This is a genomic window from Aporhodopirellula aestuarii, from assembly GCF_023701485.1.
Classification (GTDB): domain Bacteria; phylum Planctomycetota; class Planctomycetia; order Pirellulales; family Pirellulaceae; genus Rhodopirellula; species Rhodopirellula aestuarii.
The window spans coordinates 1-53,150 of sequence record NZ_JAMQBK010000018.1 but is presented as its reverse complement, the minus strand read 5'-3'; the positions used below and the strand labels follow the sequence as shown (position 1 = coordinate 53,150).

The following is a 53,150-nucleotide window of genomic DNA, read 5'->3' as shown; positions in this document are numbered from 1 at the left end:
CCGTGGCGTTTGGATGTCGTCACGATCGTGACGAAACAGGTCTGCAGGAATCATCTGGCGAAACTGCCGCGAACTGCAGGCCGGACCGAGGCTTTGCGAGTTCCGTCATTCACTTGCTCAGTCGTGTCGGAACTGCGTCGCTTAGGCTCTTTGGTCCGGCCTACGCCGGACCGATCACGATCAGCGGAATTGTCGTTATACCGAATCACTTCTATGGACCTGCTTAGCAAGTGGCGCCGTCGAGCCAATCCCTTACGTTGCTGCAAAAAATCGCCGCGTGTTTCCTTCCAAACAAGTTGCAGGCACCGGTGTCGATAAAGCATTTTCAAGCGGCGATCAATTTTGGATTCGCTAGCGCTGAACGCTTGCTTGCAGATCATCTGCAGAAAGCTGCACCTCAGTAGAGGCGGTGCGGTTGCGGTCGATTGCGGTCAGGCAATGATCAACTGGTAGAACAGCAGTGATCCCATGGACGAGGTTAGCGCGACCAATAGGAGATACGCGATGGTGCGTTTGGGGCCCAGGCAGATCACCCACATTCCCATTGCGAGTTCCATGGCCACGAGTAAAAAGACAATCCACTGAGAATCTTGAATGTGGACTCCCAAGAAGTTGCTAACCAGCATTGCCGGTAAGAAAACTGGCATCATTGCAAGCATCCCAAAGATCACCAGTAGGATGCGATCAGGTTCGTCGTAGGAAATGAGCCACATGGAAGGCAGGATCATGCAGCTGAGCAAACTGCTCGCCGCCCAACGATCAGCGGGCCGTCGTATCCAGAACCCGATGAAGTACGCGTACATCGCTGCACAAACGATCCCACCCATGACGACCGGGAATTTGGCGAACAGCGTCAAGCCAATGGCCACGGCCGTGGTGATCAATAGCAACGTGCGGATTCCGAATCGCAGGGGCGGTCGCGTTTCTTTGCCACGTGCGTCGCTCGTGATGGGAAGCCACGGCAGTGCGACGCAGATCGCCGCCGCGAGTAGGAAAGCCCCCAGTGGAACCTGCCACAGCAGCGGTGACGGGCGACTCTGGTCAGAGTCAGTCCACTCGTAGAAATCCGGAATCAACCACCCGACGAGTGAACTTACCGCGAGAAAGCTGATGGAAATCAGGCGCAGTCGATGATGTGGCGAAACGCACATCATCTGGGAGAGCCCGTTTCATTTGGGGTACGGCGCGCGGCGCGAAATATTTCGACGATTTTGAGGGATGGCTTACCAAACAAGCTGTTTACGCACGAGCGAGCAGGACCAACACGCAGGCCCCATCATCAATCACGGTCAGCCCGGCGTTGCGGGCCGATTCGCTGGCCTCGTCGTCTTCCGCTCCCGGCTGCATCCAGAGGTGTTTGACCCCTGCTTCGATAGCCTCGGCGACAACGCGTCGGGTGACTTCCGGTGGTGTGATGATCGACAGTGATTCGGGAACGACCGGTAGGTCGGCGATTCGTGGATACGCGCGGTGTCCTTCGATCTCTTCGGTGACCGGATTGAGCGGATACGTTTCACGACCGGAGGCGAGCAGTGCCCGGAAAACTTTATTCCCGTATTTATGTTGACGTGCCGATGCTCCAGCGACGGCGAAAGTTTTAGCGGAAAGGAAAGTCTCGATGGCGTTCATTGGGGTGGATCGCGTGATGATTCTCGGTTTGGGCAATGTGAATTCGGTTTCACTGTCCATTCTATCGGAGTGGACAAGGTACTGTACGCGATGCTGTACAGTCGACGCGGCACCTTAACGCCCCTGGTGACATCATTTGAACCTGCGATAATCCCAGCGAAAACGATCCCGATGGCCTCCAACCGAGAGACTGATGAGCGAACTTCCCAACTGCCCTGAATGCGATTCTGAATTCACATACGAAGACGGCATTCTCTTCATTTGCCCGAGTTGTGGTCACGAGTGGTCGCGGGCAGACATGGAAGCGGCTGCCGAGGAAGGCATGACACGCGATTCCAATGGTAATGTTTTGGAAAACGGCGACACGGTCGTGGTGATCAAAGATTTAAAAGTGAAAGGATCGACAACGGTCGTCAAGGTAGGCACCAAGGTCAAGAACATCCGCATCGTTGACGGCGACCACGACATCGATTGCAAAATTGACGGCATTGGAGCCATGTCACTCAAATCGGAGTTCGTCCGAAAGAGCTAGAGCGTTTCTAGAAATGACGTAGGATTTCAAAGGTAGCTACGTTCGCCAGAACGTGGTCCACCGTCGGGCGACGGTGGCTACAACAATAATGGAAATGCTCTAAACGCATCGACATGGCGGATTGACTGAGACGCAAGGGATTGGCGGGGACGGAAATTCCGTTACTCCAAACGCGTTGACGAGCAGACGTCGGTACCTTTCCGATCTTGTTCATGGACGCTTATTTGTTAAGCGGTTCGGTGAACTCGAATCGCCGCAGGTGATGCCAGTCTGTTCCCGTGACGACGTGCGAGATTCCCCAATCGAGGTCAGACGAATCGTCCGTGTCTGAGAAATCGGCGCGAAAGAGTCCCGCGGCAATCGGGGCTTCCTTGACGGTGCCGATCGGGGCGAAGTTGATTCCGTCGGCGGCGTACTGGATCGTGTTCTTCTCCGGTCCTTGAGTAACCAGCGCGCAGACGCCGGTTTTATGGGGCCACACGATACACTCGTGCCCACCGATGATGACCGGGTTCAATTCCGATTTCACATATGGTCCTTTGGGATTGTCCGCGATGGCGACGCCCCATCCGATCGGAATGCCGCCGTTGGCGACCCAGTCTTTAAGATCGCCCTCGGCAAAACGTTCGTCGGGACCTCGGTGGTATCGACTTTTGTAGTACAGGAAATAGCGTCCATCGCGTTCGATCACGCTTGGGTCATGAGCGACCAAGGCGTCCCACTCACCTTTCTCATAATCACCGTGTGAGAGAACGGGGGCGGGAGCCCGGTGCCATGGTCCGTAAGGCGAGTCTGCCCACGACATTCCGATCTTGGTCCACTTGAAATCGCCCGGGTCAGGATCGTCGAGGTTTGGTGCCGTTTGGTAGAACAGGTAGTACTTGCCTTTGGAAACGAGAATGTTGGGGGTGAAAACGCTGCGTGCGTCGTACGTTCCCGGTTCACCGCGTACGACCGCGGGCCCTTGTTCTTGCCACTGGATTCCATCCTTCGACGTCGCCAGCCAGATATCACCGAGGTCCCACGGATAGGCGCGAAGGGTATCGGTGGCGTTAGGGACGCCCACTCGCAAAGGGCCGCCAGCGCTACGGGTGTACCATAGGAAATAGGTGTCACCCATCTTGATAATGTCGGTGGGGTCGCGACGGATGATGCCGACCTCTCGGCCGAGGCCCTCTGCGGCGGAGTATTCGATCGCGATCGTTGCATTCTCCGGAGGCGTGTCGCTCCACTGTGAGTGATGCTGCACGCGGAAACGCTCCTGTGCGGCACTCTTGGCGGCGCGGTCTTCTGCGGACGCATCAGGCAATGCAACGTCTGACAGGTGGCCCAATATCGTGATCGACGCTAGTAAAATGAATGGGTACTTGGTTCTCATTGAGATCGATTCGTGTCGTGGGGAGATGTTGCCATGGCGATGGGACGTTTGGTCAAAAAGAAATGATATTCGAACTGAATTTCCCGTCGCGTTTTAAAAGAGTTGAGAACGCATCAGATCGAGTTGCTTCGCTTCGGATACGTGCGTGCAACGAACTGATGCAAAAACGATACAATCTGTGTTGACGTTTCCCAGTATAAGGGGATTGGCGTTTCAAATCACCGTAACATTGGGATGTTCGTTTGTAGCGAAAGGTCTATAGCCTTGCTGTCGACGACAATCCTTTCACTGCCAATTGAAACGTGATCTAGTGAGAGTGACACCAGAGGATCGACGCGGCCATCATGCGACCTAACCTAACGACCAGCCTCATCGGTGTCTGTCTCGCCGTTTTGTCGTGTGCGTCGGTTGACGCCGGTGAGGGGCTCAAACGCGAGCAGCCGAATGTTCTCTTTATCGCGGTTGATGATCTGGCCAGCACGTTGGGTTGCTATGGTGATCCCACGGCGAGAACCCCGAATATTGATCGGTTGGCATCAATGGGAACTTGTTTCCAACGTGCCTACAACCAATTGCCGCTTTGCAATCCGACCCGCGCGTCGGTGATGACCGGACTGCGTCCCGACACGATCAAGGTTTATGATCTCGATCGGCATTTTCGTGACGAGTTGCCCGATGTCGTGACGCTACCGCAAGCGTTCCAGCAAGCCGGCTATTTTACCGCTCGCGTTGGCAAAATCTATCACTACAACGTGCCAGCATCGATCGGTACGGATGGATTCGACGATCCGGCGTCATGGAATCGCACGGTCAATCCAAAGGGCCGTGATAAGGCGGAGGAGGCACTCGTCTTCAACGCCGAACCGCATCGCCAAATTAGCGGTGCGTTGAGTTGGTTGGCGGCAGAGGGGACCGATGTCGAGCAAACCGATGGCATGATCGCGACCGAGGCGATCGAGATCATGCGAGAGAAAGCGGACGAACCGTTTTTTCTCGGTGTGGGTTTCTTCCGACCGCACACACCTTATGTGGCACCGAAGAAATATTTTGACATGTACCCGCTCGATTCGTTGCGACTGCCGTCTGCTCCCGAAAACGACCGAGATGACATTCCGACTGCCGCATTCGCACATAATTGCCCGGTCCCCAATTATGGGCTTGATGAAGCCACGCTGCTCAAGGCGACTCAGGCGTATTATGCGTGCGTGTCGTTTGTCGATGCTCAAGTCGGCCGACTGCTCGATGGGTTAGAGGATTTGGGTTTGGCTAATGAAACGATCGTCGTTTTTTGGAGCGACCACGGTTATCACTTGGGCGAACACAATGGGATCTGGCAGAAACGAACCTTGTTCGAAGAAGCCGCCCGCGCACCGTTGATCATTCGCGTTCCCGGCCAAGCGAATTCCGGTGTTTGCGACCGGATTGTCGAATTCGTCGATATCTATCCGACGTTGACCGAGTTGGCGGCGGCTGATGCGCCGTCGGGGCTCGCCGGTCGCAGTTTGAGTAAGCTGATCGCCGACCCACGCTCTCAATGGGACGGTGAGGCTGTCACGCAGGTCCTGCGACCGGCTGATAATCGTTTACCCGAGCCTGTGATGGGTTGCAGCATCCGGACGCGGCGATATCGATTCACCGAGTGGGGCAACGGGAAACATGGCGTCGAGCTGTACGATCACGAAAATGATCCGAAAGAATTTTATAATCTGGCGATTGATCCTGGTTCACACGCCACTGCCGTGATGCAAAAACTGCGGTCGCGGTTGCGTGCCAAGGCATCCGGTGAAACACCCACTGTCCCGTTCAACCCCGCACGTCTTTGATCGCCATAAACAAGGAAGACAACATGATTAGCCGTATTGTCCATGCCGTTTTTTTTCTCGTCCTGTGCCCCGCGTTAGTCTGTGCCGGAGATCGCCCCAACGTATTGCTGATTGTCGCTGATGATCTCGGGTTCAGTGACGTCGGATTCAACGGGTGCAAAGAAATCCCGACACCGCATCTCGATGCCTTGGCGGCGGACGGAGTTGTGTTTGAAGCCGGGTACGCGTCGCATAGCTACTGTAGTCCGAGTCGTGCGGGACTTTTGACGGGACGATACCAACAGCGTTTCGGTCACGAATGTAATCCCGGTGCCTATGGTGAAGACGCCGTCGCGGGATTGCCGCTCAGCGAAACATTGATTTCCAACGTGCTCGTTGAGAACGGTTACCACACCGGAGCGGTTGGTAAGTGGCATCTTGGTGACGCACCCAAGTTCTGGCCGACCGAACGCGGATTTCAGGATTGGTTTGGATTCAGTGGCGGGGGAATGAGTTATTGGGGTGATTCCAAGAAAACCGGCAGCCACACCGGTGTGCTACGCAACGGCATTGATGTTGCCGAATCTGAGCTGAGTTATTTGACTGATGACTTTTCAGCCGAGTCGGTTCGCTTTATTCAACGCAACCAATCGGATCCGTTCTTCTTGTACCTCGCCTACAACGCGCCGCATGGCCCTGATCAAGTCACACGCGAGCATCTGAAGAAGACGGAGCACATCGAGTATGGTGGCCGTGCTGTTTACGGTGCGATGGTCGCCGCGATGGATGAAGGGATCGGCCGGGTCGTTTCGGAACTCAAGAAGCAGGGCCTCTACGACAATACGCTGATCATCTTCTTTAGCGATAACGGCGGTCGCGCCGAACATGCGACCAACTATCCGTTTCGTGGTCACAAGGGCATGCTGTTTGAAGGAGGAATTCGTGTTCCGTTCACGCTCACGTGGCCCGCGAAGATCGTAGGCGGACGCAAATACGCCAGGCCGGTCAGTGCCCTCGATCTTTTCCCCACGATTCTCGACGCGGCTGATATCGAAGTTCCCGAGAATGTTCAGCTAGACGGCGTCAGCTTGGTTCCTTTCTTGCAAAATGATTACGACGTGTCGCCACACGAAACGTTGTATTGGCGTTATGCAGCGGGCGACGATCACTATGGTTACGCTGTTCGGCACGGTGACGACAAATTGGTTTACAGCGTTTACAAAGGCAAACATCTGCTGTTCAACTTGGCGAACGACCCGTGGGAGCGAAACGATCTCGCCGAACAGAACCCTGAAATGGTTGAGCATCTGATAACGCTCTATCAAGCGTGGGACGAAGGCCTCGCGGAACCGTTGTGGTTGGACCCTCACGGGCCGAACATTAAAAAAGAGGAAGGGAAGCGACAGGCGGCGGTGGACGCGGCCGCGCGTGGTGAAAAGTAACACGCGGTTGTCACTTCAAACACGACCGCTCCGAATGCAACGTCTCGGCAGGGCTTGTCGGTGCGATTGGATTGGGGAGTTCCGGCGATAGCGATGGCGTTTCGCCGGATGCTTTCATCAGTGACATTTTTACCTGTTCCAATTCGACAAGTCGGCGTTGAAGTCTGGCGATTTCTCCGTTGATCGACGCGAGACTGCGTCGTTCGGTTGGCGACATTAAGTCATCACGCTGAACATCCATCTTGCTGATCCGGTGCAAGATCGGAATGAGCAAACTCAGTGCCGCGACGACAATTGAAATCGCCGCGATCAATCTCCATACGGCGGCGGAATCAATGTTGCCAAGTATTACTGAGCACAGCAGCAACGCGAATCCGAAGATGACCTGGGTGCTGACAAAATAAACCCAGCGAAAGCGTTTCGCGAGTTTCGCGATCGCGAGCAGGCAAACATGAACCGTCGCGACCGCGATGATCGATTCACACAAGGTGAACCGCCAGAACTCGTCGGAACCGATGTCTCCCCAGATGCCGATCAATAGAAGTGCAGCCGAAATCGCGGTGAGGGCCAGGCCGGCTTTGGGAAGTAAGTTTCGGCCCAACGGTTGCCGCGACAAATCGCAAGCGAGTCCGCAGAGGCTGGCTCCCGCGATCACAATCGTCGAGAGCATGACACGGACTTCGAGCCAACCCCAAGTATCTCGCATGACGAAAATAATGCCGAGCGTGGCACCAAAGAGCACCGAACCGACGAGCCCGTAGAGTAGCGGTTTTTTTACTTGGCTGGGATTGCTCATCCTGGGCACTCTCGTTTGGGGAAAGGTTTCGTTGATGGATGCGTGTGTTGACGGCATCTGGTATTGGTGCCCATCGGCGTATACGTGATGCGCGAATTTTTGGGAAAATGTTTGCCGCTGTGATTGATTGACGATTGTCCGTGATTGATTCACAATCCGCCGCATTCGCAATCTGATTGGAAAACTGCCTTTTGCCTGAGCCGATGAAATGGATGTGTTGTTGAAAGAAAGTCTCGTCGCCCGCACCGAAGCGATCGTGCGAGAGCGAATGGATGGACAGGCGGCAGGGCATGGGATGGACCATGTCGTGCGTGTGCTGAAGTCAGCGCGGGCGATTCAATCGGAAACGGGCGGCGATCGGGTGACCGTGGAGTTGGCGGCATTGCTGCATGATGTCGGTGACGCCAAATTCCATGACGGAGTTGAACGCAGCGCGGAATTCGCCCGCGAGATCTTAGGTGAACTCGATGCCGACGACGAATTGGTCGATCATGTGGCGCACATCGTCGATAATATCTCATTCCGCAAGGGCGTCGACGCGAGCGAATTGTCGCTTGAAGGAAAGATCGTTCAGGACGCGGATCGTCTCGATGCATTGGGCGCAATCGGAATCGTTCGAACGATCGAGTATGGTGCCGCGTTTGGACAGCCGTTTTATCTACCGGGGTCGGACGAAGCAAAAACCGGAGTTGGGCATTTCCACGAGAAACTGTTCAAACTCAAGGGGCTGATGAACACGGACGCGGCACGTCGCATGGCTGTCGATCGCGAACAGTTCATGCGACAATTCCTCGATCAGTTCCTCAGTGAGTGCGACGGAAGTTATTGACGCGTGGCTGGAATCGTTGTCCGAGCGGTCGGTCGAGTATTCCGCGGCTGAGCTTTATTCAGGCTGGTAATCCTGCCACATCCAAACCAGCGTATCTGCTAGCGTGGCTTCGAACACTTTGCGTTCGCAGTGTTTGCTCGCTCGACTGAAGATGAATCGGTAGTCATAGCCTTTGGCTTTGAGCGCCGCTGCGGTTCGACGGTTGGCCATGACCCAGTTGTGGTGGGTCTCGGCGCGGTCTTGGTTTCGCAGATCGTTTTCAGCCACGTGTGTGAAGATCCGCAGCGGTTTCTTTTCACTGTTTTCAATCAGCTTCATGCCGGAATGGTACTCCCACGCACCGAGTGGATAGTCGGCTTCTTCCGGTGCATCACTGTCCTGCTGGTCGACGAACGTTCCTGAGTAAGTGATCAGTCGGCGAAAGAGGTCGGGGCGAAACCAACCCATCGTCAGTGCCGCGGCGCCTCCGCTGCTGCAGCCCATCACGCCGCGCCCCCATGGATCGTCGGTCAGTGCGATGTGGGGGAAGGCTTTTTTGATTTCCATGTTGTTGACGACGGCTGGCAGGACTTCTTGATCGATAAACCGAGCCAAGCGGTCGGACATTGTGTCGTATTCTAATCCACGTTGGCTGCCATAGCTGTCGTCGCCACCGTTCTCGACGGCGATCACGATGAACGGGGGCAGCTGGCGATCGGGGTTCTTCGAGATCGTCAGGTTGTCGAGGGCGTGGCGGACGAGGTCCATGCGGTTGGGGCCGTCGTGGATGACCAAAAACGGCGCTGGGGTGCCGTCGCGATACGCGGCGGGGACGTATACAAAAATCCTCCGATACGTGCGGACTTTCTTGCGGGGATCGAGCGTCACGTCGTCGCCACGAAATATCTTGCTGTCGGCCAATCGTATCTTGAATTCAAACGACTTGCCTTTTGGATTCCCGCGGTCGGTCAAGTCCGGATCGATCTCGTATTCCGGCCCGACAACAAAATCCCCGTTTTGCAAATCTTGGCCGGTCAACGACGTTAGATTGCCGCCGAGAAGAATGGTTGCAACGGCAGCACACGTCAGTGAGATGAGTCGCGAGTTGGAGCGGGTGTGTGGGGGCATGGTGGGGGTGGGCATTTAGGTGGGGATGTTTTGAATGGGAAACGAGGAGGGGCGTGAGGGAAACGAAGATGCAATAAAGTCTAATCGCCCGTTTGTCGCAAATTCGTCAGTGCATCGCGGAAAAGCAACCAACCCCAACCGGAAGGGCTGCTATGGCTTAAGCGAAACGTTTTCGACGGGGGCGGCAATGGGCGTGAAGTCGCCGGAATCTCCCGTCGCTGACACGATTGTTGTTGGAAGACGCGGACGTTGTCGCAGGAGCAAAACCGTCGTGGCCTGAACCAGGAAACATTTCACTCGATCAAAATTGATCGCATGTAGTTATAATCCATTTTTGACCTCCCAATGGGGGCAAGCGTCTTTCATCCGGTTCAATTTCCGGATGCGCTTGTCCAATCCATCGGTGTCTTTCGACGGCGAACATGCGATGCGAACCTGTTGTCCGCCAACTTACTTCCTTACCTTGCTTGATTCGTCCGCCTAGCCGTGTCAGCATGGTGTGGCGTTCAGAACGTCTTCGTTGCCGTGTACGGCAACTCCCTCCGCTACCTCCCCCCCCTTGAGTCCTGTTTATGTTGACACGACATTCCCCAATTCTGCACTTGATTTGCATTTGTTGGCTGACCACGTGCGTCGCCGCTGACGACGCGGCGCAGTCACCGGACGACACGTTGGCAAAGTTGAATGGCACGACCAGCAGGTCAGGTTTCTCGGTCACCGAAGACGATCACGGTGTGACTGTATTGGTCGATGGGAAACTGTTTGCCAAATACGTGGTCGATGATATCAACAAACCGTATCTTTGGCCGGTAATCGGGCCGACAGGTAAAGCGATGACACGTGCCTACCCAATGGTTGAGGTGGAAAGCGAAGGGAAATCACAACGTGATCATCCGCACCATCGAGGGATCACGTTTGGTCACGAAAGTGTTGAAGGCGAAGATGGCAGCGACGGGGATACCTGGCACGAATGGATCACGTTTGGTGGTCTCCGTCAGGGGCCCGGCGACAACCCCAAGAACAATAAGCGGCTCGCGATTGTGGGCCGCATCGTGCATCAGGATTTTACTGAGATCGGGGCGAATGCCGACCACGCGGTGGTCGCGGAGGTTTGCGATCACGTTGACCCGACCGGGAAGCGACTCCTGACCGAGGAGCGACGCATGACGTTCCGGACCCAACCGGGATCTCGCTTAATTGACTTTGACCAAGTCTTCATCGCGAGTGAAGGTGAAGTGCGTTTTAACGATCGCAAAGATGCGGGCTTAAGCATTCGGGTGCCAAGCAGCATGGCGCTTGTTAGCGACCAGGGCGGAAAAATAATCAACAGTGAAGGCGATGTTGATGACGACACCTGGAGCCGCGCGGCGAAATGGTGTGACTATCACGGACCCGTCGAAGGTGAGCATCTCGGGATTGCGTTTTTTAATCATCCATCGAGCTATCGTTTCCCTACACGTTGGCACGTCCGTGGATACGGCTTGTTTACGGCAAATCCGTTTGCGTCGAAGTCCTACGACAAATCGCTTCCTGACGGAACCACGGTTCTCAAACCCGGCGAGAAATTAAAATTGAGTCACCGCATCCTTTTTCACTCCGGCGACCCGGTGGCGGCGGGGATCGAAGACGCTTGGACAGAGTACGCACAAACGACCAGACCTTAGGCGGTCAGGTGAAGCGATGCATCAATTCGGCGCGTATGCGGTTCGGCACGTGGTAGAAGAAGTGAACATGGCCGTTTTCGATCAGCACGAAATGAGTCCTCCCTTTGATACCGCTTGGGGTGAATCAGGGTTGGAAGAAAGCCTTCGTTCGCTATTCGCGAGTTGCGTCCCGGAGAAACCGACGGCGTGAGAGGTGCCACGCAACACAACTTCTATGCGAGTGATGAATTGGCGAGGCGAAAAGTCACTTGAGAGGCGGAGACCCGTTAACGTTTTACCGTACCTGTGCCCGCAGTTTTTTGCTCATGAAATTTTCAATGATTGGTTGGCATCGCATGGTCCATTCGCTCTTGGTTTTTGCGATTTTTTCGATCGCGATACTGACTGCGGGTAGGACTGTTGCTGCGCAAGAAGGGTTAGACCTGAAAGACGCTTCTGCTGCGGAGACGCCGACATTGTGTCAAGGTCATTGGCAAAGTGAAGCGGCTGCTCGCGATCAGCTCGCACGTTTGGCTCGTACGTACTCGACCGTTGAAGAGTGGCAGCACCGAGCCGAACGGATTCGCACGCAGATCTTGCGAGGCATCGGATTGGATCCGCTTCCGCCACGCACGCCGCTCCAGGCGATCGTGAAGAACCAGCGAACGTATGATGGTTACACGGTCGAGTCGGTGGCATTCGAATCGACACCGGGCTTCTTCGTTTATGGCAATCTGTATCGGCCGATCGATGGGCCACAGCGTCAGGCAGGTGTGTTGTGTCCGCATGGTCATTGGAGAGGTACTGAGGGCGGTCGGTTTCGCCCGGATCATCAGCAACGCTGTGCCACGCTCGCCCGCATGGGAGCGACGGTGTTTTCGTATGACATGGTCGGGTTTGGCGATTCGGAACATCTCGGGTGGCGGCACGAACATCCGCAAGTCTTCGCGTTGCAGACATGGAGCAGTCTTCGCGCAGTGGATTTTCTTGAGTCGTTGGCCAACATCGACCCCGGACGGATCGCGATCACGGGTGCGTCGGGCGGTGGTACGCAAGTGTTCGTGCTGACGGCAGTGGATCAACGAATCCGCGTTGCCGCGCCGGTGACGATGGTGTCGGCGCACTTTTTTGGAGGCTGCGACTGTGAGAGTGGTCGTCCGATTCACATGACCGCGGAACTAGAAACCAACAACGTTGAAATCGCCGCCGTGTGTGCGCCCCGTCCCATGCTGGTGGTTTCGGTCGGTGGTGATTGGACCAAGAACACTCCCGAGGTTGAGTTTCCTTACATCAAAAATGTTTACGAGCTGTTTGGAAAAGCATCCTTGGTCGAAAACGTTCATCTGGCTGACGAAGCTCACGACTATGGGGAGAGCAAGCGGCAAGCCGTCTATGCATTCTTTGCCAAACACTTGGGCCTCGATGCTTCCGGCGTGCTCGATACGCGGACGGGCCGGTATGACGAAACCGCCAACACGATCGAGTCGGTCGAAACGATGCGGGTCTTCCGCGACGCTAGCGAGTTGCCCGCACACGCTGTGCCGCCTGGAACAATCCTGCATCTGGGCCAGCACCACCCCGCGGCCACCGAGGCGTCTCACTAGGATTGCATGGTGAGGGGCTCACGCTTTGTAAGCTTTTCACTTGTGGTGTGACCGGACGGCTCGCGCCTGCTAAGTCTTTTAGCGGAAGGGCGCGAGCCCTCCGGTTCAAGCAACACTCAGGTTTAGGTGCGGCAACGACCTGTTCGATTACCGAGAAACCGGGTAAGCATAGGGACGTTGCCACATCACACGTCCTTACTGGTTTTACAAAATTTCCCATGAGCATTCGAACACTGGTTGCCGACTATCGCTTAAAAACGCATCGCGTCGCGATTCTTCGTTTGCTATCGGAATACTCTGCTGATCCGGCGATTGGTGGCAGCGGTTTACCCTTTGCCGTCAGGCAGCGTGTCGTTGATGAACTCGCCCGGCGTGACAATGCGGTTTCATTGCTGGCCGTGGATGACGGGAACGATAACGGGGACGATGACGGCTTCCGCCCTGTGGGTCTGATCAACGCATTCGAAACGTTCTCAACATTTACCGCGATGCCGGTATTGAATATTCACGATGTGATGGTCACCCGCAGTCACCGAGGACGGGGGATCGGTCGGCAACTGATCGAAGCGGCAACTGATGTGGCGAAACAGCGTGGTTGTTGCAAGGTCACATTGGAGGTGTATCGGGGGAACCAAGCGGCCGCAAAGCTCTATCGCAGTTGTGATTTCCGCGACCCACCGGGTAACCGCGACCTCGGCGAAACGCTCTTCTTGACCAGGAAGCTGAAGTAGCCGCTGACTTGCTGAGTGCTGCGGATTAACCCGTCACGGCTGCCTGGATTTGCCCAACGGCGCGTCGCATTACCTTCGCGACGGTGGCAGAGTCTTGCGAGCTGTCGATCAACACCGTTGCGATCGGGTGTCCTTTTTTTACTGGCGCGTTGTCGGTGGGATAGTCGGCGAGTTGTTTATGTGTCGTGCGCTTTGTCGCGATGGATCCCACGCGTTTTGTATCCCAAGCACGCTTCAAATCGGTGAGATGGACATGGCCATTGCGTCGGCTGTAGACGATGCGTTTGAGATGGATGCGATCGCTGCTTGCCGACTGGATGTCCCAAGATGCAATCGCCGATTCGATTGCGTGCACGGAGTTGGTGTTGAGCACACTGTCGATGTGCATCGTTATCAGAGATGGAGAATCGATCGATCGAACATCGGATCGGGCGGCCCGTTCGATGATTTCACACGAGGCGCTCGGTCGCTCGTTGACTTCGAGAAGCCACCATCGATTTTGTCGGTCACGGATGAAGTCGATATTGAATAGGCCGGAAAGGTCTCGTTGCTCGGCGATCGTCTCGGCCAAAACTTGCAGTCGAGTGATCTCGCCGATGGCATGATGCATGGTCGTCCGTGAACCGGCGTAAACGAAAGGCAGGCCGCCGCAGCGAACTGGGATGGAACGCGTGATGCCGAGAATCTTGACGCGTCCCCGATTCGCCATTGCCACGACTCCATAGGGTTGGCCTGGAATCCAACGTTGGATGTGGGCGGTTGGTGATATGGCTGCGAGCGACGTCGCTGGATAAAAGGAGACGCCGAGCCCGCCAGTCGAACCGGATTGTTTGACCAGCCATCGGCAGCCTTGCTGGCGACTTGCAAGTCCCGACCGTTTGAATTCGCAGCGGGAATAGGTCTCCGGGAAGAGGAAGCCGGCTGCGCGGGCGATCGACGCGAGATCGTCAGGAGCGAACACGGATTGGCAGCCGAGGCCGCCGACTCGAAAAATGGTCGCCTGTTCATCCCGGGCAAGCTTTGAGATGGCGGATTCGAGTTTTGCCGGGTCGGCTTGTTCGTCGAGGGTGATTTTTTGGAAGCGATCGCAGGCGGCGATGGTGTCTTGGTCACCGAAGAGGTCCATGCCGATCACACGGTGCCTGCCGGCGGCGGACTGGGCGGCCCAGCGGACGGACGCTCCGACCAACAATACGCTGGGAAAACGAGGCACTTTTGGGGCGATTTCCGCGACCTGGTTGGCGAGGTTCTGTGGGTTTGTTACCGTTTCGCTCTGCAAGACCCACCCATCACTCTTGGATAATTGTCGACCCGTGGCGTTTCTTTGACGTTCACAATCGAAACATCTCCACGTGTGGGGTAAGGACCTCGGGTTCCCCACCGGTCGTTTCCCAAAACTCTTTTACTTAGAGGCATCCTGTCATGCATTTTCACATCGGAGAAGCCCTGGTCGGTGACGGTAACGAAGTCGCTCACATCGACCTGATGATCGGTAGCAAGAACGGTCCTGTTGGAACCGCTTTTGCAAACGCTCTGGCTAACCAAAGCGAAGGGCACACGAACCTGTTGGCCGTTCTCGAGCCGAACGTTGCCGTCAAACCTTCGACCGTCATGATCACGAAGGTGACGATCAAAGGAATGAAGCAAGCCGTTCAAATGTTCGGCCCCGCTCAAGCCGCGGTCGCCCAAGCGGTTGCTGACGCGGTTAGCCAAGGGATCATTCCACGTGACGCCGCGGAAGAGCTCGTTTGTGTTTGTGGTGTGTTCATTCACCCCGCCGCCGAAGACGACGAGAAGATCTACAAATACAACTACGAAGCCACTTTGGAATCGCTCAAGTCGGCACTGTCGAACAAGCCGAGCGTGGACGACATGTTGGCCAAGAAAGACTCGGCTGCTCACCCGTTTAAGGGATTCTAAAACGTCGCCGCGTCGTAGGACGCGGAAGTGCACGCGGCGTCATTGAGTCGATGCCCTATAGACCATGGCCGTTGGCCTGACCAATACAACAGCTTCGAGGGGAGTCGACCTCGGAGCTGTTTTCGTAGAGTGACCATTCTTTTGCCAATCACAGGTGAGCGATGAGCCAGAAAATCCTCTTTCAGTTTGACGTTGATCCCCAACCGAGTTCGTTTGACTCTGTTGTCGCGGTGGATGCCGGTGTGGATCGTTTGTTCCGTTATAATTCCGTCGAAGCGTCAGGGGTGGAGTCGTTGGTTCACGGGGCGATGTTCACCCGCGGCGGTGATGATCTGAAGAACACGGCAATCTTCGTTGGTGGCAGCGAAGTCCGTCAGGCGGAAGATTTATTTGAAGCGGTTCAAAATGCGTTCTTTGGCCCTGTGCGAGTGTCGGTGATGCTCGACGCATCGGGGTGCAATACCACCGCCGCGGCGGCGGTTGCTTCGGTGACCAAACACATGACATTGGAAGGAGCCATGGGCGTGGTGCTCGGCGGGACCGGCCCGGTCGGACGCCGCGTCGCCCACATGCTTGCTCGCCAAGGTGTCCGCGTGGTCCTCACCAGCCGTTCGATGGACCGTGCCGAATCCGCTTGCCAAGAAATCGTGACCGGAATTGGGGGCAAGGCTTCTCACGAGCACGCCCTCGAACCTGCTGCCCCGGAAACCGATGCCGCGAAGATGGAGCTGCTCGGTCGGGCCGACGTGATCATCGCCTGCGGTGCGGCGGGAGTTGAAATGTTAGCCGCCGACGAGCTCGGTTCGCTGAAGAATCTTCGCGTCGCGATCGATCTCAACGCCGTGCCGCCTGCGGGGATCGGCGGCGTCGACGCGTTCGATAAAGCGAAACCGCTGCGCGAGGGTGATGGAAGTTCGCCGGTGGTTTATGGCCCGATCGGCGTCGGCGGATTGAAGATGCGGACGCACAAGGCGGCGATCGCGAAACTGTTCGAGCGAAACGACTTGGTGCTCGACGCCGATGAAATCTACGACATCACAATCGAGCAAATGAAGTAGTTCATTTTGGTCGATTAGACGTACCGGGATGCAGCGTTTCCGCGATCACTCTGGTTGCTGTTGGGACCATGCCAGGACGGCTTCACGCTGCATTTCGGCGGTTGATTTGCCGCTGGAACGGGAGAGCCGTTTGGCTTCATCGTCTTCGAGCGAAAAACGCTTCTCGCCGTCGGGTAGCGTCACGACTTTGCCCTGGGCGGGGCCGTACGCGGTTTCGATTTCGACGGCTTGGCGGGCCAGTTTCGCACGCTCGAGGATTTGGCGACGGATCCCAATCGTGGACGTGTGCTGAAACAGAATGCTTTGCATCGTCGCTGCTTTCGACCCGCCACAAAGGACCGAGACGACGCTCGCCAAACGTCCTTTTTTCATCACGCATGGAGTTTGCCAGACATCGAGCGCGCCAGCCCGCATGAGACGTTCGGTAACGTCGGCGAGTTGTTCGGCGGTGGCATCGTCGATGTTGGTTTCGAGTAGCGTCACGCGATCGGTTTCGATTTGACCGGGATCGGAGGCCGCCTCGGGCAGTTGTCCCATCGTCACCCGCAACACATTGGCTTGGCCGGGGAGGTCACGGGTTCCCGCGCCGTATCCGACGCGGTGCGGTGTCATGGCGGGGGCCGGGCCGAAAGAAGATGCCAGTGTTTTGATGATCGCGGCGCCGGTCGGGGTGGTGAGTTCTGATTCGATTTCGCAGTAAGCGAGCGGTACGCCGGTCAGAATCTCGACCGTCGCGGGGGCGGGGACGGCCACGCGGCCATGGTCGATCGTGATCGATCCGGTGCCGGTGGGGATCGCCGACGAAGTCACACTGTCGATGCCCAACGCATCGATCGCGATGGCGACTCCAACGATATCCGCGATCGAGTCGACCGCACCGACTTCGTGAAAATGCACTTTTCGCAAATCGCACCCGTGCACCTTGGCTTCGGCCTCGCCGATGCACTGAAAAATCCGCCGGGCCAATGTTTTGGCTCCGTCGGAGATCGCATCGGCCGCGTCAATCATCGCTTCGATATGATGGAGGTGGCGGTGAGCCTTTTGTTCGGGGTGTTCGACGCGGATGTGCGTCGCCCGGAATCCACATTTCTTCACATCATCGACGTGCAGTTTCAAATCCGCCACATTGAGTGAAGCGAGACCGGTTCGGATGAGATCCGGGTCGACGCCGAGGTCGATGAGGGCGCCGAGCGTCATGTCGCCGCTGATGCCGCTGAGGCAGTCGAAATGCAGGTTGATATTCATGAGCGATAGTACAACAAAGCGGCGTGGTTTTACCAAGCACCCCATCGGAATCGCAACGCAAACCGAGCCCGACCGATTGACTCCGCACACCACCGCGGGTCCCATTTTGTCATGTTGATCCACACCCGAATTGCCGTTCTCACGGCGCCGCTGATGTTTTCATTGGCGGTGGTTTTTCTGATCTGCCAAGCGGTGTTGATCGTGATTTGGGTCGACGTGCCATCGATCCGAGAAAAAACAGTCGCAACCGGCGTGGCGATGACTGAGAAACTCGACCGGGGTGATGCCGAAACGGCGTTGGTGGCGGACGACAATGCGGCAGCCTTTTCTCTCGGGCCGGCTTCGCCCACGCAGGTTTGGCTGGAGAGTCTCGCGATAGGCGCGATGGGATTGATTTGGCCAATCGTGGTCTTGGAATCGATTTACCACTGGATCATCCGCCCAAAAACGTGGGCGACGCGGTGGTTCCATCTCCATTCGCTGGTGTTTTGCATCTGTCCGTCGCTCCGCATGTGTGCCAAAAGTGCCGAAATGCATGGATACTTGTGGCTACCGGGGCTCGGATGGCAGCGACCCAATCGGCGACTGAGGCGGCGGCTCGAGCAGCACTTTAGCGTGCCGATGATCGGCATCGCGATGCTGATTCTGCCCGTTTTGATTGTCGAATTCATGCTCAAAGACCAGGTCGCTCGCTACCAGTGGCTGCGGGTTTCGTTGCATGTGGGGACGGGGGTGATTTGGTTCGCGTTCGCTGCGGAATTCATTTTGATGGTTTCGATCGCCGAGAAAAAGATCGACTACATCCGCCGTCACTGGGTCGACATCGCGATTATCGCATTGCCGTTTTTCTCGTTTTTGCGGTCGATGCAGGCGATGCGCGGGACGCGACTGGCGAAGCTCGCCAAACTGCCGCAGCTGACGAAGCTCGCGAGGGCCTATCGGTTGCGAGGGATGGTGCTCAAAGCGTTTCGGGCATTGGTTTTGCTGGACGTATCGACGCGGTTGTTCCGCAAAACGCCTGAAAAACAACTCAAGCGACTGCGGGAAGAGTTGGTCGTCACGCAGCGCGAGGCGCGTTTGATCCGGTTGCTGATCGCCCGATTGGAACGGGAAATTGCGACGCGGGATACCGACTCGGACCCTGAGGATTCGAGAGATGAGGAGAACTCACCGGACCCATCTGGAGTCTCGGACGGGGAAGTGTCAGGTTTCGACGAAAAACTTGAGTTGCCCGATCGGCTCGACAAGCGAATGCTAGACGCGTGATTGCGTTCCAGCGGGTGTGCTGTGATTTGCCGCTGGGGCGGGTGGTGTGATTGCGTTCAAGCTGGCTGCAAAACGCATGGGCGGAGGAGGGACAGACAAATATTTCGATTTTTCTGAAACCATGCGTATGGCGGCCGGGTACTGATGGGCGAGCGGCTTCCCGTGTTCTGGATTCTGTTGAATTCGGGACTGCCCAGCTTGTTTCGATCTATCTCGACCGTAACCTTACCGGCGGCGCTACAATTGCACCGCGATTGATTCTGCCGTCGCTTTCGATCTGTAAAAAACTCAAAGGATGTTTTCGTGAGACGTTTGTTTGCCCCTTGCCGTTTCTCTCGTTCGGTCGCTCTCGCGACCGCTCTGTTGGCCACTTCCGCGGCAACGTTGCTGCCCGTGAACAGCCTTTCAGCACAAGAAGCTCTGACGCCCGGCGCACCGAGCGATTCGCCAAACGCCGTCGCCACCACGACCGAGCCCGTTGTGGTTGTGACCATTGGCAGCGTTAACCAATTGACGCAGGATTTGAATTACCTCAGCGGCGCGCTCGGCCAGCCTCAGTTTGGCGGCATGTTCGCGATGATGGCGGGTACGTTCACCCAAGGTGTCGACACCAGCCAACCGGTTGGCATTTTGGTGCCGCTCGTTGACGGAACACCTGAACCGATCGCACTCGTTCCCACTTCGGACGTCAAAACCGTTCTCAAACGGCTTGAAGCCCAAACCGGCCCCGCCGATGAACTCGACGACGGGACACTCGTCGTCGCAATCGGGGCGAACACCGTTTTCATTCGCCAGATGGGCAATTGGGCGGTGCTCGCACGCAACCGCAGCGTGCTCGACCGGGTTCCCGCGGATCCTTCGTCGGTGATCTCTCAAATGGGATCGGACTACGACATCGCGATCCGATTGGACATGCAACAAATCCCAGCCGCGGTTCGCGACGCGTTGATCGGGCAATTGCGTCAAGGTTTCGATCAAGCTATGTCGCGTCAGGGTGATGAAGCCGCATCGGCTCGCGAATACGCGGAGCAGTCGATGGAGCAGCTCGAGCAGGTTATTAGCCAAACTGATGATCTGATGGTGGGTGTGGATATCGACGCGACGGGACGCCGTATCGTCGTCGATGCATCGTTCACCGCGATTCCAGGAACCAAGCTCGCGCGAGTTTATTCCGAGCAAAAGCCGGTTCCGTCGGCTTACTCGATGGTGGTGCGTGATGACGCGGCAGGTTATTTCCACGCCGCCGCTTCGATCAGTCCAGAAACCATTGAAACTGCCCGCGGCAGCATCGAAAACGCAATGAAGATGGTCGGCACCATGCTCGGCCAATCGAACCGACTCAGCGAATCGGAAATCAATGAGGCCACCGACGTTGTCAAACGACTCGCCGACTTGGCACTTTCGTCCTACGAAGAAGGTAAAGTCGATGCGGGGGCGTTGTTGCTCACCGACGCCGGTTCGATGAAGTTCGTCATGGGCTGCTTTGTTGCTGACGGTGGCGAAGCCGCTTCGATCGTCAAAGATATCGCGAACAAACTGCAAGGTCGTGGTGACGCACCCCGTTTCGAATTTGATCGGGACACCTACAAGGGTGTGACCATGCACTTGGTCGAAGCGGAAGTGCCGGCCAAGGAAGACGAAGTCCGCAAGATTTTTGGCGACACCGTTCGGGTACACATCGGTACCGGCGAGAAAGCCGTCTATGTCGCGTTGGGTGACCAAAGCATCGATCTGATGAAAGAGATGATTGATGGTGCGGGTAGCCCGGTTGCCCCGAGCGACGATTTGGCCCGTTTCGAGCTGAACCTGATGCCGATTTTGCAATTCGCTCAATCCGTTGAACCGAATGATGCGATCGCTTCGATGATCGACGCACTTTCGCGGGCAGACGATGCCGGAACGCTTCGCGTGGTCAGCAAAGCGATTGACAACGGACAGCGCAGCAGCATTGTGCTCGGCGATGGCCTGTTGCGTGCGATCGGGGGAGCCATCCGTGAAGCTCAAATGAAGAAGATGCAGCAGAATAACGGCCAATTCTAAGGCCGCTGGAAATTGCGAATATGATTTTGCGACCACCGGGCTTCGGCTCGGTGGTTTTTTTATGTGGCGACACCGGTTGAGGCAATTCGGTGGCGTTTCCGGGTTTGAGACGCCTCGTTGCCATGTCGTAATCGGCTATTCTTGATGATTCTTTATAAGCCCGATTGATCCGAGTATCGCCATCAAAGGGCCTCTTTGGTTGCCCGGCAGGGCCTCGGTCGATCGAATTCTCTCGATATTGCGTAAAAACGCTCATCTTTGATCTCAGGGCGGCAGCGCGTAGAATTCGCCGCCCTATCCAAGACCACCAGAAAGATTCCGAATGAAGTTTCGTTTCCCCATTCTCATTATCGATGAAGATTTCCGCTCCGAGAACGCATCGGGCCTAGGTATTCGTGCCCTTGCCGAAGCGATCGAAGAGGAGGGGACGGAAGTCATCGGTGCGACCAGTTACGGCGACCTCTCCCAGTTCGCGCAGCAACAGTCGCGCGCGTCGGCATTCATCCTCTCAATCGACGACGAGGAAGTCCTCTCGGACGATGAGGACGAGGGCCCCGCGATAACGATGCTCCGCGAGTTCATTCAAGAGATTCGGTTTAAAAACAACGACATTCCGATCTTTCTGTACGGCGAAACGCGGACGTCGGCGCATATTCCCAACGACATTTTGCGTGAACTGCATGGGTTCATTCACATGTTTGAGGACACGCCGAAATTTGTTGCCCGGCATATCTTGCATGAGGCCCGTGCCTATACCGACAGTCTCGCACCGCCGTTCTTTCGCGCGTTAATGGACTACGCGCGTGACGGATCCTATTCCTGGCACTGCCCCGGTCACTCCGGCGGCGTCGCATTTTTGAAGAGCCCCGTGGGCAGAATGTTCCACCAATTTTTTGGTGAGAACATGTTACGTGCCGACGTCTGCAATGCGGTTGAAGAACTCGGGCAATTGCTCGACCACACCGGACCGGTTGCCGCGTCGGAACGAAACGCCGCCAGGATTTTTGACGCTGACCACTGCTTTTTTGTCACTAACGGCACGTCGACGTCCAACAAGATGGTGTGGCACTCGACGGTTGCCTCTGGCGACATCGTCGTCGTCGATCGAAATTGTCATAAATCGATCTTGCACTCGATCATCATGACCGGTGCGGTACCGGTGTTCCTAACTCCGAAACGCAATCACCTCGGATTGATCGGACCGATTCCTCTCGAGGAATTCCATCCCGAGAACATCCAAAAGAAGATCGAAGCCAACCCGTTTGCCCGCGCCGCTCAGGCCGCCAACCCGGATCGCAAGCCGCGAATTCTGACCATCACGCAGTCGACCTACGATGGCATCGTTTACAACGTCGAAATGCTCAAGGAGCTTCTCGACGGGCAGATCGGCACATTGCACTTTGACGAAGCCTGGTTGCCCCACGCGACCTTCCATGACTTCTATCAAAACATGCACGCGATCGGACGCGACCGCGACACATGTGAAGAATCGATGGTTTTTGCCACACACTCGACCCACAAACTGTTGGCCGGGATTTCTCAGGCGTCGCAGATTCTCGTCAAAGAGCCGAAGAACCATAAACTCGATCGGCACGTTTTCAACGAAGCCTATTTGATGCATTCGTCGACGTCACCGCAGTACGCCATCATCGCGTCGTGTGATGTTGCCGCGGCGATGATGGAACCACCGGGCGGCACAGCCCTCGTCGAAGAATCGATCCTCGAGGCGATGAATTTTCGCCGTGCGATGCGCAAGGTCGACGCCGAATGGGGTGATGATTGGTGGTTCCAAGTTTGGGGGCCGGATGAAATTCCTGAACATGGCATCGGTACTCAAGCCGATTGGATGTTGGAAGCGGATGACGAATGGCACGGCTTCGGCAACATCGCGCCCGGTTTCAACATGCTCGACCCGATCAAGGGTACCGTCGTCACGCCGGGGCTGAACCTAAACGGCCAGTTTGCCGAAACCGGTATCCCCGCATCGATCGTGACCCGCTATCTCGCGGAACATGGCGTGATCGTGGAGAAGGCAGGGCTCTATTCGTTCTTCATCATGTTCACGATTGGTATCACCAAAGGTCGTTGGAATACGTTGGTGAGCGCCCTGCAGCAGTTCAAAGATGACTACGACAAAAACCTGCCGATGTGGAAGATCCTTCCCGAGTTCGTCGCGCAGTTCCCGCAATATGAACGAATCGGTCTGAAGGACCTCAGTCAATCGATTCACGAAACCTACAAAGAAAACGACATCGCACGGGTCACCACCGAGATGTATCTTTCGGACATGGATCCGGCGATGAAGCCGTCAGATGCCTATGCGATGATGACGCATCGTGAAATCGATCGCGTCGAAATCGATAATCTGCTTGGCCGCGTGACGGCGGTGCTGTTGACGCCCTATCCACCCGGCATTCCGCTGCTCATCCCTGGCGAGTGTTTCAATCGAACGATCGTCGAATACCTGCAGTTTGCTCGTAAGTTCAACGAGAAATTCCCCGGTTTCTACACCGACATCCACGGGCTTGTCGAAGAGAACGTCAACGGCGTGAAGAGCTATTACGTCGATTGTATCCGGATGAAAGCGACCGCCGATTGAACCTGCTGGTTTCGCATTCCCGTCGACGGGTTAGACCTCCAGTGAGGCTGACTTCTCGCGGTGGGCGTCTATTGTGAGCATGAAAGACTGGCTGTCTTTGGCACTAGGCATCTCACGCGGTGCCTAACAGTCGCCGCGTTGCCTCGGTGATGTTGGGTTGCCTCATCAACGACTCACCCACCAAGATGCCTTTGACGCCGCCCGCTTTGAGATGCAAGACGTCGTCGTGGGTGCGGATGCCGCTCTCACCCACGATCAGGCGGTCCGACGGGATGTCCTTCGCCAAACGGATGGTGTGTTCCAGGTCGGTGTGGAATGTTCTCAAATCACGGTTATTGATCCCGACGAGACGGGTGTTTGTGGCCAGGACCGCGGCGAGGTTTTGGGGTTCATACAGCTCGATCAGCGTTTGTAGTCCGAGCCGTGATGCTTGTTCGTCGAGCGTGATTAATTCGGATGGCGTGAGACATTCCGCGATTAACAAGACCGCGTCGGCACCGGCGACGCGTGCCTGCAGCAATTGGTATTCGTCGACGATAAAATCCTTACGCAAGATCGGTAGATCGACGCTTTTGCGGACGGCCCGCAAGTAGTCCAGCGAACCTTGGAAAAACGGTTCGTCCGTCAGCACGCTGATGCACGCGGCTCCGCCCGCTTCGTACGCCCGGGCGATGGTAGGCGGATCGAAGTCTTCGCGAATCAGTCCTGCCGAGGGGCTCGCCCGTTTCACTTCGGCGATCAGACGTACCTCATGGCCTGCCGCCAATGCGGCGTGGAAATCGCGACACGGAGGGAGTGACGCGACCGCATCCGCGAGTTGCTGTTGGGGGACGAGTTGTCGATCTCGTTCGATCGTGGCCCGCGTTTTGACAAGAATATCGTCGAGAATCGTCACCGCGAAAAAACCTGATAGCTGATGTCTGGAGGCCGGTGTCTGGAATCCGGGAAAACGAGGATGGTACCAAGCCGAGGAGCCTCCTCAAAGCCGCTCACAACCGGACCGCGGCGCTGATCGATTGCGTCGTGGATTGACGCGATGGAGGCCGACTCAAATTCGACGGATACACGCTCAAAACCACCTTCGCCGCCTCGTCTGGCAGAGAGGGGGCGAGCGGGCGGAGCGGGATGAGCGGGATGAGCGTGTTGCTGGGCAACGCGGGGCCGATTGGATCTGGATCACCGCCGACCAGCGGACGATTGCTGCATCTGTGTCTGAAAAATTGAAAAAAAGCCTGTAATATGTCCGGAAGCGTGTCAGGAATCCTATGTTAAAGGTATCCGCTCAGATGCGATGCGACGGCGCAGCTGCCTTGGCAGTACAGGTGGAACTCCATTTCATTGGCTTTCGAAATGCAAAATCAACCATCAAATCATCACCGTTCTGATCACCGCAACTCGGCGTGGCGTCTGGGATTGCTGTTGCCGTTATTACTCGGGTTGGCGTTTTCCGACCACGTCCGAGCTGAGTCCATGCATGCGTTGGTGATCGGCAACGGCGCCTATCACAACGGAGCGTTGTCGAACCCAGCCAATGATGCGAGGTTGATGGACAAAACGCTTCGGGACCTAGGGTTTGCGGTGACGACCCGAATCGACCAAACCCAGCAGCAAATGGACCAGGAAATCGCGGAGTTCTGTCGACGGGTTCCCAAGAATGGGCTCGCCCTATTCTTCTTCGCCGGTCACGGTTTACAGATCAACGGTGAAAACTACTTGGTTCCCATCGATGCGAACATTCATGACGCCGCGGCGGTGAAATACAAAACCGTTTCTCAAAACTTTGTCATCGATTCGCTCGATGCGTCGGCGAGCAATATGAACGTGATCGTACTGGATTGTTGTCGTGACAATCCGTTTGAGCGAGCTTGGAAACGAAGTATCAAGGGCCGTGGTCTGGCTCCTATAAGCGTCATTCCCGAAGGAACGTTGATCGCATACGCCACCGCACCAGGACAAACCGCGTTGGATGGCGCGGGGACCAATTCGCCTTACACCGCGGAATTAGCGAAAGCGTTTTCGGAACGTCCTGCCTCGGGGCTGTTGTTGCGAGATGTCTTTTTCACCGCCAGTGCGGCAGTCAAGAAAGCAACCGGACAACGTCCGTGGCTGAATCTCGATGCTTCGTTGGATGCCTTTTATCTGCGTCAGCCCAATAACCTCGCTTCACGAGAAGAGATGGAGCAGGCGGCGATTCGGTTAGAATCAATGGGGACAAGCAGCAATTTCGAGTCATCGGGCGTCCCATCGCCGGTTGTTAGCGCGAATGCGACGTCCAATCCGATCGGGGCTTCGTCGCCCGGCGCGATGGGCAGAGATGCCACCAACGACAACGCGATTGAGTCGACCAGCCATGCCCCGCAGAGTCAGTCGTTGATGCGTCAAGCCAATACATGGCTTTACGAAGGCGATTATGAATTAGCAATTGATGCGTTCTCCGCGTTGATAAGTGATTCGAGTCTCTCCGAAGACCAACGGCGACAAGTTCGCAGGAGTCGTGGGGTCGCCTATCTGGGAAGACGCTCCGATCGAGACATCGAACGTGCCATCGTGGATTACAAAGCAGCGGGATCCAAAGGGATTCACATGTCGGTCATCGCAGACGAGGCGGCGTTGAAGGTTGGGACGGAAGTCAAGGCGACCGTTCGAAAAAATCAGATCGCTTTGGTGACTTTGTCCAAGGGGGATTGGTTGTGGGTGGAAGCCGTCCAAGACAACAGCCAGATTCAAGGGTGGGTACAAAAATCGGTGTTTACAAAATCGACAGCGCCGTCAACGCCCGTCGTGTCCTCGACTCAAGCGGTGGCGGCTGACGGGACCAAACCTGCCACCTCCACCGGCACGTCCTCGGTGGTTTCGAACACGTCGTCGCCGGTTCAGAGTTTCTCGACTCAGAGTTTCCCAGTTCAGTCCGGTACCTCAGGCATGCCGGTGACCAGTAGCCACGGTGTGGTGCAGTCGGTTCCGATCAATGGAACGAGCCAATTTTCATCCTCGTCGCAGTTCCACCAACCGCAGCAATTCCAATCGACGCAGCGGGTTCAGTCGAGTCAGTTCCGACAACCGCAGACGCAGTCGTCATCACGCGGTTTCCAGAGCAATCTGTTCTCAAATTCGAACCAAGGAAACTCTTCGCGGTCGTCATCAGTGCCGAGTGGCGGTGATAGCTTCACCAAGAGATATTTTCAGAAGAACGGTCGGGCGCCGAGCATTTGGGAAACACCGAGATGGGAATCTCCTAGCGAGATTCGTCGACTCCGGGCTCAAGGATTGGTTCGGTAATAGCTCACGCTTTGCCTCCGCCAGCGTCTGACTCCCACCGGTGTGTCTCTTACTCGACCGGTGTCTCACGCGAGCGGTATCTACGCGACTGGTATCTACGCGACTGGGCGGGCCGGTCCTCATGTGGTGAAATTCCGAGCGGAGTGTGACCCGATCGGACGTGGGTCGCCTTCCGAGCCGGGCAAAAGGAATCGTCGTGGATCGGCACGATGACGGGCCGAGACGTTCTTTGGACATCTGTATCTCATGACGTGATGCGGCGCGCGGACGCAAAAACACTGCGTGTCGTGTTGCCGACGATCCACTCAGGAGTCTCGAGTTACAAGAAAGAGATCGCTGTGAGCCAAACACTCAACTCGACCGCCACGATTGAACCGCAGGATTGGGTTGAACACTACGGCGATGGACTGTATCGATATGCCATGTCACGGTTACGCGACGTCGATGCCGCTGAAGAAGTGGTCCAGCAGACTTTTGTGGCCGGGTTGGAACACATCGATCAATTTGCCGGATCAGGGTCTCAGCAGGGTTGGTTGATGGGAATTTTGAAACGGAAAATCATCGATTTTGTCCGTTCCCGCAATCGGGCATCGCAGCCGGAAGATTTGGATGCGGCAGCCACGCTGACAGAGTTCTTTGATCGCAAAGGCAACTGGACCCGAAACGCTCGCGAAATCTTGTTGCAACCACTCGACGCCGTCGAGACGGCTGAGTTCTGGCCGATTTTCGAGAAATGCCTCAGCACACTTCCCAACCGACAATCAGGGGCGTTTGTGATGCGAGAGATCGACAGTTTGGAATCCGTCCAAATCTGTAAGGAACTCGAGATCAGCCCGTCTAACTTGTGGGTGTTGCTGCACCGCGCTCGGCTGCGGCTGGCCACCTGTATCAAAATGCGGTGGCTGCAAGAGAAAGAATAGAGAAAAGCGTTCTCATGCGTTCATGTCACGAAATCACAATGCTGGTGTCGCAATCACTTGAACGTCCGTTGCCACTACGGACGCGAATGGCGGTGTGGATGCATCTTCGGATGTGCCGGCTCTGCGCCGCATTTCGCCGTGACCAGCATACGCTGCACAAGCGGATTTGCAGCGATAAGGATCTCGCAGCCCGCGTCTCGTCCACACGCATGCAGACCACCCGTGTTGGCGTGAACGAAATGTCACACCTGTCTCCGGAAGCGAAACAAAGAATAAAAATTTACATCGCAGGCCGGCTGCGATAATCGCTTGTTTTTCGCATCCATTGGCTAGGTGGTCCGTGGGCTTTGGCTTCTCCTATGTGGCGGAGTGTTTCCCGGCTTCGACATCCTCAGCAGAGAACCGATGGAACGGTCGGCGGCAGAACTCTGCTGCCGTAGTTTTCCACCAACAGATCAACGAATGATCCCGTGCAGGTGGCATCCAATCATCCGACAAGACGGAGGTCTGTGTGTTGGAAATCTGCATCGTTTCGCATCATCGCTGCCGATCGGTCCAACGCGTCCTTTTGGAACTGGTATCGGCGGGGCGTGAATTCTCCAAACGGGTGTTCCGCGCTTCGGATGCGACCCCAATAAGCGATGAACCCTTGCTCAGTGTTCGGCGCAAGAGACATTGCTATTGTTGTGATCCAACGGACGATCCGAGTCTGCTCGTCGCGAGTCCTCCGGTAGCAGAAATATTTTGCATTGCGGCTGCATGTGACGGTGCAATCCAACGTATCGAACAAAAAGTCGCTGGCGAATCAGTCATCGAACTTGGTGAGGGGACAGAACACCCGATGGAAGCGTCCGTCGAATCCTCACACATGCAGACGAACTCATGGTTTGGCCGTCCGCATGACTTTTCCGACCAATACAAGGATGCTGTGTGGCTACACAAATTTGGTGTTTAGAAGACAACGATCTATTCTCTCACTTGGATGCCGATGAGTTGGAGAGGTTAGAGGCGTGCTGTCGCATGCGTACGTTCGGCGCCCGCAGCCCGATCTATTTACCCGGCGAACCGGCCGAGAGCGTATTTCTATTGGTGGAAGGATTGATCAAGGTTTGCAACCTGACTGGTGACGGTAAACAGTCGATTTTGGCATACGTCGAGCCGGGCGAAGTATTTGGCGAACTCGCGATGTTCGATGGGGAGCAACGTGAAGAGTATGTTGAATCCGTCGACGAAACGACGGTTGTTGTAATCCCGGCGAGCGAGTTGCAGAAGCTGATGGTATCGAGCCACGATCTTTCTATCGCGATGACCAAAATGGTCTGTCTGCGGCGGCATCGAATCGAACGGCGATTGAAAAACCTCTTGTTCCTGTCCAATCGCGAGCGACTCATGCATCTCTTGCTCGACCTCTCGGAACAGTTTGGTGTCGAAGACCCCGATGGCATCCGCTTGAGAATCAAACTGGCTCATCAGGAGATTGCAAACCTGATGGGAAGCACACGCGAAGCCGTGACGATTCTCTTGGGCCATTTCAAGGCTGAGGGGTTAATCAGTATTGATCGTCGTCAAATTGTTTTGACGGATGTGGAGCGATTGGCGGCGTTCGTAAATCGCAAAGTCGCCTTACACGTGGCCTGACTCGTTGCTCGCGGTTGCAGCATTCAACCGCCATCGACGGTACAGGTGGACCGCAATGAGGCATCCAAACCAAGGTGCGAATTCGATCCAGGTAACCACAGAATCGAAGAACGCGGTCCCGGTGTATCGCGATCCCAGCACGGCAGTCGTCGGGAAATGATAGCCGAGCCAGAACCTTAAGTAGTAAACCAATACGAGTCCGCTCATAGCGAGCCACACGCGGCTCTTCGCGAACGGTAGGAATGGCAATGTCCACGTCCAATACCAAGGGTTTTGCGTCGGACAGAGGAGCCAAAACCACGCTAGCGTCAAGAACACGCTTGCGCCGAGCACAGATATCGGGTCACACGTCTGGTCGGCAGGGTTCGCAGCCTTCCATGCAATGGAAAACGATATCAATAGGAAGATCAGTCCGGTAACGAAACGCGTTATTAAGTAGGGGGCTTGCTCGACCGGAACATTCATTCTGCTGGCGACGTTTTCGATAATCGTTGTGCGAAATGATTCGGGCATGACCGAGTACCATGCGAGATCGTGAGGGGGCTGGCCGGCTTCAGGTTTGAGATTTTCGTTGACGAGTGCAAACAGAAAATCGTTCATTTCCCACCGCTGCAAGAATGTCACTACACCGCGACTCGGATCCGCATCCGGATTTCGATTGTGGCTCAACGGTATCAGAAGAACGGTCGCGGTTGCCGCGAAAAGAATGGCAGGCATTAACACCGCACGCATACCGTCTCGTCGATAAACCATCGTGGCAAAAAGTGGAACCAGCACCACGGGATAAAGCTTTGCCCCCACGCCGAGTGCCAATACAAATGCGGCGGCGGCTTTCCCTAATCGCGAAGCGTGGCCACGGGGAGCTTGGAGGCTGCGAGCAAACATGTAAACGGCGAGCGTCGTCAAGAATACGGCAATCGCATCCAAGTGACCGCTGTTGGCAACCTCTTTCATGATCAGAGGGCACCACGCATAGCTGATACACAGAGCAACCGGTCGCTTGCACAGACGAAGTATTTGGATCACGAGAATCAATGTGGCGAGATCAAACGCGATCAGGACCGCTTTGATGATCAAGACACGCGTTAGCAGCGACGCCGAGTTGGGAGTGAGTAAGCTGACTGCGGCAAAGACCGCTTGGCTGGTCGGCGGATAGATCGTCGGCAATTCGGGAAAATGCACATGATCGAGAATCTCCGCCAGCGGCGGTTCGCGGTGCAGCAACGCAACGAGACGGGCCAGTTCCGCATTCTCTGTCGGTGATTCAACAGCGTTGCGGACGTCTTCCGGGCTAAACGTGAACGGACTCACGCCCTCGGCACCCACCGCGCCGTCCCAGAGGTATCGATACAGGTCGACCTCTTGGATCGGAAGCGAAAACAGCATCACGACGCGGAAAATCACCGCCGCACCCATGATCAGTTTCAGCGTGTGTGAGTTTGCGGGGCCACGCATGATCGTCAGGCTTGCGAAGACGTAAGCGATGAAAGCGGCGGCGAACAATATCAAGACGAGAACGATTGGTCGATCAACACCGGCGGAGTCCAATTCGAATCGCCAGCTCAGCCACGCGATGATTCCGTAGAACAGCGTCGAAATGATTGCGATTCCCGCGAGACGCTTGGTGACTGCAGAATTCGCGGTTAAGTTCCGGCGAACATCACCGGTCCGTGACGTGTGTTCTCGCAATGAACCATGATTTGGGTGTTCGTTGCTCAAAATGTTCTTCTACGCAGCCCGTATTTGGCAACGGTGTAGAGAATTTTCGACCCCGCTTTGATCGTCCCGCTCACCGTTCCGCTGATCTTGCTCGTGCCGACGCGATTGCGATAAGGGACAGGGATCTCCATCGCGCGAAGACCTAATTGAGCTGCTTTGATCTGCATCTCAATCGTCCAGCCAAAATTTTGGTCGGCCATCTCTAGATCACAAAGCCGATCATATTTGATCGCACGGAACGGTCCCAAGTCCGTGTAGCGAACTCGAAATAGCAACCGCATCAGAAAGCAAGCCAACATGTTGCCGTACACGCTCTGCGGTGGCATCGCACCCTTTTCTCTTTCGCCGAGTAGTCTTGAACCGAGAACAAAGTCCATCTCTCCGCGGATAATTGGCGCGATCAACGTCGGCAATCGATCGGGATGATCGCTGTAGTCGGCATCCAGAAAAACGACGATCTCGGGCGGGGTGTCTCCTTCTTCGATGCTTCGTCGAATCACCGACAAGCCCCGCAAGCAGGCCGACCCGTAGCCACGCTGGGTTTCGCTGACGACGTCCGCACCTTCCGCCGTGGCAATGTCGGCAGTGTTATCGGTCGATCCATTGTCAACCACAATGACTCGGCCGACAGGCGGCAGATCCGCCAGCACCATCGGCAGCGACAGCTCCTCATTTAACGCTGGAATGATAACGGCCACCGAACCGAAGTGGGGTGGAGTGATTTCCTCATGAGCGATGCGAGTTTGGGAAGCCATTGCGTTAACTGCAGTCATGGGAAGTCTCGGACGGTCGCGATCACTGTTCATCGGAACCCCCTTTGTTCCCATCCGGTTCAACGACGATCTCTCGCTAAGGTACTCAGTTGATCAGTGCTGAGTTAATCAGGGTCGGGCATCGGTCATGAATACGGTCACTCAAACTTAGTTGGGCCGAGAGGGTGTCGCCGCGGTCGCTTGATCGTTCAGCCTCCAATCATAAGCGAGATACGAAAGCGAAGGGGAAGACGATACGGTCATTGCCGCATCGTACGCTTCGCGGGTCGGTAGATACGGGGCGATCGTGCGAAGCAAGGCGGCGTCATCGCGTCCGAAATCTTCCCCGAACCAATCAAGAATCGATGACAAGTGAAAGGTTTGGCGTGCCGGATTGTAGCGAAAGTTGCCGGAGTTGGCGAAGAAGGCCTTGGTATTCGATGTCAGTTGGAATTCGAGCTTATCGGCCGTGTAGGCTTCCGCCATTAAGCGAGGGCAGCTTCTTGAAGCACAAACGATAGCGAAGTGTATCCGTGGTTCGCCCAGTTTTCGCAATAACTGGTGCTCGATCTGGTCGAGTGAATACGGCTCGCCGCCAACCGTCAACAGCAGATCTTTCCAAATGTTGTAGCCGAAAAGCTTCGCGGTATGGTTGCGAATGCTTGTGGTGGGGTACTCGCGAAGGATGCCACGAATCGTGACCGCATTGTACGCGTTGATCCAAAATGCTAATCGCGCCGCGTCGCTTGTTTGGCTTTGAGGGGCCGCCGCAGAAAGCTGTGCGAGATATCGGTCGAGGGTTTGCACATCGGCGGCGGACGATTGCCAAGCGGTGTAGTTGACGTTTCCGTTGGCATCCACATATCGCTTGAGCAGCGTGTTCCAATCTTGATGATCGATTTGGTCCATCGACAACCGTTGCGACTCAGGGACGTTCTGTCCCAAATGCACTTTGGTGCCGCCCAGACAAGGAGTTGCTGACCAAATTGCTAAGAGTGCGGGTAGGACAGTGAGGGCGATCGGCGTGTTAGAAAGCAATTTCATTGGGGCGTGACTCCGTTCGGGTGATGAACCGTATTCGCGAGTCGAGTTGCGAGTTGTCCTGTACCCGGACGACTGGCGTAACCTTCGCGACGTTCTCCCCACAATGGTGATTGACATCACGTGTCCGCCATGACGTGTGCTGGGAATGCCAAGTGATGCCGTGCGATTGAAACGGCGGACTGGCGACCGAGACGGGTATCTCTCAACTGTCAAGCGTTCATCGCTTAGCGGATCACTTCACCGTCCGATTTCCATTAGATGACATTGCTATGAATAAAACTCAACTGTTTTCTCTTTCCGGATTAACACTCGCGGCGGTCACAATCGCCGGTTGTAGCAACGGGAATATGGTTGCCTCGCGTGTTTCACAGACCCCTGTCATGCAATCGCCTCCGGGCGAACCGCATCCGCAATCAATTCCTGCCGAAGATATCGAGATTGTGGGGGTCGATACGCCACCGGTTATCCCTGATGAGTTAAATGAGACGTGGGTGAGTTCCATTTCGCAGACCAGGCCATTGGCCACGTCACTCATCACGCTGTCCGCGGACGATGACTTGATGGCAAAGGTCGACAGTGCGTCCGGCCCCGTCTTGCTGGATTTCTACGCCGATTGGTGTGGCCCATGTCAGGTGCAGGGAAAAATTTTGGAAGACATGGAAAATGTCGCAACTGAACACCAAACGCTCATGATCAAGATCAACGTGGATGAGCATCCTGGGATCGCCCGTGAATTGCAGGTGAAAGGAATCCCGACGTTGATCATGGTCAAGGACGGTCGGGTCGTGCACCGACAGTCAGGCGTTGCCGATCGAAGCGAATTGGTTACTTGGATGCAATGATTTCCGTTCTTGAACGACAAACTCTCACCGCGCCCACGTCATTTTTGTAAGGAATTGGAGGAGGCCGCGTCTACTTTGCGGGGACATCAAACTGACGGGGGTAAAGATCATGGCACGCGTGTGCTACGACTGCTAGGCTTCCCATAACTCCAACAAGATCCCACCCGTAAATCAATGGCATGTGAAATGGAAAACACGGATCAAGCCCTCAGCGGTCAAGGCCATGAAGCAACGCATATAACCCGCGGTGCGGGGGAGCCGCAGCCTGAGAAAGTGCTTTCTGAAAGAGTGGTCACGGTGGTTCGTGGCGTGTCCGTTTTATTGATCTTGGCCGCGATTCTGACGATCTTTCGTTCGCTTCCGTTTGATCAGGTGATGGCTGCCATGAAAAACTGGATCGCGGAGCTGGGATTTTGGGGGCCCGTTGTTCTGACGCTGATGTATGTCGTAGCGACGGTGTTGTTCGTCCCCGGAACGATCTTGACGCTGGTGGCGGGGGCGATCTTTGGGCTAGGAATCGGCATGGTGATCGTTTCGATCGGATCGACGATCGGCGCATCGCTCGCATTCTTGATCGCCCGTTATGGAGCTCGCGACCGTGTCGCTCAGATGGCCCAGGGGAACCGACACTTCGGTGCGATCGATCGTGCGATTGGTGAAGGTGGTTGGAAAATTGTCGCTCTGTTGCGTCTTTCTCCAGCACTCCCTTTCAACTTGCAGAACTATCTTTATGGGCTCACACCGGTGCCGTTTTGGCCATATGTATTGACGAGTTGGATTGCGATGATGCCGGGGACATTCCTGTACGTTTACCTCGGTCACGTGACCGGCGCTGCGATTGGTGCTGATCGCGAACGATCGATTGCGGAATGGGCAATGTTGGGTGTCGGTTTACTGGCGACAGTCGTTGTGACGGTTTATGTCACACGGTTGGCGAACCGGAAATTGAAAGAGCAAGTCGACGAACCGGCTGAAATTGGTGTCTCGTCCAATAGTGATGAGTCGGCCGGTTGCGATGAATCGCCTGACGAAGAGCTCGCAACGAGCCAATCGAAGTCCGAGACCAGCATCGGTAGCACGATACGACTGGCGGCAATTGCCATCGTGTTGGTCGGCGTGGCGGCGTATGTTCGAATTCACGCCAGCGAGATTGAAAGATCCTTGGCCGGCATGTTTGGACCGCCATCGGTGCAGATGACTGAAGCGTATGTAACAAACCCGTCAGGGACTTCGGTTGATCACTCGGCATTGGATGGTCTTCTTCATACCCATGTTGATGACGCGGGGTGGGTAGACTACGCCGGTATGAAAACGCGTGAGCGTGAACTTGATGCGTATCTTGACGCGATCTCTCACGTGTCGTTCGAAAAAATCGGGCGTGACGAAAAATTGGCGTTGTTGATCAACGGGTACAACGCCGCGACGCTGAAACTGATCCTGGAGAACTGGCCCGTCGATTCCATCAAGGACATTCCGGAGTCGCAGCGTTGGGATGCCGAGCGTTGGATTATCGGTGGCAACACGTGGAGTCTGAACCAAATCGAACACGAGCAGATTCGCCCCAACTTTGCTGAGCCGCGGATTCATTTTGCATTAGTATGCGCGGCGGTTGGTTGTCCGCCGTTGAGGAACGAGGCCTATCAGGGCGAACAAATTGACGAGCAATTGCAGCAACAAACTGAATATGTTCATCGTCACGCAACCTGGTTTCAATTTGAAAGCGATGAGACACGTCTGCGACTCACTCAATTGTACAAGTGGTATCGTGGCGATTTTGAACAGGCGGACGGGAGCATGACGAAGTTCGCGGCGAAATACTCCTCGGAATTACGCAAGGCGTTGGGTGCGGGCCAGTCGCCGACACCAGATTGGTTGCCGTACGACTGGCAACTCAACGCAATCAAAAACAAACAGCCGCGATAGCAGCACGCGAAAATCACTTCTAACATTGCACTCCGCGTTTTGTATTGCTGAGAGTGCAGTGGAATCACCAATTAAAACCAACAACCTCGCCAAACGATGTCAAACTTGATCCAACTTCAACCGCAGGACGAGCACAATCGCGAACTCGAAGCGAACGTGCACCCGCCAACGTGGGCGAATCCGACGTCTAGCGATCCTTATCATCTCGTTGTGATCGGCGCCGGCACCGCAGGATTGGTCGCCGCAGCCGGTGCGGCAGGTTTGGGCGCGCGTGTTGCGTTGATCGAACGCGATCTAATGGGAGGAGACTGCTTGAACGTCGGATGTGTGCCGTCCAAAGGCGTCATCAGTTCGGCGCGAGTCGCCGGGGCGATCAAGAACGCGAGCGAGTTTTCAGTTCATGTTCCCGAAGGTGTCGAAGTCGATTTCGCGGGCGTGATGTCACGGATGAGAAGATTACGGGCAAAGATCAGTCGCAACGATGCCGCGACGAGGTTTCGTGAACTGGGCGTCGATGTTTATTTCGGGCAAGCGAGTTTTGTTGACTCGGAAACGATTGATGTCGCCGGATCGATGCTGGAATTTAAACGTGCCGTGATCGTTACCGGAGCACGAGCATCAGCACCACCGATCGACGGTCTCAACGACGTGAAATTTCTCACCAACGAATCGGTCTTTTCGCTTACCGAGCTTCCAAAACGCTTGGGGATCATCGGTGCGGGGCCAATCGGTTGTGAAATGGCACAATCGTTCGCACAACTGGGATCGGAAGTCTTTCTCGTGGAATCCGAACACGGGATTTTGACGAAGGAGGACCGGTCGGCGGCTGACGTCGTGCAGAAGGCAATGGAGCGGGCAGGAGTGAAGCTGTTGTGTTGCGGTCGAAATTTGCAAATCAAGAACGAAGGCGGCATTCGATTGACGCTCGACTCACACGGCAAGGCTTACGACGAGCCCGTGGATCAACTCTTGGTTGCAGTCGGACGCGCGCCGAATGTCGAGAAGCTGAACTTGGAAGGCGTCGGGGTCGACTTCGACAAAAAAGGTGTGAAGGTCAATGACAACTTACAAACGACGAATCCGCGGATTTACGCAGCGGGAGATATCTGCTCACAGTATCAGTTCACTCACGCTGCGGACTTCATGGCGCGGATCGTTATTCAGAACGCGCTGTACGCGGTTGGGCCGTTCGGAAAAAAAAAGATGAGCGACCTAGTCATCCCCTGGGCGACCTACACCACGCCCGAAATCGCTCACGTCGGAATGTATGAAGGGGATGCGAAAGAGGCGGGGATCGAAATCGACACTTACGTTCAGCAGTTCAACGAAGTGGACCGAGCAATTTTGGAAGGGCAAGACGAGGGCTTCGTCAAAATACATACCAAGAAGGGAACCGATAAGATTGTCGGTGCCACTATCGTTGCCGAAAACGCGGGTGACATGATTTCCGAAATCACGGTCGCGATGACGCATGGGCTTGGATTATCCCAAATCGGTAGCGCGATTCATCCCTATCCCACTCAGGCCGAAGCGATCCGCAAGCTCGGTGACCAATTCAATCGAACCCGTTTGACCCCGCTGAGCAAGAAGATGCTTGGTTTGTTGCAGCGGATCAACGTGGGTAGGTGACCCAACGAGGAGTCGTCATTGTCGTCTGCCACTGCAAAAAAAGGCAATGAAAAAGTGGCATCGCTATCGATAGCGATGTCTTTGCGAAACATCCATCTGTAGTTGAAAGTCGCGTTCTTGTGTGACTAAAAACGACTGACACCCGGCCTGTCGCCTTAAAGGAGATTGGTGCCGAAAAATCGACGATTGGAACAAGCGTGATCTGTCCGACACGCAACGCGTTGCCGTTTGTGTTGGTGACGTTCACGCCAAGGGCGCGGGCTGACGGCAATGCCTATAGAACGCAGTGTTTATTGGGTCTGATGGGAACTCTTGATTGTTAATCAGGATCGTTTCCCCGTTACTGTTCGCGCGTTGGATCGCACAAAAAAGCCCTGGAAAGTTTGACGCTTTCCAGGGCTCGATGAGAATCAGAGTCGAGTTGTCGAGGTTAGAACTCTTCGTCGATTACCTCTCTGGAAGCTCGTGTGCCAAGGCTACCCCACAATCCGAAGGGGCTCCCTTCGCCCACGCCGAACTCGCTTACGTAGGCACCGTTATTTGCTTTCACGGCATAGTAAGGTGTGCTGGAAGTCTGTGTTCCCGCGTCGATGGAGTCGGTAACGAACTTCACCGCGCCATCGCCCATCAGCACGTGGGCCCCGCCGACGTGGCGGCTGCTCACTGACATGGGACCACCCTCGATGCTGATATAGGCCATGTTGCAGGCTGGCGCGTTTGGCGGCGTCACGGTGAAGAAACCCGTGAACATGGGACCGCAGTCCGCCCAGCGGAAACCGCGTCGGTTACCGGCGGCAGTCGTATTGTTGATCAAACTATTGACGCCGTTGTTTCGCGGTATTGTGGAGTCCCAAAACATGGGCCGAGCGTCGTCGATCGCAGCATTTTGGGTGCATACGGTTGGATCGAAAACTGCGGATCCGGAACTAGGACCATTGGTAGAACCACCGGTCACTCGAAGCAAGTCGCCACGTGTATCAAGGTCACCGAGGTCGGTGATGATTTCCCCGCCCATGATGGTGTTAGACAATCCGTCGAGCACATCTCGGAATCTCATCTTGTTACGCGGGACATAGATTCCGCGATGAGTTCCCCGTTGCCGCTCGGCATGCGTTTGCCACTCATGCCCGTTGGCCGCGGGGTTGGCACGCTCGATGCCGAAATAGCCATCTCCCATGCATGCTGCGTAGTTCGTACGGCCGATTGCAGGAAGCCCGACGCCTGGATCGCTGGGGCACCGAAAGGCTGCGACTTCGGTTGCCCAAGGCACGTAAGCGTCTTGGAAACCGGGGTTGGGCCCCATCGGACTCCAAGAACCCGTCATCGTTGTGTCATCTTCGATCGTGAAGACGTTCTCATTGAGTGGGTTGGAAATCTGCTCCCACAACGCTTGTTGTTCGATGAAGGGGGTTAACCCGACCAAGTAGCTGAGGCGTAGACGGTTGTATCCACCACCAGTGTTGATGTTGCCGTTCCCATCGGTGTAGGCAGCCGCGCCACTCGTTCGGCTCGCAGTAGTCAACGTTGTGCCACCACCTTGTACCGGCAATTGGTTGTACGTGGCGTGGTAGTTATGGGTAGCAAGACCAATTTGTTTGAAGTTGTTCGAGCAGCTCATTCGTCGCGCTGCCTCGCGTGCGGCTTGCACCGCAGGCAGCAAGAGACCAACAAGTACTCCAATAATCGCGATCACCACGAGCAGTTCCACTAACGTGAAACCACGTTCTAGTTTTTGTCTAGACACAATTCACTCTCTTGAAATTGGAAGTCGAATCGAAATGAGCAATGTTGCTCTTCGTGACGCGAACGTTCGACTTGCTGCTCTAGCGACCGTACAACTCGTGGGGCGAAGTACGAAGTTTGAATGACACTCGGGTCGTCGCTCAACGTCTGCAAAGGAATATATGTGTGTCCCATATACGGCTATTGGGCGAATTGGTCACGATCACACGCAGATGCGCACAATGGAGAGGAGTGCGGCGTTAGGGCCAAGAATTGCTGTTTAGCGGCTGCGAAAGTTCCCTAGGTTGGCCCCGTTTCGTCGCCTTTTTGGGGGAGGAGTTGCGAGCTTGTTTGCCTCACGGTGCGCCGGAGGCGTTCAATGCCACCTTGGGAGGTGTTTACGGCGCAGCATCCTGCTGATGACAGTGGCGTGTTAAATAAAAGAATTTTGGAGAAAAAATAAAGGCGGCAAACCGATCGCATGAACTTCTTGTCACGCATGGGGACTATGAACGCGTACTCAAAATTGGTGGACGGGAACTGCACATCGAAAAGCCGCCTACCTTCGAGCTGTTCGGAATCCGCATCGAGAGTGCTGAATGACAACACCTCGTTGGATTACCCAGTTGAGAGGCTCGGTGGGTGAGGCGTCGCGATGATTCTTTTTCGCTTCGACCCCGGTGGCGACGAGATTGCATGCGAGTTCCAACGGACGCATTCGTCTAAGACGCAATTCCATTTGTGAAGCGAATGGAGAACATGCGTGAGGGGTGCATGCGCTCGAATGACATGTGATTGAAACAGGATCGTCTTTACTGCGTGGTTGACGCTGTCTCTGTTGTTGGTGCCAACAATCCGTATTGACAGGCCGGGGTTTTCAGCACAGCGATACATTCGGATTTCTGGCCTGGCGGATCGTTAATCATTCTACAAACGGAAGAGCTGTCGGTCTCGTAATCAACTTCTTTACAAAACACGTGCGTGTCACAAAAAAGGACGCCGTGGTTGCTCTCGCAGACCACGGCGTCCTGTTGTTCGTAAGAAGCTGTAGAACAGCATCGCTTTTTGCGTAGCTCAGTCTCTTCGAGACCGAAGCCTGCGAAAAATGGCACCGTCCCGCTAATAAGCGAAAGCGGATTAGAATTCGCTATCGATGACCTCTTTCGAAGCCTTCGTTCCGAGCTTGCCCCAGAGACCGTACGGGCTTTGTCGTCCCGCTGAGAGCCCGGCGGTTGTCGTATGAATAAGCGCGACCATTGGATTCGTCTGCGTGCCCGCTTCGATCGAATCGGTGATGAATTTGACCGCACCATCGCCCATCAGGACATGGCAACCGCCTTGGTGGCGGCTTCCAGGAGGCATCAGACCATAACGTTTGTCACTGGATGCCGTTGCTGCGAGAGCGTTGGCACTGTGATCATAGGCTCCTTCATCCATGACGCATGCTGCCGTGTTGGGAGGACTGATGGTCATCATCCCGGTGTAGACGGGGTTGCCATCTGCCCAGCGGTAGCCGCGACCGATGCTTCCCGAGTTGATCAACGCGGTCGTCGTTGCCCAAAACTGAGGACGTGTGGCATTGATATATGCAGCGTCTCCACATTGAGCAGGATTCACAACGAAGTCAGCTGTGGCGCCGTAGGGGCGAGGATTGGTTCGAATGTCGCGGTCACCAAGGTCCGTCACAATTTCACCCATCATGACGGTGTTTGCCAATCCATCGAGGATGTCACGGAACTTGGCGGTCTGACGAGGAACGAACACGCCGCGGCAGTTTGCACGAGCCATTTGCCCAGCATTCGAGTCTTTCTTGTACAAGGTCCAGCTTGTTGGACCGTCTGTTGACGAGACGATGCTGTCGCCCAGACAAACGGCATAGTTCGTGCGGCCAGCGGCGGGCAGACCCGTGCCGGGATCGCTTGGGCAACGCAAGAATTGCAATTCTTCGTTCCAGGGACCGTAATTTGAGTTCCCCGTACCATTGTCTGGGGTGGGGCCCATTGCAGGGCGGACCGCCGAAGATCCGTCTTTGTTAGGTCCATTGGGGTTGCTGATTTGTTCCCAAAGTGCCTGAGCTTCGACGAACGGGAGGAGACCAACCAGGGCGCTCAACTCTTCGCAATTGCTCGATCCTGAGGGGATGTCCCAAGTGGTTCCACCGACCGGTAGGCCCGTACCACTCTTCTGAATCGGCAGCTGGTTAAATGCGGAGTGGTAGTTGTGAACTCCAAGACCTAGCTGTTTGAAATTGTTACTGCAGCTCATCCGACGGGCGGCTTCCCGTGCGGCCTGCACCGCTGGCAGCAATAGACCTACAAGAACTCCAATGATCGCGATCACCACGAGCAGTTCCACAAGTGTGAAACCGCGGTTTACTCTCTGTTTCAACATACGTTTACCCTTCGGTAGATTAGGAAGTCGGTTCGAATAGAGCGGAGTTGCTCTTGGAAACTCGAACGCTTGTCCCGCTGCTTCGGCGACTGAGCGACAACTCGTGGGGCGATGTCGTAAGTCGACGAACAGATAGGACGTCGTTTGATGTCAGCGACATATCATAGGTGTCAAATATTTCACGTATTGTTTGATTCAATCAAATGCTTGCGACCCTGCGCACATTGAAAGCAACCCACGTGAATGTTCCGGATATAGCATTGGGTGGGGGGATGAGACGCTTTGTTGATCGACACAATCCGCTTAATTAGGTGTGGATGTAAGATTGTGTGTGTACCTGTTATCACCCGATGATTTGCAATTCGTCATTAAAGGTGACTATGGCACGAGATTCCGCCGAAGTTGCTCTCGTTACGTTTACGATCGGTCGTATCGATCGTATTTGTCGTCGCAAGGAGAACTCGCTGTTTCCCCACTCAGGTTAGGGAGGGGTAACGAAGTTGGAAGCTTATTGCGAATTCCGATCTCTGATTGATTTTTGTTAGGACGCGATTTCACGGAGGTTGCGCCGGAGAATATCCTTGAATTTGTGAGATGTTCCCCCCAAGGGGAGCTGGCGTGCCTGCCCAATAGCATGCCCCCCCAGAAAGTCAGGGCGCAGTCCACTCAACGTTTTCATCAGATCCCGAACTAGATACACGGTTCAGAGGGAAGGGGGATGACCCGTCCGGATGTTTCTGTCCCGTTTCCATCCGCAAGGCCGACGCTCGTTTAACGAACAGTCCTTGATCACACAATGAACTGGCGGCCCGGTCTTCAGTTGATCAACTCCCAAACCGCGATTGCACTCCAAGATGTGCAGAATCACGGTGCGATCCACCCACCGTAACGTGTTCCTGATTGGAAGGTTTGTTGAGCTATTTCAGCCATTGCAATGGTGATGGCCTGAGTACGAGCAGCCTTTACAAATCCATGCTTGCCTTCTATCAGAGCTGCAGCGTCCGGTATTCAGGATTCCTATCTTCGGCTCTCTAATTGGTGCTTCGAATCCAGGATGCTTTGTTTCCTGGCCCAAGTCCCAACTGTGATTGCGGTAGAGCACTGCTGACTTAATGTCGGTGTTGTGATGCTATCGCTGGGCAAAGCCGTTTGATGCAATTAAGGCTCTGGCTAGGAATCTTGGCTTTCCGGTTGAAGCCAGAAACCGCGGTTTCACTTCACTTTCTTTTCTTAGCGTTATCGTCTCTGACAAGAACGATCGCGTTGAGCCCCCGCATGGTTTTCGTCTTCCCGATACCATGCTTCGCTACGTCCACGCGTTTGAGTGGAACTTCTTTTTAGGCTCGTGGGGCGTGTGGAAAGAGCGGCTTTTAAGCCAAAGAAAGTTGGCGATATCCGTGCTGTCGCGGAGTTTATGATCTCGGAATTTCACTCGCTGCCCAAATACGGTGGTACGATGACGTTGTCGTCCAGACGTGGTGAGAGGCGACGACGTCGCGCGTTAACTCTATTCCTTTCTTTCACTAATAAGAACTAACGATGATCCGTCCAATGTCGATGTTGGTAGCTTACGTCTTCGCACTCGGTGCGATCAGCGGTTGCGGTTCTGAGACTCCTTCTCAGAACCAACCGCTGACAACCGAAGTTCAGACAGACACCTCTGATGGTTCCGGAACCACCGGGGATGTTGTGACGCCCGAACAACCGCTGGGCGGGTCTGGTTCACGATAGGCAGACACTATCGTCGACGGTGGCAACCTCTGCATCGCGAATACGTGCGAGTGCCGCACGATGACGAGCCACAGGATCGTGTAGTGTGGAATTGCGGCGACGCGGCGTACGAGACTGGTGCCGAAGCGCTGTGGTACATGCCGGTGGATTGGGGCATGGACGACGTGACAGGGTAGCTATTGACAGGGGCGGCCACGGTAACACTTCCCCCGCAGTTTCCGGAGACACATCCGGAACCTACGGCGATGGTGCTGGTGAGTGTCGACGTGTTCATCACGGGGGCCGAGTAATGGCTTCCGTACGTACCGCTCTGGGCGCTTGCGACACTGCACATGCAAACCAACATTGCGGAAACGGACATCGTCAGATACTTCAAAGCGGGCTTCATCTTTGATCCTTCTTTAGGGAAACGAACTTTCGCAGCCGAACTGGCTGCTTGATCTGCCGCACATTCTTCCGCTGAGCGGGCGATCAATCTGTGAGCCATATCACAATCGCTCAAATTCTTTTTTGGATTGCCGATACGTCCCCTCCGCAGGATGTGAAGCAGCTTTTTTTAGCGGAACGGCGCGAGCCGTCCGGTCCCGAATCGCCGGACGGCTCGCGCCGTTTTGCTACATCTGAAATCCCGCAGTAATTAAATATATGTCTCTAGAACATTTCAATTTTTGTCGTAGCCACCGTCGCCCGACGGTGGACCACGTTCTGGCGAACGTAGCTACCTTTGAAACCTACGTCATTTACAGAAACGCTCTAAGAACAAAGGGCTACGAGTGTCATCGTTCCATGGCAGGAAAGCTGTAGCCCCCTTTGGATCCGATCAAGAGAGGAAGCGATGAATGCGATTTCAGCGAATGCGTCTTTGAAAAGATGCTCGACTCGTGTTCGGCGTATTGGCCATCACCGCGGCACCACTGCCCATGGCAGTTGTGTCGGCACAATCAGGCACGCGAAATTCACCCGCACGTCCATCGACACCGACGGGTAGCGGAACGGCCACACAAGGACGAGATAAGAGAACGCAATCAGCTACCTTGGGCTTGCAAGGCGATTGCCCGGTCTGCGTGATTGAGATAAAGCAAGACGTTGACGGAGTGCCGCGTTTCGCCTGCGACGACCGCCCTCCTTCGAGAAACCTTGAATCATGATCGAAAGCCGATTCAAGGTTACTCTACGGTGTATCAGAAGTTTGCAAACGTAGCCGGTTTAGGACGCGTTTTGGGGTGCCAATGCGGCGGTCGTTTGGACGAACTGTTCGACACACGCTGCCAGCATCTTCCGTTGCTTTTCCACTCGGAGGTGACCATGCTCGCAAAACGCCGAATCTGCTTGCGCGAGAGAAAATTGGTTGGGGGTCACGATCACACCAATGTTCGAGAGGATTTCACGGACGTGGCGTAGTCCTCGAAGGCCTCCGAATCCTCCCGGTGATGCACTAAGCAACGCGGCGGTCTTGCCGCGATAGGCAGATAGTGGCCGCTCTTCGGGGCTGGCGGGACGCGACACCCAGTCGATGGTGTTCTTCAGCAATGGAGTAATTGAGCTGTTGTATTCGGGGCATGCTAGCAGCAACCTGGCGTGGTCAAGGAACAGCTCTTTTAGCCGTTTGGCGTTGTCCGGAATTCCTTGGCTCGACTCGAGGTCTTGATCGAACAGGGGCAATGAATAGTCCGCGAGGTTGATCTGAGTCACTTCCGCGCCGACGGCGAGCGCGCAGTTTTTAGCAGCGCTGATCAATAATTGATTGAACGATCCCGTGCGAGTGCTCCCAGCGAATGCCAAAATTTTGGGTTGGGACATGTTTTTCGGATCTCGAGAGGGAAGTGGATACGACGAAATAAGGAATTTGTCAGAACTAAGGATCGCTTCCCCGTCCGCTGATGGCAAGATGAGTGGATCGCCGCGTCCACGAGTGGGGCGTCGCGAGCGGAAGTTTGAGGACGAGTCGTTTCGCTGGTGGATGCCGTGGGTGGGCAATGGATAAAAGGCAGCACGTAGTGCGTCAGGATGCACACAGCGCGCACTGCTGCACGGTGGTAGCCCGTTGACTACCTCGCAATTCGCGGAAGGACGGATTCGAATCGGAAGGTGGATACCGTTTTCTTTCCTTGTGAAGCTGCGAGAGATGGGGGCCAGCCTGCATTTGGGAGCCCTGCCGAGCTGCGCGGGCAAGACAAGACTTTCGGCAACGGTCTTGGCACAGCGAATGCAAAAGCAAGTCGATTGACTCACCTTCTCATAACGGGAACCCAAATCATGTCCGACACAGTCACCAATTTCGATTTCGATTCCGCCGCCGCCATGCACCACGATCACCGTCAATGGGAGAGCGACGTTTCGATGTGGCGTGAAGACATTGACAACTGGAAAGAAGCTCACCGCTCCACGTTTGAGCAACTCAAACGGATCGAGGAACGCCTGCGGGAGCACGTCGCGTCGTTGAATTCACATGCCGACCAACTCGACTCGCACGAGGCCCACACTTTGCAACATGAACACGCGGTGGCGGCTGAGTTTCGTGATCGCACTCAAACGACTGAGCGGTCCGTTGCCGATCATGCGAAAGAAGCGAAAGAACATGAACGTCTGCGCGACGCCCACGAACGGATCAAAAAACATCATCACACCGCGATGGCTCATGTCGCGATGCTCACAGCGACTCTTGATGCCGCAATGTAACTGTTGCGTTCGCCCCTGCTCTAATCTGTTTGGTTCGCCGCAATGGAATTGACCGAAGTCCCACAGTTGTTTCGCAATGCAGATCGTTTCCGCGAAGTGGTCACGATTTTGGCGAAGCACGGGCTTGCGGATTGGATCTCGGGGGTGCCTTCGTATTGGCTCAGTCGGTTTCGAGTTTCAATCGACGAGTCATTGACCACGGACGAGCGTATCAGGATTGCGATCACACAGCTCGGAACGACCTTCATTAAGCTCGGGCAAGTTCTCAGTACGCGGGCGGATTTGGTGGGAGCTGAGCTTGCCCAGGAGTTCGCGCAACTTCGTGAAAATACGCCGCATGATTCGGCCGAAGTCGCAATCGCGATGATCGAGTCGGAGCTCGGCGGCCGGGTCGACGAGTTATTCGCCTCGTTTGATTCCGAGCCCATGGCGTCGGCATCGATCGGTCAAGTTCACCCGGCGACCCTTCACAATGGTCAACAGGTGGTTGTGAAGGTGCAGCATGCGGGCATTGAGCGGCGGATCGTCAGCGATCTGGAGATCATGGTCAAACTCGCCGAGATCGCTGAGGAACAATCCTCACAATTGCGGCAGTATCGACCTGTCCAAACGATGCGAGAATTTCAGAAAACGCTGATGCAGGAATTGGATTTCAATCGTGAACTGCGAAACATGAACCGCTTTCGCAAGAACTTCGCGGAGGAATCCAATGTGAGATTTGCAACTCCGTACCCAGAATTGAGTTCTCGGCGGGTGTTGACGATGGAGCGTCTCGATGGAGTCAGCATCTCAGACACATGCGCGTTACGGGCGTGCGGTGCGAACTTGAGTGAAATCGCACGTCGCGGTGCGAACATCTTTCTCGACATGATTTTTCGCGACGGGTTTTACCACGCTGACCCACATCCGGGAAATCTGATGCTGCTTGATTGTGAACACGAATCGGCGAAGGCTCCATCCTGCGTCGGCCTGTTGGATTGCGGCATGGTCGGCAAAATTGATGATGGCCTGCGCGATGATTTAGAGGTTGCCCTGATCGCGTCGGTCGGGCGAGATGCCAAAGTGATTTCAGAAGTTGTTGCGAGACTCGGACGGGTCCCGGCGGACTTTGATGAGCCGGCCCTGGTTGCTGACATTCAAGAATTAATCGATGAATACTCCGATCAAACGATTCACGATTTCAATATCAGCGAGGCCCTGCGAGACGTGGTCGCGATCATTCGTCAACATCGCATCTATCTCCCTTCGAAGGTGGCAATGCTGTTGAAGGTTCTGGGGATGCTCGAGGGCACCGCGCATCAACTCAACCCTCAATTCAGTTTGGCCGAGTTGATTGAGCCGTATGGGAAGCGTGCGATGTTGCGACGTTTCTCACCGAAACAGCTCTATGATCGGATGAAATCGCGGGTAGATGACTGGGATCGGTTTTTCAAGCTCCTTCCTCTAGATCTCGCCGAAATCTTACATAGTCTCAAGCAGGGCAGTTTTGACGTTCATCTGCAACACCGCAGGCTGGAGCCGATCGTCAACCGATTGGTAATGGGAATTTTGACCGCGGCGTTGTTTGTCGGTTCCGCGTCGTTGTGGAGTAACGGTGTCTCGCCGACGTTGTTTGGAATTTCCCTGCCAGGCGTCTTGGGTTGCACCGCCGCGGTATTCATGGGGGTAAGAATATCGCTTGCTATCCGTCGCTCACGCCGTGCTGAGAACGATTAAGGTGACAAACTGCGATTCAGAAGAATCGTTGGGAGGATGCGCGACACGCTGTGCAAGTTGCGTTTCGGTTACCAACAGAAGTCCGCGAACGCATTCAATCCGTTCGCCACAATCGAGGGATGGGAATTCAGCCTCGCAGGACCAAGACCGGGCAGTGAGCCAAGCGGACCACCTTTTCGGCAACCGATCCGATGATCGATGGTCGAAAGCCGCTTTGGCCATGCGAAGGTATGACGATTAGTTCGATCGCGTTCGTCGATGCGTATTTGGTTATTCCTTCGGCTGGGACATCAACCGTGGTGACAAGATGGATTCCTTGATAAGCCGAATCGGCGAATAGTTCCTGCATCGCTTCAAGAGCGGCATGCTGGTGCTTTTCATTGATTTGTGCCAGCCTCGCCGACTCGTGGGTGACGGTTCCCAGACCGCCGCCGAGTTCGTAGCCGCCGTTGTCATCGAACCCGTAGAGTTGGCCGGGATCGATGACATGCAATACCGTCACGTTGTCATTCTTCTCTGCGATGCCGGTCGCGGTTTCAACGGCGCTCTGCGCATCCTCTGAAAAATCAAAGGGAACCAGAATCTGGGTGTTTTCGAAATGGTTCATCTGGGGCACCGTTTGTGTCAGAGGCGGTTTGCGGTGAGCTCACCTCGACGTGAGCAGAACGCGAGGGGGGGGCATCACAACATGAGAGGCAATCGTCGTGCCATCACCATGCCGTATCTGCTGTGGTGAAGGCGCCCAATGGTCGATCGTAAGTACTCCATCTCGTCAGGTGATGCCATGTTTTTCCATCATGCGATACAGCTTGCGCCGTTCGAGGCCGAGGGCACGGGCGGTACGCGATTTGTTACCGAAGCCGCCCGTGCGATCTCCGTGGGGGCTTTATCTAGCTTGATGAGACGGTCGTCGGCAAGAATCTGAGACCGATCGATTGTGTTGATCAGTTGAGGGATGTTGCTTGGCCAGGAGTAAGCGAGGAGCGCGTTCTTGACGTCGGCGTCGAGCTCATATTCGTCACCCAAGAAGTGTTCGTTGAGCAGTTCGATTTCGTCGCCGCGATCTCGAAGTGCGGGTAGGTCGAGTGAAATGACATTGATGCGGTAGTACAAATCTTCACGAAATGGACCCTGAGCAACCTGTTGGGACATGTCGCGATTGGTGGCTGACTCGACTCGACGCAGCGACCCGTCTTCGAGGATGCGTAGTAATTTCGGTTGCAATGCGAGCGGTAGCTCACCCATTTCATCGATGAACAAGGGGCTGCCCTCGGCAACCTCAAAGAGACCGGGCTTCATCATGGTCGCCTCGGTAAACGAACCTTTTTCGTGTCCGAACAATTTGCTCACAACGAGCTGTGCGGGCAGGGCGGCGCTGTTGACGGTGACGAGCGGAGGGTCCGCTCGCGAGCTACCGGCGTGAATCGCGGCGGCTACCAATTCTTTTCCGGTTCCGCTTTCGCCCTCAATCAGGACTGGCTTTTCCATGGGGGCGACGCAGTCGATCGCGTCCTGGCCGCCGGTTGTTTGGTCCACGCGGTACCCATCTGTTCAAACCAGCGGGCGCAGCCTTCTCCAAATTCCGCATCATCGTCGACAAAAAGAATGTTCATGGAACCCGTTATCGTGTCTCAATAGCTAACGATTTGAGGTGCGATTGCGCGGATGTGCGCACCGAGTGTGCCAAAGTGTGCACATTCATCACGCCGATTCGTCCACGATACGTCGGGGATCGCCCAAGAACTGTATCCGTCTTGGGGGAGGGAACGACACTGTTTTGCATCGGGAACGCAAACTGTGGGCCGAGTCATTCTTATCTCCTCCACACTCACGCGATTGACCACTCGCCATGCCCCTGACTCATCAAAACACCGCGTCATCGACCACGCTGCCGCCCAACGACTCCACGCGGGATGAGATTGATGACTCGTTTTGGGACGGATGAAGTTCGATCCTCGCACGTGAATTATCGAGCACCTCGTTCGCGGCGATTCTCTCCCGAGTGTTTTGACGACGCTGATCGAATTGGCTGAGCTGGATCGCGATGGAACTCGCGGATCGATCCTGCTGTTGGATCCGCAGAGCGGTCCACTTCGTCATGCCGCGATTGTTTCGTTGCCCACGCAATACGCCAATGCGATTGACGCATTGGCGGCAGATTCCCATCCGACTGGATGTGATCTTACTGCGTTCCTACGTGAGCAGGTGATTATTCATGACATCCGCGATCAACACGGATGGCCAGAATTACGTGCGGTTTGCGAAACCATCGGTGTACGTGCCTGTTGGTCGCTGCCAATCGTGGCGGCTGGTGACGAGCCATCGGTACGTTGCGATGCATTTTTCGGTGCCTTTTGGCAGCCAGCCTGGCGACCTCCGCTTCGGTAACGAATGTGCCAACGTTGTGGCGATTGCAGTTGAACGATTCCGCAATGAACAGCGTGTTCATCAATTGGCCGCGATCGTCCGATCGTCGCGTGACGCGATTTTGGGAACAGACCTCGACGGAAAAATCGTCAGTGCAAACCCGGCGTGCGGGAGGCTCAGTGGCTATACGTGGGAAGACATCGCGAAGAACTCGTTCAGTCCGAACGGCTCGGTGCGATGGGGCAAATGGTATCGGCGATCGCTCACGAAAGTCGCAACGCTTTGGATCGCATCTCGCGAGCCAAAGACGACTTGCAATACCTGTTCGAAGAACCCCGTGGTTACGCCGCACCGCTGCACCTCGAAGTTGCAACTTGTTCGGTGGCGAGCGTGTGGAGGCAAGCGTGCAATAATTTGGATTCCGCTCGAATCAATCGTAACGCGGAATTGAGCGAAGAGTGTGGTGATGTCGACTAGGTTTGCAGTGTCGATGCATTTCGATTGAAGCAGGTCTTTCGTCCTCTTTGCGAAAATAGGCTTGCCGCGTGATCCGATCCGGTGCGGATCACCGTTCAATGCGGTGAAACCACGTTTAATGAATTGACCGGGTTGGCGATCCGTATCCAGGACAACGGTCCGGGGCTTTCGCTCGATCAACGTGTCCGGATATTTGATGCGTTTTCACGACGAAGCAGAAGGGAAGGGGTTTGGGAATGGCAATTGCCAAGAGACCCATGCCGGCTCATTTCGGATCGATCATCGTCGTTTCGTCTTACGAAAGTAACGAGCTGGCTCCAAATCCGCTCGTCGTCGACTATTTGGTCAAGCCGATCAGTATCACGGACCTGAAATCGGCGATCGGTCGCGCCTCGGGATGTTGAGCCATGTGCCGGAAAGGTGTGCTCATTGGGTCGCACGTTTGCGCAGCTACGCTCACCAGACGGCATCAGATGGTTCATCAAACCTTGTTTTTGAACGCTATCGAAAGAAACATTGCTACTGGCACGCGGCGTGCATTTTAACGATTTGTTGAATCATTTCGCACATCCGAAATCCAGGGAGACCTAGCGATGTCCACCAAACAAAATGAAAAAGTCAAAGTACGAAATGAAGCGTTGGTTGAGGTGGATCCGATGACCGAGTTGTCGCAACTGCGAGCGAATTTTGATCGCATGTTGGGTGGCATGCTCCGTGGTCATTGGGAGGAAGCCTGGAACGCAGGTTGGGGATGCGATGTAAAGGACGACGACGCCGAAATCGTCGTGCGAGCGGAAGCCCCCGGATTCGAACCAGATGAGATCGATGTACAGATCAGCGGCAATCGGTTGGTTCTTCAAGCCGAACATCAATCGCATGCTGAAGACGGCGACAAGAAAACCACGCGGCACGGCAAGTTGTATCGCGCCGTCGCGCTGCCCAATGGCATCGACGAAGAACATGTCAGTGCCAACTACCGAAACGGCGTCTTGGAAGTGCACCTTCCCAAGAGTGATGCTGTGAAGCCGAAACGGATCGCTGTGACTGCCAGCTAGTTTTTACATCCCTTGAGTGATCCGCCGAAGAACGTCTGTTTGACCGGTCGCCATGCCGATCGGTCAGCAGGCGTTTTTTTACATAGTGAGAGAAATATTCTCGCAAATTACGCGTCGATGTTGCCGACAGGGTGACGAGAAAACGTATTGCGGTGTCCTACCGGCGATGGCCAAAGGAATCACCGGTTGCCGTGGAGGCCTGGGGTGTGGGATCATAGTAATGGCCGGTACGTGTCAGCGGGTCCACGTACTCCAGACGCATCAATCGCTCGGGGGTCAATTCGACCGTCGGTCGAGACTGTTGAAACGAAAGCAGGGATTCGTGATGACTGTGATCAAGGTAATGCGAGATGCCCTGCAGGATGCTGGAAATCGCGTCAGGGCCTTCGCGGTAAACTTCTGAAGTCACCATCACGGTGTCGGCGCCCGCAATCATCGCCTTGATCGCATCTTCGCCGGTGCGGATGCCTCCACTGGCGGCAATGGCCAAGTCGAGCCCTCCGGTGCGGGCATGCACGATGCCTTCCAGGATCGTCCCCAAGTGGTCGACGGGGGACAATTCCCAGCGGATCGTCCAGTGCATGCGATCAATATTCACATCCCAATGCGGACGGTGCGAGAAAAGCACCAAGCCATCGACGCCGACGTTTTGCAGCTTGTGGGCGATCGAGGCTAAGTTCGTGAACTGCTGATTCAATTTCACCGCAATCGGTATCGAGAGATGATTGCAAAGATACCCCGCGAGATCGAGGAGTTTGGCTTCGACCTGGTCGGCGGATTCGTTGGGGTCGTGAATGCCCCGTTGCCAGTTCAGTTCCAGCGCGTCGGCGCCTGCGTCTTGGATCTCCTCGGAATAATCGAGCCACGGGCCGAGTGTGGCACCGTTGATGCTTGCGATGAGGGGAATCGAGCAACACTGCTTTAATTGCCGGATCGTTTTCAGGTAATTTTCCGAGCCGCCGTTGTAGCGGTCTTGCTGCGGTTGGTAGCCGCTCTGCTGAATCGCGGCGACCGGGTCGACCTCTTTTAGCATCGCATACACGACCTGTTCCTGCAGAATCGACGGCAACACGATGGCTCCGGCTCCGGCGCCGACCATCTGTCGAACTTGTTCGGGTTCGATCGTCAGTGGACAGGCACCCACGACGATCGGTGAGCTGAGCTCCATACCGAGGTAAGTGGTGATGAGTTCTTTCGACATGGTTCAGCTTCCGACAAAGGGATGGCGTTTGCCTCCAGGCTGCACGCTGAATTCCGTATCGTTCTGGAAGCACACCCAATCAAGCCGCAAGATGCGTTCCGGTTTTGATGGTTGCGAACGGTTTGCGTGAAATCACTGCGCGATAGATGCCGAATCACGCGATTTGGTGTGCGAAAATGGGCAAGATCTGGCAGTTCTCAATCGAGAATTGCTTGCAAACATCAGGTTTATGGGGCGGCCTTGGTTTTGCATTTCGGGTTACCGAGCCATCGCGGCCTAAAAGGCTAGTGCTATTCCAAAAAGCAAGGCCGAGATCAAACGCGTTCTTCGCTCGGCGGCTGTTGCGGCGTTCGTTGCAGGCAGCTGTTATCCGGGGTTTTAGTGCTCCTTTTAGCGGAACGGCGCAAGCGGGCTGTTGTTTTAGGCGCCGTGTTTTATGTCCTG

The 53,150-nt window shown here is 55.3% G+C and carries 44 protein-coding genes and 3 pseudogenes; 28 read left to right on the top strand and 19 right to left on the bottom strand.

Going from position 1 to position 53,150, the window contains the following annotated elements; translation table 11 throughout:
- A partial coding sequence (locus tag NB063_RS06275) for a hypothetical protein (RefSeq protein WP_250927901.1) occupies positions 1–227 on the top strand: 227 nt, incomplete at its 5' end.
- Between the two features lie 204 nt (positions 228–431).
- Here the strand turns inward: NB063_RS06275 and NB063_RS06270 are convergent.
- On the bottom strand, positions 432–1,154 hold the full coding sequence (locus NB063_RS06270) for a hypothetical protein (protein WP_250927900.1): 723 nt from the start codon (positions 1,152–1,154) through the stop codon (positions 432–434).
- An 85-nt stretch (positions 1,155–1,239) separates the two neighbouring features.
- Entirely contained in the window at positions 1,240–1,629 is a 390-nt protein-coding gene (locus tag NB063_RS06265) for a CoA-binding protein (protein ID WP_250927899.1), read from the bottom strand.
- Positions 1,630–1,822: 193 nt separating this feature from the next.
- Here NB063_RS06265 and NB063_RS06260 point away from each other — a divergent pair, with 193 nt between their 5' ends.
- Positions 1,823–2,161, top strand: coding sequence for a zinc ribbon domain-containing protein YjdM (locus NB063_RS06260; protein WP_250927898.1), 339 nt, complete (start codon positions 1,823–1,825; stop codon positions 2,159–2,161).
- A 220-nt stretch (positions 2,162–2,381) separates the two neighbouring features.
- On the opposite strand, the gene NB063_RS06255 is transcribed toward NB063_RS06260, so the two are convergent.
- Positions 2,382–3,539, bottom strand: a complete 1,158-nt coding sequence (locus tag NB063_RS06255) for a glycoside hydrolase family 117 protein (RefSeq protein WP_250927897.1) — start codon at positions 3,537–3,539, stop codon at positions 2,382–2,384.
- 344 nt (positions 3,540–3,883) lie between these two features.
- Between NB063_RS06255 and NB063_RS06250 the strand changes: the two genes are divergently transcribed.
- Positions 3,884–5,362: a sulfatase gene (locus NB063_RS06250; protein WP_250927896.1), complete on the top strand. Its 1,479-nt coding sequence runs from the start codon at positions 3,884–3,886 to the stop codon at positions 5,360–5,362.
- Between the two features lie 23 nt (positions 5,363–5,385).
- Positions 5,386–6,783 carry a sulfatase family protein gene (locus tag NB063_RS06245; protein WP_250927895.1) on the top strand — a complete coding sequence of 466 codons (1,398 nt, stop codon included), beginning with the start codon at positions 5,386–5,388 and terminating at the stop codon, positions 6,781–6,783.
- A 10-nt stretch (positions 6,784–6,793) separates the two neighbouring features.
- Here the strand turns inward: NB063_RS06245 and NB063_RS06240 are convergent, their stop codons facing one another.
- Positions 6,794–7,579 (bottom strand): hypothetical protein, encoded by a 786-nt coding sequence (locus NB063_RS06240; protein WP_250927894.1) that lies wholly within the window; start codon positions 7,577–7,579, stop codon positions 6,794–6,796.
- Positions 7,580–7,787: 208 nt separating this feature from the next.
- On the opposite strand from NB063_RS06240, the gene NB063_RS06235 reads away from it, so the two are divergent.
- A complete protein-coding gene (locus NB063_RS06235) occupies positions 7,788–8,408 on the top strand; it encodes an HD domain-containing protein (protein WP_250927893.1) in 621 nt (206 codons plus the stop codon).
- Positions 8,409–8,462: 54 nt separating this feature from the next.
- Here NB063_RS06235 and NB063_RS06230 read toward each other — a convergent pair whose 3' ends face one another.
- On the bottom strand, positions 8,463–9,515 hold the full coding sequence (locus NB063_RS06230; protein ID WP_250927892.1) for an alpha/beta hydrolase: 1,053 nt from the start codon (positions 9,513–9,515) through the stop codon (positions 8,463–8,465).
- 572 nt (positions 9,516–10,087) lie between these two features.
- On the opposite strand from NB063_RS06230, the gene NB063_RS06225 reads away from it, so the two are divergent.
- From NB063_RS06225 to NB063_RS06215, 3 genes are all read left to right on the top strand, one after another.
- Positions 10,088–11,179, top strand: a complete 1,092-nt coding sequence (locus tag NB063_RS06225; protein WP_250927891.1) for a DUF6807 domain-containing protein — start codon at positions 10,088–10,090, stop codon at positions 11,177–11,179.
- Positions 11,180–11,484: 305 nt separating this feature from the next.
- Positions 11,485–12,762, top strand: coding sequence for an alpha/beta hydrolase family protein (locus tag NB063_RS06220; protein ID WP_250927890.1), 1,278 nt, complete (start codon positions 11,485–11,487; stop codon positions 12,760–12,762).
- 218 nt (positions 12,763–12,980) lie between these two features.
- Positions 12,981–13,493, top strand: coding sequence for a GNAT family N-acetyltransferase (locus tag NB063_RS06215; protein ID WP_250927889.1), 513 nt, complete (start codon positions 12,981–12,983; stop codon positions 13,491–13,493).
- A 25-nt stretch (positions 13,494–13,518) separates the two neighbouring features.
- Here the strand turns inward: NB063_RS06215 and NB063_RS06210 are convergent, their stop codons facing one another.
- The gene (locus tag NB063_RS06210) at positions 13,519–14,706 is read right to left on the bottom strand and encodes an ATP-grasp domain-containing protein (protein ID WP_250927888.1); all 1,188 of its coding nucleotides are present in this window, start codon (positions 14,704–14,706) and stop codon (positions 13,519–13,521) included.
- A gap of 209 nt (positions 14,707–14,915) precedes the next feature.
- Between NB063_RS06210 and fae the strand changes: the two genes are divergently transcribed.
- On the top strand, positions 14,916–15,413 hold the full coding sequence (gene fae, locus NB063_RS06205; RefSeq protein WP_250927887.1) for a formaldehyde-activating enzyme: 498 nt from the start codon (positions 14,916–14,918) through the stop codon (positions 15,411–15,413).
- A 161-nt stretch (positions 15,414–15,574) separates the two neighbouring features.
- Positions 15,575–16,471, top strand: a complete 897-nt coding sequence (locus NB063_RS06200; RefSeq protein WP_250927886.1) for an NADP-dependent methylenetetrahydromethanopterin/methylenetetrahydrofolate dehydrogenase — start codon at positions 15,575–15,577, stop codon at positions 16,469–16,471.
- A 45-nt stretch (positions 16,472–16,516) separates the two neighbouring features.
- On the opposite strand, the gene larC is transcribed toward NB063_RS06200, so the two are convergent.
- A complete protein-coding gene (larC, locus tag NB063_RS06195) occupies positions 16,517–17,716 on the bottom strand; it encodes a nickel pincer cofactor biosynthesis protein LarC (RefSeq protein ID WP_250927885.1) in 1,200 nt (399 codons plus the stop codon).
- Positions 17,717–17,827: 111 nt separating this feature from the next.
- Between larC and NB063_RS06190 the strand changes: the two genes are divergently transcribed.
- The 3 genes from NB063_RS06190 to NB063_RS06180 all read left to right on the top strand — a co-directional run bounded on the left by NB063_RS06190 (position 17,828) and on the right by NB063_RS06180 (position 23,621).
- A complete protein-coding gene (locus NB063_RS06190; protein ID WP_250927884.1) occupies positions 17,828–18,982 on the top strand; it encodes a potassium channel protein in 1,155 nt (384 codons plus the stop codon).
- 303 nt (positions 18,983–19,285) lie between these two features.
- Entirely contained in the window at positions 19,286–21,022 is a 1,737-nt protein-coding gene (locus NB063_RS06185) for a hypothetical protein (RefSeq protein ID WP_250927883.1), read from the top strand.
- Between the two features lie 322 nt (positions 21,023–21,344).
- Entirely contained in the window at positions 21,345–23,621 is a 2,277-nt protein-coding gene (locus NB063_RS06180) for an Orn/Lys/Arg family decarboxylase (RefSeq protein WP_250927882.1), read from the top strand.
- Positions 23,622–23,733: 112 nt separating this feature from the next.
- Here NB063_RS06180 and trpC read toward each other — a convergent pair whose 3' ends face one another.
- Complete coding sequence (gene trpC / locus NB063_RS06175) at positions 23,734–24,516, bottom strand: indole-3-glycerol phosphate synthase TrpC (RefSeq protein WP_250927881.1); 783 nt, start codon at positions 24,514–24,516, stop codon at positions 23,734–23,736.
- 455 nt (positions 24,517–24,971) lie between these two features.
- On the opposite strand from trpC, the gene NB063_RS06170 reads away from it, so the two are divergent.
- The 4 genes from NB063_RS06170 to NB063_RS06160 all read left to right on the top strand — a co-directional run bounded on the left by NB063_RS06170 (position 24,972) and on the right by NB063_RS06160 (position 29,458).
- On the top strand, positions 24,972–26,900 hold the full coding sequence (locus tag NB063_RS06170; RefSeq protein WP_250927880.1) for a caspase family protein: 1,929 nt from the start codon (positions 24,972–24,974) through the stop codon (positions 26,898–26,900).
- A 209-nt stretch (positions 26,901–27,109) separates the two neighbouring features.
- Entirely contained in the window at positions 27,110–27,820 is a 711-nt protein-coding gene (locus tag NB063_RS06165; protein ID WP_250927879.1) for a sigma-70 family RNA polymerase sigma factor, read from the top strand.
- A 14-nt stretch (positions 27,821–27,834) separates the two neighbouring features.
- Positions 27,835–28,125: an anti-sigma factor family protein gene (locus NB063_RS32740; protein ID WP_456061985.1), complete on the top strand. Its 291-nt coding sequence runs from the start codon at positions 27,835–27,837 to the stop codon at positions 28,123–28,125.
- Between the two features lie 625 nt (positions 28,126–28,750).
- Complete coding sequence (locus NB063_RS06160; protein WP_250927878.1) at positions 28,751–29,458, top strand: Crp/Fnr family transcriptional regulator; 708 nt, start codon at positions 28,751–28,753, stop codon at positions 29,456–29,458.
- On the opposite strand, the gene NB063_RS06155 is transcribed toward NB063_RS06160, so the two are convergent.
- From NB063_RS06155 to NB063_RS06145, 3 genes are all read right to left on the bottom strand, one after another.
- Entirely contained in the window at positions 29,444–31,177 is a 1,734-nt protein-coding gene (locus NB063_RS06155; RefSeq protein ID WP_250927877.1) for a hypothetical protein, read from the bottom strand. The genes NB063_RS06160 and NB063_RS06155 overlap by 15 nt on opposite strands.
- Positions 31,174–31,950, bottom strand: coding sequence for a glycosyltransferase family 2 protein (locus NB063_RS06150; protein ID WP_250927876.1), 777 nt, complete (start codon positions 31,948–31,950; stop codon positions 31,174–31,176). Before NB063_RS06150 ends, NB063_RS06155 begins: the two co-directional genes overlap by 4 nt.
- A gap of 147 nt (positions 31,951–32,097) precedes the next feature.
- Complete coding sequence (locus NB063_RS06145; RefSeq protein ID WP_250927875.1) at positions 32,098–32,973, bottom strand: DUF547 domain-containing protein; 876 nt, start codon at positions 32,971–32,973, stop codon at positions 32,098–32,100.
- Positions 32,974–33,242: 269 nt separating this feature from the next.
- Here NB063_RS06145 and NB063_RS06140 point away from each other — a divergent pair, with 269 nt between their 5' ends.
- The 3 genes from NB063_RS06140 to NB063_RS06130 all read left to right on the top strand — a co-directional run bounded on the left by NB063_RS06140 (position 33,243) and on the right by NB063_RS06130 (position 37,367).
- Positions 33,243–33,815 (top strand): thioredoxin family protein, encoded by a 573-nt coding sequence (locus NB063_RS06140; protein WP_250927874.1) that lies wholly within the window; start codon positions 33,243–33,245, stop codon positions 33,813–33,815.
- 186 nt (positions 33,816–34,001) lie between these two features.
- Positions 34,002–35,738, top strand: coding sequence for a VTT domain-containing protein (locus tag NB063_RS06135; protein WP_250927873.1), 1,737 nt, complete (start codon positions 34,002–34,004; stop codon positions 35,736–35,738).
- A gap of 96 nt (positions 35,739–35,834) precedes the next feature.
- Positions 35,835–37,367: a mercuric reductase gene (locus tag NB063_RS06130; protein ID WP_407652557.1), complete on the top strand. Its 1,533-nt coding sequence runs from the start codon at positions 35,835–35,837 to the stop codon at positions 37,365–37,367.
- 430 nt (positions 37,368–37,797) lie between these two features.
- On the opposite strand, the gene NB063_RS06125 is transcribed toward NB063_RS06130, so the two are convergent.
- Both NB063_RS06125 and NB063_RS06120 read right to left on the bottom strand, forming a co-directional pair.
- The gene (locus NB063_RS06125; RefSeq protein ID WP_250927872.1) at positions 37,798–39,111 is read right to left on the bottom strand and encodes a DUF1559 family PulG-like putative transporter; all 1,314 of its coding nucleotides are present in this window, start codon (positions 39,109–39,111) and stop codon (positions 37,798–37,800) included.
- Between the two features lie 1,115 nt (positions 39,112–40,226).
- Positions 40,227–41,480 (bottom strand): DUF1559 domain-containing protein, encoded by a 1,254-nt coding sequence (locus NB063_RS06120; RefSeq protein ID WP_250927871.1) that lies wholly within the window; start codon positions 41,478–41,480, stop codon positions 40,227–40,229.
- Positions 41,481–43,019: 1,539 nt separating this feature from the next.
- On the opposite strand from NB063_RS06120, the gene NB063_RS06115 reads away from it, so the two are divergent.
- Positions 43,020–43,211 (top strand): hypothetical protein, encoded by a 192-nt coding sequence (locus NB063_RS06115; RefSeq protein ID WP_250927870.1) that lies wholly within the window; start codon positions 43,020–43,022, stop codon positions 43,209–43,211.
- A 1,206-nt stretch (positions 43,212–44,417) separates the two neighbouring features.
- Here NB063_RS06115 and NB063_RS06110 read toward each other — a convergent pair.
- Positions 44,418–45,011, bottom strand: coding sequence for an NADPH-dependent FMN reductase (locus NB063_RS06110; protein WP_250927869.1), 594 nt, complete (start codon positions 45,009–45,011; stop codon positions 44,418–44,420).
- Between the two features lie 456 nt (positions 45,012–45,467).
- Between NB063_RS06110 and NB063_RS06105 the strand changes: the two genes are divergently transcribed.
- Together NB063_RS06105 and NB063_RS06100 are read left to right on the top strand one after the other, a co-directional pair.
- Entirely contained in the window at positions 45,468–45,890 is a 423-nt protein-coding gene (locus tag NB063_RS06105) for a coiled-coil domain-containing protein (protein WP_250927868.1), read from the top strand.
- A 42-nt stretch (positions 45,891–45,932) separates the two neighbouring features.
- Positions 45,933–47,606, top strand: a complete 1,674-nt coding sequence (locus tag NB063_RS06100) for an ABC1 kinase family protein (RefSeq protein WP_250927867.1) — start codon at positions 45,933–45,935, stop codon at positions 47,604–47,606.
- A 127-nt stretch (positions 47,607–47,733) separates the two neighbouring features.
- Here the strand turns inward: NB063_RS06100 and NB063_RS06095 are convergent, their stop codons facing one another.
- The 4 genes and pseudogenes from NB063_RS06095 to NB063_RS06080 form a co-directional block, all read right to left on the bottom strand.
- Complete coding sequence (locus NB063_RS06095; RefSeq protein WP_250927866.1) at positions 47,734–48,213, bottom strand: universal stress protein; 480 nt, start codon at positions 48,211–48,213, stop codon at positions 47,734–47,736.
- A gap of 165 nt (positions 48,214–48,378) precedes the next feature.
- Positions 48,379–48,432 (bottom strand): annotated as a pseudogene (locus tag NB063_RS06090) (hypothetical protein); the annotation flags it as partial.
- 83 nt (positions 48,433–48,515) lie between these two features.
- A pseudogene (locus tag NB063_RS32735) lies at positions 48,516–49,094 on the bottom strand (sigma 54-interacting transcriptional regulator); the annotation flags it as partial.
- 375 nt (positions 49,095–49,469) lie between these two features.
- On the bottom strand, positions 49,470–49,706 hold the full coding sequence (locus NB063_RS06080) for a hypothetical protein (RefSeq protein WP_250927865.1): 237 nt from the start codon (positions 49,704–49,706) through the stop codon (positions 49,470–49,472).
- On the opposite strand from NB063_RS06080, the gene NB063_RS32555 reads away from it, so the two are divergent.
- The 5 genes and pseudogenes from NB063_RS32555 to NB063_RS06065 all read left to right on the top strand — a co-directional run bounded on the left by NB063_RS32555 (position 49,614) and on the right by NB063_RS06065 (position 51,505).
- Positions 49,614–49,994 (top strand): GAF domain-containing protein, encoded by a 381-nt coding sequence (locus NB063_RS32555; protein ID WP_407652556.1) that lies wholly within the window; start codon positions 49,614–49,616, stop codon positions 49,992–49,994. The genes NB063_RS06080 and NB063_RS32555 overlap by 93 nt on opposite strands.
- Positions 49,942–50,127, top strand: a pseudogene (locus tag NB063_RS32550) (hypothetical protein); the annotation flags it as partial. The gene NB063_RS32555 and the pseudogene NB063_RS32550, both read left to right, overlap by 53 nt.
- A 35-nt stretch (positions 50,128–50,162) precedes the next feature.
- Entirely contained in the window at positions 50,163–50,450 is a 288-nt protein-coding gene (locus NB063_RS06075; RefSeq protein ID WP_250927864.1) for a hypothetical protein, read from the top strand.
- Positions 50,451–50,707: 257 nt separating this feature from the next.
- On the top strand, positions 50,708–50,854 hold the full coding sequence (locus tag NB063_RS06070; protein WP_250927863.1) for a hypothetical protein: 147 nt from the start codon (positions 50,708–50,710) through the stop codon (positions 50,852–50,854).
- Positions 50,855–51,043: 189 nt separating this feature from the next.
- Positions 51,044–51,505 carry an Hsp20/alpha crystallin family protein gene (locus NB063_RS06065; protein ID WP_250927862.1) on the top strand — a complete coding sequence of 154 codons (462 nt, stop codon included), beginning with the start codon at positions 51,044–51,046 and terminating at the stop codon, positions 51,503–51,505.
- Between the two features lie 157 nt (positions 51,506–51,662).
- Here the strand turns inward: NB063_RS06065 and NB063_RS06060 are convergent, their stop codons facing one another.
- Positions 51,663–52,706: a dihydroorotate dehydrogenase-like protein gene (locus NB063_RS06060; RefSeq protein ID WP_250927861.1), complete on the bottom strand. Its 1,044-nt coding sequence runs from the start codon at positions 52,704–52,706 to the stop codon at positions 51,663–51,665.
- Positions 52,707–53,150 lie beyond the last annotated feature (444 nt).

Bases quoted from the DNA above. Each gene is read 5' to 3' on its own strand.
- NB063_RS06265 (WP_250927899.1), bottom strand. From the start codon at position 1,629: ATGAACGCCATCGAGACTTTCCTTTCCGCTAAAACTTTCGCCGTCGCT.
- NB063_RS06135 (WP_250927873.1), top strand. From the start codon at position 34,002: ATGGAAAACACGGATCAAGCCCTCAGCGGTCAAGGCCATGAAGCAACG.
- NB063_RS06240 (WP_250927894.1), bottom strand. From the start codon at position 7,579: ATGAGCAATCCCAGCCAAGTAAAAAAACCGCTACTCTACGGGCTCGTC.
- NB063_RS06120 (WP_250927871.1), bottom strand. From the start codon at position 41,480: ATGTTGAAACAGAGAGTAAACCGCGGTTTCACACTTGTGGAACTGCTC.
- NB063_RS06180 (WP_250927882.1), top strand. From the start codon at position 21,345: ATGAAGTTTCGTTTCCCCATTCTCATTATCGATGAAGATTTCCGCTCC.
- NB063_RS06145 (WP_250927875.1), bottom strand. From the start codon at position 32,973: ATGAAATTGCTTTCTAACACGCCGATCGCCCTCACTGTCCTACCCGCA.
- NB063_RS06110 (WP_250927869.1), bottom strand. From the start codon at position 45,011: ATGTCCCAACCCAAAATTTTGGCATTCGCTGGGAGCACTCGCACGGGA.
- NB063_RS06220 (WP_250927890.1), top strand. From the start codon at position 11,485: ATGAAATTTTCAATGATTGGTTGGCATCGCATGGTCCATTCGCTCTTG.
- NB063_RS06100 (WP_250927867.1), top strand. From the start codon at position 45,933: ATGGAATTGACCGAAGTCCCACAGTTGTTTCGCAATGCAGATCGTTTC.
- NB063_RS06250 (WP_250927896.1), top strand. From the start codon at position 3,884: ATGCGACCTAACCTAACGACCAGCCTCATCGGTGTCTGTCTCGCCGTT.
- NB063_RS06150 (WP_250927876.1), bottom strand. From the start codon at position 31,950: ATGACTGCAGTTAACGCAATGGCTTCCCAAACTCGCATCGCTCATGAG.
- NB063_RS32740 (WP_456061985.1), top strand. From the start codon at position 27,835: ATGCGTTCATGTCACGAAATCACAATGCTGGTGTCGCAATCACTTGAA.
- NB063_RS06060 (WP_250927861.1), bottom strand. From the start codon at position 52,706: ATGTCGAAAGAACTCATCACCACTTACCTCGGTATGGAGCTCAGCTCA.
- NB063_RS06215 (WP_250927889.1), top strand. From the start codon at position 12,981: ATGAGCATTCGAACACTGGTTGCCGACTATCGCTTAAAAACGCATCGC.
- NB063_RS06070 (WP_250927863.1), top strand. From the start codon at position 50,708: ATGCCGGCTCATTTCGGATCGATCATCGTCGTTTCGTCTTACGAAAGT.
- NB063_RS06190 (WP_250927884.1), top strand. From the start codon at position 17,828: ATGTTGATCCACACCCGAATTGCCGTTCTCACGGCGCCGCTGATGTTT.
- NB063_RS06140 (WP_250927874.1), top strand. From the start codon at position 33,243: ATGAATAAAACTCAACTGTTTTCTCTTTCCGGATTAACACTCGCGGCG.
- NB063_RS06235 (WP_250927893.1), top strand. From the start codon at position 7,788: ATGGATGTGTTGTTGAAAGAAAGTCTCGTCGCCCGCACCGAAGCGATC.
- NB063_RS06105 (WP_250927868.1), top strand. From the start codon at position 45,468: ATGTCCGACACAGTCACCAATTTCGATTTCGATTCCGCCGCCGCCATG.
- NB063_RS06270 (WP_250927900.1), bottom strand. From the start codon at position 1,154: ATGATGTGCGTTTCGCCACATCATCGACTGCGCCTGATTTCCATCAGC.
- NB063_RS06170 (WP_250927880.1), top strand. From the start codon at position 24,972: ATGCAAAATCAACCATCAAATCATCACCGTTCTGATCACCGCAACTCG.
- fae (WP_250927887.1), top strand. From the start codon at position 14,916: ATGCATTTTCACATCGGAGAAGCCCTGGTCGGTGACGGTAACGAAGTC.
- NB063_RS06260 (WP_250927898.1), top strand. From the start codon at position 1,823: ATGAGCGAACTTCCCAACTGCCCTGAATGCGATTCTGAATTCACATAC.
- NB063_RS06080 (WP_250927865.1), bottom strand. From the start codon at position 49,706: ATGACGAAGTGGACCGCTCTGCGGATCCAACAGCAGGATCGATCCGCG.
- NB063_RS06165 (WP_250927879.1), top strand. From the start codon at position 27,110: ATGACGGGCCGAGACGTTCTTTGGACATCTGTATCTCATGACGTGATG.
- NB063_RS06095 (WP_250927866.1), bottom strand. From the start codon at position 48,213: ATGAACCATTTCGAAAACACCCAGATTCTGGTTCCCTTTGATTTTTCA.
- NB063_RS06130 (WP_407652557.1), top strand. From the start codon at position 35,835: ATGTCAAACTTGATCCAACTTCAACCGCAGGACGAGCACAATCGCGAA.
- larC (WP_250927885.1), bottom strand. From the start codon at position 17,716: ATGAATATCAACCTGCATTTCGACTGCCTCAGCGGCATCAGCGGCGAC.
- NB063_RS06225 (WP_250927891.1), top strand. From the start codon at position 10,088: ATGTTGACACGACATTCCCCAATTCTGCACTTGATTTGCATTTGTTGG.
- NB063_RS06115 (WP_250927870.1), top strand. From the start codon at position 43,020: ATGATCCGTCCAATGTCGATGTTGGTAGCTTACGTCTTCGCACTCGGT.
- NB063_RS06200 (WP_250927886.1), top strand. From the start codon at position 15,575: ATGAGCCAGAAAATCCTCTTTCAGTTTGACGTTGATCCCCAACCGAGT.
- NB063_RS06230 (WP_250927892.1), bottom strand. From the start codon at position 9,515: ATGCCCCCACACACCCGCTCCAACTCGCGACTCATCTCACTGACGTGT.
- NB063_RS06245 (WP_250927895.1), top strand. From the start codon at position 5,386: ATGATTAGCCGTATTGTCCATGCCGTTTTTTTTCTCGTCCTGTGCCCC.
- NB063_RS06255 (WP_250927897.1), bottom strand. From the start codon at position 3,539: ATGAGAACCAAGTACCCATTCATTTTACTAGCGTCGATCACGATATTG.
- NB063_RS06065 (WP_250927862.1), top strand. From the start codon at position 51,044: ATGTCCACCAAACAAAATGAAAAAGTCAAAGTACGAAATGAAGCGTTG.